Source organism: Streptomyces sp. M2CJ-2 (genome assembly GCF_016757295.1).
GTDB lineage: Bacteria > Actinomycetota > Actinomycetes > Streptomycetales > Streptomycetaceae > Streptomyces.
On record NZ_JAESIF010000008.1, the window covers coordinates 57672 to 113725 of the forward strand.

52 protein-coding genes and 1 pseudogene (1 of these 53 only partly in view) are annotated in these 56054 nt (G+C 72.1%); 15 read left to right on the top strand and 38 right to left on the bottom strand.

Annotated elements, in window-relative coordinates:
- Window positions 1–578, top strand: partial view of a DUF4185 domain-containing protein gene (locus tag JL475_RS09720; RefSeq protein ID WP_202277153.1) — the 3' portion only. It extends 652 nt beyond the left edge of the window; the window shows 578 of its 1230 coding nt (coding positions 653–1230); its start codon lies off the left edge, out of view; it ends in the stop codon at window positions 576–578.
- On the opposite strand, the gene JL475_RS09725 is transcribed toward JL475_RS09720, so the two are convergent.
- Window positions 514–1554, bottom strand: a complete 1041-nt coding sequence (locus JL475_RS09725) for a bile acid:sodium symporter family protein (protein ID WP_202277151.1) — start codon at window positions 1552–1554, stop codon at window positions 514–516. The genes JL475_RS09720 and JL475_RS09725 overlap by 65 nt on opposite strands.
- Window positions 1555–1803: 249 nt before the next feature.
- On the opposite strand from JL475_RS09725, the gene JL475_RS09730 reads away from it, so the two are divergent.
- Window positions 1804–2727 (top strand): LysR family transcriptional regulator, encoded by a 924-nt coding sequence (locus JL475_RS09730; protein WP_202277163.1) that lies wholly within the window; start codon window positions 1804–1806, stop codon window positions 2725–2727.
- Between the two features lie 84 nt (window positions 2728–2811).
- Window positions 2812–3639 (top strand): aldo/keto reductase, encoded by an 828-nt coding sequence (locus tag JL475_RS09735; protein ID WP_307825007.1) that lies wholly within the window; start codon window positions 2812–2814, stop codon window positions 3637–3639.
- A gap of 92 nt (window positions 3640–3731) precedes the next feature.
- On the opposite strand, the gene JL475_RS09740 is transcribed toward JL475_RS09735, so the two are convergent.
- Both JL475_RS09740 and JL475_RS09745 read right to left on the bottom strand, forming a co-directional pair.
- Window positions 3732–4619: a trans-aconitate 2-methyltransferase gene (locus JL475_RS09740; RefSeq protein ID WP_202277048.1), complete on the bottom strand. Its 888-nt coding sequence runs from the start codon at window positions 4617–4619 to the stop codon at window positions 3732–3734.
- A 170-nt stretch (window positions 4620–4789) separates the two neighbouring features.
- On the bottom strand, window positions 4790–6508 hold the full coding sequence (locus JL475_RS09745) for a glycoside hydrolase family 6 protein (RefSeq protein WP_202277049.1): 1719 nt from the start codon (window positions 6506–6508) through the stop codon (window positions 4790–4792).
- 585 nt (window positions 6509–7093) lie between these two features.
- On the opposite strand from JL475_RS09745, the gene JL475_RS09750 reads away from it, so the two are divergent.
- Both JL475_RS09750 and JL475_RS41175 read left to right on the top strand, forming a co-directional pair.
- Window positions 7094–10012 carry a glycoside hydrolase family 48 protein gene (locus tag JL475_RS09750; RefSeq protein WP_202277050.1) on the top strand — a complete coding sequence of 973 codons (2919 nt, stop codon included), beginning with the start codon at window positions 7094–7096 and terminating at the stop codon, window positions 10010–10012.
- 139 nt (window positions 10013–10151) lie between these two features.
- Window positions 10152–11094, top strand: a pseudogene (locus tag JL475_RS41175) (cellulose binding domain-containing protein).
- Window positions 11095–11139: 45 nt separating this feature from the next.
- Here JL475_RS41175 and JL475_RS09760 read toward each other — a convergent pair.
- Together JL475_RS09760 and JL475_RS09765 are read right to left on the bottom strand one after the other, a co-directional pair.
- Window positions 11140–11898, bottom strand: coding sequence for a class I SAM-dependent methyltransferase (locus tag JL475_RS09760; RefSeq protein WP_202277051.1), 759 nt, complete (start codon window positions 11896–11898; stop codon window positions 11140–11142).
- A 5-nt stretch (window positions 11899–11903) separates the two neighbouring features.
- Window positions 11904–12209: a 4a-hydroxytetrahydrobiopterin dehydratase gene (locus JL475_RS09765; RefSeq protein ID WP_202277052.1), complete on the bottom strand. Its 306-nt coding sequence runs from the start codon at window positions 12207–12209 to the stop codon at window positions 11904–11906.
- A 241-nt stretch (window positions 12210–12450) separates the two neighbouring features.
- Between JL475_RS09765 and JL475_RS09770 the strand changes: the two genes are divergently transcribed.
- Window positions 12451–13314, top strand: a complete 864-nt coding sequence (locus JL475_RS09770) for a helix-turn-helix transcriptional regulator (RefSeq protein ID WP_202277053.1) — start codon at window positions 12451–12453, stop codon at window positions 13312–13314.
- Here JL475_RS09770 and dnaK read toward each other — a convergent pair.
- The 4 genes from dnaK to JL475_RS09790 all read right to left on the bottom strand — a co-directional run bounded on the left by dnaK (window position 13308) and on the right by JL475_RS09790 (window position 18592).
- The gene (gene dnaK, locus JL475_RS09775; RefSeq protein ID WP_202277054.1) at window positions 13308–15194 is read right to left on the bottom strand and encodes a molecular chaperone DnaK; all 1887 of its coding nucleotides are present in this window, start codon (window positions 15192–15194) and stop codon (window positions 13308–13310) included. The genes JL475_RS09770 and dnaK overlap by 7 nt on opposite strands.
- A gap of 194 nt (window positions 15195–15388) precedes the next feature.
- Window positions 15389–15817, bottom strand: a complete 429-nt coding sequence (locus tag JL475_RS09780; RefSeq protein ID WP_109376322.1) for an OsmC family protein — start codon at window positions 15815–15817, stop codon at window positions 15389–15391.
- Window positions 15818–15972: 155 nt separating this feature from the next.
- Window positions 15973–17991, bottom strand: a complete 2019-nt coding sequence (locus tag JL475_RS09785) for a phage holin family protein (protein ID WP_202277172.1) — start codon at window positions 17989–17991, stop codon at window positions 15973–15975.
- A gap of 199 nt (window positions 17992–18190) precedes the next feature.
- Window positions 18191–18592, bottom strand: a complete 402-nt coding sequence (locus tag JL475_RS09790) for a hypothetical protein (protein WP_202277055.1) — start codon at window positions 18590–18592, stop codon at window positions 18191–18193.
- Window positions 18593–18673: 81 nt separating this feature from the next.
- Here JL475_RS09790 and JL475_RS09795 point away from each other — a divergent pair, with 81 nt between their 5' ends.
- Together JL475_RS09795 and JL475_RS09800 are read left to right on the top strand one after the other, a co-directional pair.
- Window positions 18674–19447: an MBL fold metallo-hydrolase gene (locus tag JL475_RS09795; RefSeq protein ID WP_202277056.1), complete on the top strand. Its 774-nt coding sequence runs from the start codon at window positions 18674–18676 to the stop codon at window positions 19445–19447.
- A gap of 80 nt (window positions 19448–19527) precedes the next feature.
- Window positions 19528–20136: a DedA family protein gene (locus JL475_RS09800; RefSeq protein WP_202277190.1), complete on the top strand. Its 609-nt coding sequence runs from the start codon at window positions 19528–19530 to the stop codon at window positions 20134–20136.
- A gap of 41 nt (window positions 20137–20177) precedes the next feature.
- On the opposite strand, the gene JL475_RS09805 is transcribed toward JL475_RS09800, so the two are convergent.
- From JL475_RS09805 to JL475_RS09815, 3 genes are all read right to left on the bottom strand, one after another.
- Complete coding sequence (locus tag JL475_RS09805; RefSeq protein ID WP_202277057.1) at window positions 20178–21410, bottom strand: aminotransferase class I/II-fold pyridoxal phosphate-dependent enzyme; 1233 nt, start codon at window positions 21408–21410, stop codon at window positions 20178–20180.
- Between the two features lie 120 nt (window positions 21411–21530).
- Entirely contained in the window at window positions 21531–22376 is an 846-nt protein-coding gene (locus tag JL475_RS09810; protein ID WP_202277058.1) for a hypothetical protein, read from the bottom strand.
- A gap of 178 nt (window positions 22377–22554) precedes the next feature.
- Window positions 22555–22707 (bottom strand): hypothetical protein, encoded by a 153-nt coding sequence (locus JL475_RS09815; RefSeq protein ID WP_202277059.1) that lies wholly within the window; start codon window positions 22705–22707, stop codon window positions 22555–22557.
- 172 nt (window positions 22708–22879) lie between these two features.
- Here JL475_RS09815 and JL475_RS09820 point away from each other — a divergent pair, with 172 nt between their 5' ends.
- Window positions 22880–23272 (top strand): DUF2795 domain-containing protein, encoded by a 393-nt coding sequence (locus JL475_RS09820; RefSeq protein WP_202277060.1) that lies wholly within the window; start codon window positions 22880–22882, stop codon window positions 23270–23272.
- Window positions 23273–23372: 100 nt separating this feature from the next.
- Window positions 23373–23915 (top strand): type 1 glutamine amidotransferase domain-containing protein, encoded by a 543-nt coding sequence (locus tag JL475_RS09825; protein ID WP_202277061.1) that lies wholly within the window; start codon window positions 23373–23375, stop codon window positions 23913–23915.
- A gap of 57 nt (window positions 23916–23972) precedes the next feature.
- On the opposite strand, the gene JL475_RS09830 is transcribed toward JL475_RS09825, so the two are convergent.
- Both JL475_RS09830 and JL475_RS09835 read right to left on the bottom strand, forming a co-directional pair.
- Window positions 23973–24230: a DUF6158 family protein gene (locus JL475_RS09830; protein WP_202277192.1), complete on the bottom strand. Its 258-nt coding sequence runs from the start codon at window positions 24228–24230 to the stop codon at window positions 23973–23975.
- A 169-nt stretch (window positions 24231–24399) separates the two neighbouring features.
- A complete protein-coding gene (locus JL475_RS09835) occupies window positions 24400–26019 on the bottom strand; it encodes an ABC-F family ATP-binding cassette domain-containing protein (protein ID WP_202277062.1) in 1620 nt (539 codons plus the stop codon).
- Between the two features lie 147 nt (window positions 26020–26166).
- Here JL475_RS09835 and JL475_RS09840 point away from each other — a divergent pair, with 147 nt between their 5' ends.
- Both JL475_RS09840 and JL475_RS09845 read left to right on the top strand, forming a co-directional pair.
- Entirely contained in the window at window positions 26167–26988 is an 822-nt protein-coding gene (locus JL475_RS09840) for a methyltransferase domain-containing protein (protein WP_202277063.1), read from the top strand.
- Between the two features lie 42 nt (window positions 26989–27030).
- Window positions 27031–27201, top strand: coding sequence for a hydrophobic protein (locus tag JL475_RS09845; protein ID WP_202277064.1), 171 nt, complete (start codon window positions 27031–27033; stop codon window positions 27199–27201).
- A gap of 52 nt (window positions 27202–27253) precedes the next feature.
- On the opposite strand, the gene JL475_RS09850 is transcribed toward JL475_RS09845, so the two are convergent.
- The 13 genes from JL475_RS09850 to JL475_RS09910 all read right to left on the bottom strand — a co-directional run bounded on the left by JL475_RS09850 (window position 27254) and on the right by JL475_RS09910 (window position 37027).
- A complete protein-coding gene (locus JL475_RS09850) occupies window positions 27254–27511 on the bottom strand; it encodes a gas vesicle protein K (RefSeq protein WP_202277194.1) in 258 nt (85 codons plus the stop codon).
- A gap of 77 nt (window positions 27512–27588) precedes the next feature.
- A complete protein-coding gene (locus JL475_RS09855) occupies window positions 27589–27777 on the bottom strand; it encodes a gas vesicle protein (RefSeq protein WP_055570463.1) in 189 nt (62 codons plus the stop codon).
- Complete coding sequence (locus JL475_RS09860) at window positions 27774–28583, bottom strand: GvpL/GvpF family gas vesicle protein (protein WP_202277065.1); 810 nt, start codon at window positions 28581–28583, stop codon at window positions 27774–27776. Before JL475_RS09860 ends, JL475_RS09855 begins: the two co-directional genes overlap by 4 nt.
- The gene (locus JL475_RS09865; protein WP_202277066.1) at window positions 28580–28978 is read right to left on the bottom strand and encodes a gas vesicle protein; all 399 of its coding nucleotides are present in this window, start codon (window positions 28976–28978) and stop codon (window positions 28580–28582) included. The genes JL475_RS09860 and JL475_RS09865 overlap by 4 nt, the downstream gene beginning before the upstream one ends.
- A complete protein-coding gene (locus JL475_RS09870) occupies window positions 28975–30135 on the bottom strand; it encodes an SRPBCC family protein (RefSeq protein ID WP_202277067.1) in 1161 nt (386 codons plus the stop codon). The genes JL475_RS09865 and JL475_RS09870 overlap by 4 nt, the downstream gene beginning before the upstream one ends.
- Entirely contained in the window at window positions 30132–30728 is a 597-nt protein-coding gene (locus JL475_RS09875) for a DNA primase (protein WP_202277068.1), read from the bottom strand. The genes JL475_RS09870 and JL475_RS09875 overlap by 4 nt, the downstream gene beginning before the upstream one ends.
- Window positions 30725–30988, bottom strand: coding sequence for a gas vesicle protein GvpG (locus JL475_RS09880; RefSeq protein WP_202277069.1), 264 nt, complete (start codon window positions 30986–30988; stop codon window positions 30725–30727). Before JL475_RS09880 ends, JL475_RS09875 begins: the two co-directional genes overlap by 4 nt.
- Window positions 30989–30992: 4 nt before the next feature.
- Window positions 30993–31766: a GvpL/GvpF family gas vesicle protein gene (locus tag JL475_RS09885; protein WP_202277070.1), complete on the bottom strand. Its 774-nt coding sequence runs from the start codon at window positions 31764–31766 to the stop codon at window positions 30993–30995.
- Complete coding sequence (locus JL475_RS09890; RefSeq protein WP_202277071.1) at window positions 31763–32197, bottom strand: gas vesicle structural protein GvpA; 435 nt, start codon at window positions 32195–32197, stop codon at window positions 31763–31765. Before JL475_RS09890 ends, JL475_RS09885 begins: the two co-directional genes overlap by 4 nt.
- A gap of 52 nt (window positions 32198–32249) precedes the next feature.
- A complete protein-coding gene (locus JL475_RS09895; protein WP_202277072.1) occupies window positions 32250–32621 on the bottom strand; it encodes a gas vesicle protein in 372 nt (123 codons plus the stop codon).
- Window positions 32622–32725: 104 nt separating this feature from the next.
- Window positions 32726–33661: a non-homologous end-joining DNA ligase gene (gene ligD, locus JL475_RS09900; RefSeq protein ID WP_202277073.1), complete on the bottom strand. Its 936-nt coding sequence runs from the start codon at window positions 33659–33661 to the stop codon at window positions 32726–32728.
- A 28-nt stretch (window positions 33662–33689) separates the two neighbouring features.
- Window positions 33690–35537 carry a transketolase gene (locus tag JL475_RS09905; RefSeq protein ID WP_202277074.1) on the bottom strand — a complete coding sequence of 616 codons (1848 nt, stop codon included), beginning with the start codon at window positions 35535–35537 and terminating at the stop codon, window positions 33690–33692.
- Window positions 35534–37027 (bottom strand): FAD-dependent oxidoreductase, encoded by a 1494-nt coding sequence (locus JL475_RS09910; RefSeq protein WP_202277075.1) that lies wholly within the window; start codon window positions 37025–37027, stop codon window positions 35534–35536. Before JL475_RS09910 ends, JL475_RS09905 begins: the two co-directional genes overlap by 4 nt.
- 158 nt (window positions 37028–37185) lie before the next feature.
- Between JL475_RS09910 and JL475_RS09915 the strand changes: the two genes are divergently transcribed.
- Window positions 37186–37539, top strand: a complete 354-nt coding sequence (locus tag JL475_RS09915) for a VOC family protein (protein WP_109376302.1) — start codon at window positions 37186–37188, stop codon at window positions 37537–37539.
- Between the two features lie 9 nt (window positions 37540–37548).
- Here the strand turns inward: JL475_RS09915 and JL475_RS09920 are convergent, their stop codons facing one another.
- The 10 genes from JL475_RS09920 to JL475_RS09965 all read right to left on the bottom strand — a co-directional run bounded on the left by JL475_RS09920 (window position 37549) and on the right by JL475_RS09965 (window position 52103).
- Entirely contained in the window at window positions 37549–39531 is a 1983-nt protein-coding gene (locus JL475_RS09920) for a DUF5107 domain-containing protein (protein WP_202277076.1), read from the bottom strand.
- 80 nt (window positions 39532–39611) lie between these two features.
- On the bottom strand, window positions 39612–40163 hold the full coding sequence (locus JL475_RS09925; protein ID WP_202277077.1) for a GNAT family N-acetyltransferase: 552 nt from the start codon (window positions 40161–40163) through the stop codon (window positions 39612–39614).
- Between the two features lie 79 nt (window positions 40164–40242).
- Window positions 40243–41178 carry an LD-carboxypeptidase gene (locus JL475_RS09930; RefSeq protein WP_202277078.1) on the bottom strand — a complete coding sequence of 312 codons (936 nt, stop codon included), beginning with the start codon at window positions 41176–41178 and terminating at the stop codon, window positions 40243–40245.
- Window positions 41175–43193 carry a prolyl oligopeptidase family serine peptidase gene (locus JL475_RS09935; protein ID WP_202277079.1) on the bottom strand — a complete coding sequence of 673 codons (2019 nt, stop codon included), beginning with the start codon at window positions 43191–43193 and terminating at the stop codon, window positions 41175–41177. The genes JL475_RS09930 and JL475_RS09935 overlap by 4 nt, the downstream gene beginning before the upstream one ends.
- Window positions 43194–43197: 4 nt before the next feature.
- Window positions 43198–44502, bottom strand: a complete 1305-nt coding sequence (locus tag JL475_RS09940; RefSeq protein ID WP_202277080.1) for a M20/M25/M40 family metallo-hydrolase — start codon at window positions 44500–44502, stop codon at window positions 43198–43200.
- Window positions 44495–45328 (bottom strand): M55 family metallopeptidase, encoded by an 834-nt coding sequence (locus tag JL475_RS09945; RefSeq protein ID WP_202277081.1) that lies wholly within the window; start codon window positions 45326–45328, stop codon window positions 44495–44497. The genes JL475_RS09940 and JL475_RS09945 overlap by 8 nt, the downstream gene beginning before the upstream one ends.
- A 112-nt stretch (window positions 45329–45440) precedes the next feature.
- A complete protein-coding gene (locus tag JL475_RS09950) occupies window positions 45441–46166 on the bottom strand; it encodes a class I SAM-dependent methyltransferase (RefSeq protein WP_202277082.1) in 726 nt (241 codons plus the stop codon).
- Between the two features lie 139 nt (window positions 46167–46305).
- Window positions 46306–48840, bottom strand: a complete 2535-nt coding sequence (locus JL475_RS09955) for a SpoIIE family protein phosphatase (protein WP_202277083.1) — start codon at window positions 48838–48840, stop codon at window positions 46306–46308.
- A gap of 129 nt (window positions 48841–48969) precedes the next feature.
- Entirely contained in the window at window positions 48970–51489 is a 2520-nt protein-coding gene (locus JL475_RS09960) for an MFS transporter (protein WP_307825008.1), read from the bottom strand.
- A 170-nt stretch (window positions 51490–51659) separates the two neighbouring features.
- Complete coding sequence (locus tag JL475_RS09965) at window positions 51660–52103, bottom strand: SRPBCC family protein (protein ID WP_109376293.1); 444 nt, start codon at window positions 52101–52103, stop codon at window positions 51660–51662.
- Window positions 52104–52285: 182 nt separating this feature from the next.
- On the opposite strand from JL475_RS09965, the gene JL475_RS09970 reads away from it, so the two are divergent.
- Both JL475_RS09970 and JL475_RS09975 read left to right on the top strand, forming a co-directional pair.
- On the top strand, window positions 52286–53338 hold the full coding sequence (locus JL475_RS09970) for an Rv2578c family radical SAM protein (RefSeq protein WP_202277084.1): 1053 nt from the start codon (window positions 52286–52288) through the stop codon (window positions 53336–53338).
- A 192-nt stretch (window positions 53339–53530) separates the two neighbouring features.
- A complete protein-coding gene (locus JL475_RS09975) occupies window positions 53531–55108 on the top strand; it encodes an alpha/beta hydrolase (RefSeq protein WP_202277085.1) in 1578 nt (525 codons plus the stop codon).
- A gap of 92 nt (window positions 55109–55200) precedes the next feature.
- Here JL475_RS09975 and JL475_RS09980 read toward each other — a convergent pair whose 3' ends face one another.
- A complete protein-coding gene (locus JL475_RS09980; RefSeq protein WP_202277086.1) occupies window positions 55201–55770 on the bottom strand; it encodes an adenylosuccinate lyase in 570 nt (189 codons plus the stop codon).
- Window positions 55771–56054: the final 284 nt, after the last annotated feature.

Here is a 56054-nt window from a genome sequence, read left to right on the forward strand (position 1 = left end):
TCCCCGATCCGTCCCGCCGGGTCCTGTTCGGCACCACCCTGGTCGAGGAGGACGGCTGGACGTACGTCTTCGGCGGCGACGACGGCCGGGCCGTCTCCCGCGGGGCCTCCCACGCGTACGTGGCGCGGGTCGTGGAGGGCGGGCTCGCCGATCCGGCGGCCTGGGAGTACTGGAACGGTTCGGCGTGGCAGACCCGCGCCCGCCCGCGCCCGGTGCTCGGCGACGGACACCGCACCGGCGTGGGCAGCGCCTTCTCCGTGGTGCGGGACGGCGGCAGGTACGTCCTGTTCACGATGGCCGCGGACGCCGAGGGGCTGACCACGGTGGCGTCGTACTGGTCCTGCTCCCCCGCCGGCCCGTGGCACGGACCGGCGCAGGAGTTCACTCCCGCGCTGCCGCAGGGCGGGACCGCCGCCTACAACCCGCAGACCCACCCGGAACTGAGCGACGACGGACGGCTGGTGCTCAGCTACGACGTCAACCTGCTCGAGCCGTCCGGCGCCGCGGTACTGCTCAGCCGGAACGTGTCCCTGTACCGGCCCCGGTTCGTGACGCTCCGACTGGGGTCCGGAGGGTGACGTCCACGTCCTCGGCGGTCCCCGCGTCGAGGGGGTCGGGGTCGTGCGAGCGGCGTTTGGCGATCACCGCGCAGACCATCAGCTGCATCTGGTGGAACAGCATCAGCGGCAGCACGGCCAGCGAGGCCTGCGCGCCGAACAGCACGCTCGCCATGGGCAGTCCGGCGGCCAGGGACTTCTTCGAACCCGCGAACTGGATCGCGATCCGGTCCGCCCGGCCGAACCTCAGCGCCTTGGCGCCGTACCAGGTCAGCAGCAGCATCACGGCGAGCAGTACGGCCTCGACGGCGAGCAGGCCGCCCAGCCGGGCCGGGCTCACCTGGTTCCAGACGCCCCGCACCATCCCCTGGCTGAACGCGGTGTAGACGACGAGCAGGATCGAGCCCCGGTCGACCAGTTGGAGCACCTTGCGGTGGCGGGTGACGAACCCCCCGATCCAGCGGCGCAGCACCTGCCCGGCAACGAACGGCACCAGCAGTTGCAGCACGATCTTCGTCACCGAGTCGGCGGAGAACCCGCCGGCGCCCCCGCCCAGCAGCGCCGCCGCGAGCAGGGGGGTCGCCACGATGCCGACGAGTGAGGAGAAGGAGCCGGCGCAGATCGCGGCGGGCACGTTGCCGCGGGCGATGGAGGTGAAGGCGATGGACGACTGGATGGTGGACGGGACGAGCGTGAGGAAGAGCAGGCCCTGGTACAGGGGGTCGGTCAGCAGGACCGGGACGAACCCGCGGGCGGCCAGGCCTAGCAGCGGGAAGACGACGAAGGTGCAGGCCAGGACGGTGCCGTGGAGCCGCCAGTGCCTCAGTCCGTCCAGCGCCTCACGGGTGGAGAGCCGGGCGCCGTAGAGGAAGAAGAGGAGGGCGATGGCGGCGGTGGAGGCACCGGAGGCGAGATCGGCGCCGGTGCCGCGCGCCGGGAGCAGTGCGGCCAGGCCCACCGTCCCGAGCAGGAGCAGGATGTACGGGTCGATCGGCATCCGGCTCGGCCAGTGCGGGCGTTTCACGGTGCTTCACTTGCTCCACTCACTCGGGACTCTTCGGGACTCTTCGAGGCGCTCGGCGATGCGGCGATTTTTCGCGTCGCTCGGTCGTTCTTCGGGGCTCCGCCGCGCGAGCACGGGAAGCCCCTCTCCATCCTGCTCCCTCCCACCGTGATCGGGAATCCCGTATACCGCTCTCACTGTCATCGCGTTCCGCGATAACCTTCCGGGGTGGCCGAGACCGAGATGTACGACCCGACGCAACTGCGGACGTTCCTGTCCGTGGCGCACACGCTGTCCTTCACCCGGGCCGCTCGGCGACTCGGGCTGCGGCAGTCGACGGTCAGCCAGCATGTGCGGCGCCTGGAAGAGGCCACCGGGCGACAGCTGTTCACCCGGGACACCCACTCCGTGGAGCTCACCGAGGACGGCGAGGCGATGCTCGGCTTCGCACGGCGGATCCTGGACGTGCACGAGCAGGCGGCGCAGTTCTTCGCAGGCACCCGGCTGCGCGGCCGGCTGCGGTTCGGCGCGTCGGAGGACTTCGTGCTGACCAGGCTGCCGGAGATCCTGGAGCGGTTCCGGTACGAGCACCCGGAGGTCGACCTGGAGCTCACGGTCGAGCTGTCGGGCACGCTGCACGAGAAGCTGGCCGCGGGCGAGCTGGACCTGGTGCTGGCCAAGCGGCGGCCGAAGGACCCCCGGGGCGAGCTGGTGTGGCGTGACGAGCTGGTGTGGATCGGCGCGCAGGGGCTGCGTCTCGAACCGAACCGCCCGGTGCCGCTGATCGTCTATCCTCCGCCGGGCATCACCCGGGAGCTCGCGCTGCGGGCGCTGGAGCGGCAGGGCCGTGAGTGGCGGATCGTGTGCACCAGCGGCAGCCTCAACGGCCTGCTCGCGGCGGCCCGCGCCGGGCTCGGCGTGATGGTGCACTCGCGCGGGCTGATCCCGCCGGGGCTGGTACGGATGCCGGACCGGGCGGGGCTGCCGGAGCCGGGCCGGGTGGACTTCGTGGTGGTGCACGGCCGGCGGCGCCCCTCGGCGCAGGGTGCGGCGCACGCGCTGGCGGCGGCGATCCTGGCGGGCGGAGACCGGTTGAAGCGCAGGGCGATCGAGAAGACATACGAGGAGGGGGCGGCGGAGACGGCGGAGGCGCCGTACCGCACGTGAATCGCGCCGTCCGGAATGCATCGGGAGCCATGATCGTTGACGATGGGTGTGTCATCCGATCACAACCCGAAGGATCGAGAGCTCGTGAGCAAGGTCCCCCCGATCACCCTGAACAACGGCGTCGAGATGCCCCAACTGGGCTTCGGCGTCTGGCAGGTGCCGGACGCGGAGGCCGAGACGGCCGTCGCGGCGGCACTGGAGGCGGGCTACCGCAGCATCGACACCGCGGCGGCGTACGGCAACGAGGAGGGCACGGGCAGGGCGATCGCCGCCTCGGGGGTTCCCCGCGAGGACCTCTTCGTCACCACCAAGCTCTGGAACACCGATCACGGTTACGACTCCACCCTGCGCGCCTTCGACGCGTCCCTGTCGAAGCTCGGGCTGGACCACGTGGATCTGTACCTCATCCACTGGCCGACGCCGGCCCGGGGCCGCTACGTCGACACGTACCGGGCGTTCGAGAAGCTCTACGCCGAGGGCCGGGTCCGTGCCATCGGCGTGTCGAACTTCCAGCGCGAGCACCTGGAGCACCTGATCGCCGAGACGTCGGTCGTGCCGGCGGTCGACCAGATCGAACTGCACCCGCATCTCCAGCAGCGCGCCGCCCGCGAGTACCACGCGCAGCAGGGCATCGCCACCGAAGCCTGGTCGCCGCTGGGCCAGGGCAAGGGCCTGCTGGAGGTCCCGGCGATCGTGGCCATCGCGCAGAAGCACGGCCGTACTCCCGCCCAGGTCGTGCTGCGCTGGCACATCCAGCTCGGCAACGTCGTCATCCCCAAGTCGGTGACGCCGTCCCGCATCAAGGAGAACATCGACGTCTTCGGGTTCAGTCTGGACACCGAGGACCTCGCGGCGATCAGCGCCCTCGACGAGGGCCGCAGGCTGGGCCCGGACCCGGCGACGCTGAACTGACCCGCCGGCCTCCGAGGCGCGGAACGCGGCGGCCCCCGGTACTGCTGCACGGTCCGGGAGGCCGCCGCGCGTGTGGCTGGTCCGGCCGGTGTCTAGACCGGCCGGACCGCCGTGTGCACGGTGTGGGCGGCGAGGACGAAGAGATCGGGGCGGTGGTGCAGGCTCGCCGCGTCGTCCGGGTCGAGGAGACGGTCGAGGGTGGCGCGGTCCTCGGCGTCCAGACCGTCGGCGAGCCGCTCGCGGACGTAGCCCAGAGTGGCGACGACGTAGGCGCGGGCACGGTCCGTGACCGGGGCGGGAAGGTCGAGGAGGAAGGTGCGGGAGCGGGCGTGGTGCAGACCGGCCGCGGTCAGCAGCGCCGGCCAGTCCTCGGTGTGCGCGACGGAGCCCGGCAGTTCGGTGCGCATGTGGGTGAACCAGTCGGCCTGCACGGCGTCGAGGCGGGCCTGGAGTCCCGGCCGGCCGATGCCGATGTCGCGCGGCAGGTACCGGGTGGGCAGGCCGCCCTCCATCACGGCCAGCGTGCCGCCGGGCGCGAGCCGGGCGGCGTGGGCGGCGAGTGCGGCACGCTGGTCGCCCAGGTGGTGGACGCTGCGGCTGGCCCACAACAGGTCGGCGGGGTACTCCAGTTCGTCGAGCACGCCGGGAAGTTCACCGGCGAGGGTGCCGAAGCGGTCACCGACGCCGTACCGGGCGGCGCGCTCCGCCGCCCGTTCGAGCAGCGGGGCGGAGCCGTCGACGGCCATGATGCGGGCGCCCTCGAAGACCTCGGCGAACAGACAGGAGATGACACCGGGCCCGCTGCCCGCGTCCACGATCAGTCCCGGTTCCGTCACCTCCTTCGCGAGCCAGCCGAGGGCCCGCTCGTACAGGGGCGTGAACAGTTCGGCCTCCGATTCGAGCAGGGCGGCCATCTCCGCCCAGTCGATCTCGGTGTCCGTGCCCGTGCCCGTGTGGTCGTGCTGGTGGTGGTGCGCCATGGTGGTCAGCCTCTCCGCTCGGATGCGGACAGAGTGCGCCGACGCACCGGGCAGAGGCCAATGGTGTTGCCGTTCCGGCAAAACGGTTTCCCGAGACGGGTCGGTCCGCCGGGACCGGGGCCGGGCGCGCGGCCCGGCCCCTCGGCCCCGGCGGACCAGGGGTCGGCCGGTCAGGACAGCGGCGGGTACGCGTTCTGCATCAGCTGCCGGAACTGTGCCGAGAACCAGTGCCCGGAGACCGGGGCGTCCGGCAGGGCTCCGGTGAGGTTGTTCCCGTTGCGCGGGGTGCCCGTGTAGGTCGGGTCGCACATCCGGTCGAAGCCCTTGCCCTCGTCGTTCGGGATGGCCTTGCTGGCCCCGTCGGACTCACCCGGGGGCTTCATCCACACGTAGGCGTCGATACCGCTCTCCGGTGCCGCCTTCGGGCGTTCGCCGAGTCCGGCGCCCGACTGGTTGCACCAGTTGCCGATGTGGATGCGGCGGTCGTACCGTCCGCCGTCGATGTAGGTGTCGACGCTGGTCGTCGCGCCCGGTCCGGCGGGCCGGGCGGTGCCGCCCCAGCCGTTGCGGGAGGTGTCGATGAGCATGCCGATGTTGGTGTCGAAACCGGTCGAGACGAGTTCGTTGCGGAAGGCCTGGGCGAAGCCCAGCTCGTCGACGTACCGGTTCCAGTCGACCCACTTGGACTCGCGGACCGACTTGCCGGCCACGGAATCGTTGAGGGTGAAGTTGTTCTCCTTCAGCGCACTGTAGTTGGCGGTGTTGGTGATGAAGCCGTGGACGTCCGACGGGGTCGCGCCCTCGGCGGTGGCCGCGTCGTGGAACACGTCGGCGGAGGCTCCGAAGTTGTCGTCCCAGCCGATCCAGCCGTGGTGGCCGGCATCGACGTAGTTGTACACGTTCCCCACGTCGCCGAGCTTGTTCAGGGCGTAGCCGACGCCCTTGACGTAGTTGCCGTTGGCCTTCATCACGTCGCACTCCGGCGTCGCGGTGGCGCGGCTGCCGGTGTTGGTGACGAGGTTGGGCAGGGAGTCGATCTCGACCGTGGTGACGATCCGCAGCGAGGCGTACTTCTGGTCGGAGAGGATCGCGGCGATCGGGTCGATGTACTCGGTCTTGTAGCGGCCGATCTCCGTGGGGCCGAGTTCGCCGTTGGAGGCGAGGGCGGAGCAGTCACGGCCGGGCAGGTTGTAGATGACCAGCTGGATGACGAGTTCGCCCGAGCCCTTCTGCCGCAGGGCCTCGTCGAGGTGGGCACGCAGCCCCATCTTGCCGTTGGCCCCGTTGATGGCGGCGATGCGGTCCAGCCAGACACCGGTGGGCTGGTTCGCGATGCGGCTGCCGCCCGGTTCGGCTGCCGCGTTCGCGGACCACTCGGGGTTCACGTACACCTTGGCGCCGCTGTAAGGGTTGTTGACCCGGTCACCGGGACCGGGCGGGTCCGTGGGGTCGGGGTCGGTCGGGCCGCCGCCGTCGACGTTGCACGTGACACCGTCGAGGGTGAAGGTGGCGGGGACCGCGTTGCTGCCGCTGTAGGTGCCCTGGAAGCCGAAGCTGGCCGAACCACCCGTGGCCAGCGTGCCGTTGTAGGACTCGTTGACGGCGGTGACGTTGGCGCCGGACTGGGTGACCTTGGCGTTCCAGGCGCTGGTGACCCGCTGGTTGCCCGCGTAGGACCACTTCAGTGACCAGGACGACTTGGCGGCACCGAGGTTGGTGACCGTCACGGCGGCCGTGAAGCCGGTGTCCCACTGGTTCTGCACCCGGTAGTCGACGGTGCAGGGGACGGCGGCGGCGCCGACGTCGCCGGGGACGGCGGCGTAGGCCGTCCCGGCGGCACCGGCGACCAGCGCCATGGCAGCGAGGAGCGCGGTTCTGGTACGACTCATGAGTGCGGGTTTCCTATCCGTAGGGGGCTGTCCGAAGAGGGCTGTCCGTCGGGGCGCGCGTGGCTCGCGCGGCCCGGTGCCGTACGGCGTGGGGGTGCCTCGGGGCTCGGGATCAGGACGGGGTCCGGTCCGCGGTCCGGGATGTTCAAAGGCCGGACCGGCCATGAGGGGTCCCACAGGAGTGCGCTGTCCCCGCGTCGGGGGTACGGGTGGCGCCGTCGAGCCGGGACACCGCGGATCCGGTGCCGACGTCCCTCGGGGAAGCGGTGGCGGAGTGCTCCACCGGGCATGGCTGGGGCGGGGCTAAAAGTACTGAACGCGGGGGGTGCCGCATGAGCGACTCCTTGCAGTTCGGACGCATCGTGACGGACGCGTCGACTGATGGAACCGCTCCCACTGGTGTCCATGAAGCTAGCGCCAAGTGACGGCAAAGAACAGAGGAGTCACTGACTTTCGCTCGACTCGGGCCGTCGAATCTTTTCGACTCCTCACAAGCCTTGACCGCTCCGGGCCCCGTCCTCGCTATGGGAGCGCTCCCACTGGTTCAAGCCTTGACGTCTCCGAGTCGCAGGAGGAACCAGCACCATGCGCCCCCCACCCAGAAGACACCGCGGCGTGCGGCGACTGTGGACCGCCGCGGCGGCCGCTCTCGCACTTCCGCTGACGATGCTGTCCTCAGGATCGACTCCCGCTCAGGCGGCGGCCGTTCAGTGCAGCGTGGACTACCGGACCAATGACTGGGGTTCCGGCTTCACCGCGGACCTGACCCTCACCAACCGCGGGGCGGAAGCCATCGACGGCTGGACCCTCACCTACGCCTACGCGGGCGACCAGCAGCTCGTGAACGGCTGGAACGGCAGCTGGAGCCAGTCCGGCAAGACCGTGACCGTGCGGGACGCCGGGTACAACGCGCGGATCGCGACCGGTGGCGCCGTCACCACCGGCGCGCAGTTCGCCTACAGCGGCAGCAACGCCGCACCCGCGTCCTTCGCGATCAACGGCACCCCCTGCACCGGGGCCCACCAGCCGCCGATCACCGTGCTGACCAGCCCGCAGGCCGGCGCCGTCTACACCCGGGGCGAGCCGGTCCCGCTCGCGGCGACCGCGGCGGCAGCCGACAACGCCACCATCAGCAAGGTGGAGTTCTACGACGACACCGAGCTGCTGGGCACGGACACGAGCGCGCCCTTCGCTCTTTCCGTCGCCGGATTGACCGTGGGCAGTCATTCGCTGACGGCGAAGGCGTACGACAGCCTGGGCGCCTCCGCGACCTCGACCCCGGTCGGCATCACGGTCGCCTCCGGTCCGGCCGTCGTGGCGATGCCCTCCCAACTGGGCGTCCAGCAGGGCAAGTCGGGCACGTACGAGGTGAAGCTGTCGACGCGACCGAGCACGAACACGACCGTCACGACGACCCGTGCGAGCGGCAACTCCGGGCTGTCGGTCACCGGTGGCGTCTCGCTCACCTTCACACCGTCGAACTGGAACACCGCGCAACGGGTGACGATCGGCGCCGACTCGTCGGGCACCGGCTCGGCGGTCTTCGAGTCGTCGGCCCCCGGGCACGGCAAGGCGTCGGTCACGGTGACGCAGCTGGGCGCGGCCAAGGCGTACGACGCGCGCTTCCTGGAGCTCCACGGGAAGATCACCGACCCGGCGAACGGCTACTTCTCCCCCGAGGGCATCCCGTACCACTCGGTGGAGACGCTGATCGTCGAGGCGCCGGACCACGGCCACGAGACCACCTCGGAGGCCTACAGCTATCTGCTGTGGCTGCAGGCCATGTACGGCAAGGTGACCGGTGACTGGTCGAAGTTCAACGGGGCCTGGGACATCATGGAGCGGTACATGATCCCGACCCACGCGGACCAGCCGACCAACTTCTTTTACAACGCCTCGAAGCCGGCGACCTACGCGCCCGAGCTCGACACCCCCGCCGAGTACCCGGCGCCACTGGACACCGGTGTCTCCGTCGGTCCGGATCCGATCGCCGCCGAACTGCGCTCCACGTACGGCACGGACGACGTCTACGGGATGCACTGGCTCCAGGACGTGGACAACACCTACGGCTACGGCAACGAGCCCGGCAAGTGCGAGGCGGGTCCGACGGCGACCGGCCCGTCGTACATCAACACCTTCCAGCGCGGCTCGCAGGAGTCGGTGTGGGAGACGGTGCCGCAGCCCACCTGCGACGCCTTCAAGTACGGCGGCACGAACGGGTACCTGGACCTGTTCACCAAGGACGCCTCCTACGCGAAGCAGTGGAAGTTCACCAACGCCCCGGACGCCGACGCCCGCGCGGTGCAGGCCGCTTACTGGGCGGACCTGTGGGCGAAGGAGCAGGGCAACGGCGGTGACGTCTCCGCGACCGTCGCCAAGGCCGCCAAGATGGGCGACTACCTGCGCTACTCCATGTACGACAAGTACTTCAAGAAGGTCGGGAACTGCACCGGTCCGTCCTCCTGCCCGGCCGGCAACGGCAAGGACGCCTCGCACTACCTGATGTCCTGGTACTACGCCTGGGGCGGCGCCACCGACGCCTCCGCGGGCTGGGCCTGGCGCATCGGTTCCAGCCACGCGCACGGCGGCTACCAGAACCCCCTGGCGGCCTACGCCCTCAGCTCCCACGACGACCTGAAGCCCGAGTCGGCGACGGGCGCGGCGGACTGGGCCAAGTCCCTGGACCGGCAGTTGGAGTTCTACCGCTGGCTGCAGTCCGACGAGGGCGCCATCGCGGGCGGCGCCACCAACAGCTGGGCGGGCCGCTACGCGACCCCGCCGGCCGGGACGCCGACGTTCCACGGCATGTACTACGACGAGAAGCCGGTGTACCACGACCCGCCGTCCAACCAGTGGTTCGGCTTCCAGGCGTGGTCCATGGAGCGGGTCGCCGAGTACTACCAGCAGACGGGTGACGCCGACGCCAAGGTCGTCCTGGACAAGTGGGTCGACTGGGCGCTGTCGGAGACCACGATCAACCCGGACGGCACCTTCCGGGTCCCCTCGACGCTCCAGTGGTCGGGCAGGCCCGACACCTGGAACCCGTCCTCCCCCGGCGCCAACAGCTCGCTGCACGTCACCGTCGCCGACTACACCGACGACGTCGGTGTGGCCGCGGCCTACGCCAAGACGCTGACGTACTACGCGGACCGCTCGGGCGACACCGAGGCCGCGGACACGGCGAAGGCGCTCCTCGACGGCATGTGGGACAACCACCGGGACGACCTCGGCATCGCCGTCCCGGAGACCCGCGCCGACTACCACCGCTTCGACGACCCGGTCCACATCCCGAACGGATGGACCGGCACCATGCCGAACGGTGACCGGATCAACTCGTCGTCGACCTTCGAGTCGATCCGCTCCTTCTACCAGGACGACCCGGCCTGGTCGAAGATCGAGTCCTATCTGGCGGGCGGGGCCGCGCCCACCTTCACGTACCACCGGTTCTGGGCCCAGGCCGACATCGCCCTGGCCATGGGCTCGTACGCGGAGCTGCTCGAATAGCCCCCGCCGGCGCTCCGTGTGCCGGCCCCGGCACCTGACGCCGGGGCCACGGCGGCCGGACGGGTCCCCTCGCGCACGGGGGACCCGTCCGGCCCTCGCACGCTCCCTCTCTCCCCCCACCTTGAGGAAGGACCTCACCGTGCGAAGAACCCGCGTCCTGACGGCCGTGCTCGCGCTGGCGGCCGGTCTGCTCACGGGCGGCCCGCCCGCCCTGGCCGCCGACGCCCCGGAGCCGGCCACCACCCTCGCCGCCGACACCTACACCTGGAAGAACGCCCGTATCGACGGCGGCGGCTTCGTGCCGGGCATCGTCTTCAACCGCAGCGAGAAGAACCTGGCCTACGCCCGCACCGACATCGGCGGCGCCTACCGGTGGTAGGAGTCGACGAAGACCTGGACCCCGCTGCCGGACTCGGTCGGCTGGGACGACTGGGGCCACACGGGCGTGGTCAGCATCGCCTCCGACTCCGCCGACCCCGACCGGGTGTACGCGGCGGTCGGCACGTACACCAACGACTGGGACCGGGGAAGGGCGCGGTGCTGCGTTTCCACGGACCGGGGCGAGAGCTGGACCCGCAATCGACGACGACGCCCACCAGTGAGGGTGGACGGGTGCGGCGATCACCGGCGACCCGCAGGTGTACGGCAGGGTGTACGTGGCGACCAACGGCCGCGGCATCGTCTACGGCGACACCTCGGGCACCGGGGGCGGGGACGACGGCGGCGGAGGCATCGATCCCGGCCCGGATCCGGAGCCGACGGGCGCCTGCGCCGTGTCCTACGAGATCACCAACCAGTGGCCCGACGGTTTCCAGGCCCAGGTCCAGGTGACCAACACCGGTTCGGACGCCTGGAACGGCTGGTCGCTGACCTGGTCGTTCACGGACGGTCAGCGGGTGTCCCAGCTCTGGAACGGGGCCCACACACAGTCCGGTTCGGCGGTGACGGTGCGCAACACCGACTGGAACGGCACCGTCGCGGCGGGCTCGTCGGTCGGTTTCGGCTTCACGGCGAGCCGTTCGGCGACGAACCCGGAACCGGCCGCCTTCGAACTGGACGGGCAGGCCTGCACGGTGACGTGATCCGGCGGGAAAACCCGCCCGGGTTGCCGCTCCCCGCACGGGAGTTCATCCTGTTCCGGACACCGGCGGCTTTCGGTACGCCCGTAGCCGGAAGACCGGGTCCGGGCGGGGGCGGTCCTGGTCCGGGAGGGCGGCGAGGGCGGTGGCGAAGCCGTCGACGCGCGGATCGCCGGGGGGAAGGGTGACGAACCAGCCGCGGCGCAGGTCGGCGATGGTCCGGCGGGGACTGCGGCCCTGGCCGTGGCCCCGGAACACGGCCTGTCCGGCAAGGACCAGGCCGTGTTCGGCGGCGCGGGCCGTCACGTCCGCGACGGCGTCGTGCACCGGGCTGCGCGGGCGGGCGGCGAGGACGGCGTCGATGTCGCTGCCCACGTTGTGCGAGGCGCCCTTGTCGACGGTGGTGACGTAGACCCCGCCGGGCCGCAGGACCCTGGCGCACTCGCCGACGAGGGCCCGCACGTCCTTCGGGCCGGACACCAGGTGCAGCAGCCACACGCTGACGACGGCGTCGAACCGGGCGTCGCCGAAAGGCAGTCGGCGGCCGTCGGCGCGGACCACGGCGCCGGGCAGCCGGGCCGCCGCCCTCCGGGCCATCGCCGGCGCGAGGTCGACACCGGTCACGCGCAGGCCGCCCCGGGCGGCGGGGAAGCGCCGGGTCACGATGCCGGTGCCGCAGGCCGTGTCCAGCAGGTCCCGCGCGTCGGCCGGTACCAGGCCCAGCACCGCCGCCGCGGCCGCGGCGGCCCGGGGCTCACCGCCGCGTGAGGCGTCGTAGCGCTCCGCTTCCTCGTCGTAGTCGAGCACACACCTCAGTGTGCACCGTGATCGGGTGCCAAGTCCCGTACTCTGCGGGCCAGTTCGAGGTCCTTCTCGGTGACGGCACCGCCCGCGCTGTGCGTCTGGACGGCGAGGGACACGGTGTTGTAGCCGAGAGTGAGGTCGGAGTGGTGGTTCAGCTCCTCCTGCACCTGGGCGACGTGGACGACCATCGCCGTCGCCGCGAAGTGGGAGCCGAGCCGGTAGGAACGGGTGAGGCGGCCGCCGTCGAGCGCCCAGCCCGGCAGGTCGGCCAGCCGCTCCTCGATCTCCTGCGGCGACAGCGGTTCGTCGGACATGGGCGCGCTCCTCTTCGGTCTCCTGCGGGCCGGTTCCTGCGGTGGCGGGGCTCTGTCCCAGCGTGCCACAGGAGGAGCCGCGAGGGCCTGGTCAAGGCGGTGCGGCTCCTCCGTACGGTGCCTTCCCGGTCGAGGACCGGGATCGTCCGGAACAGGGGCGCCGACCCGCGACCCGTGAGAGGGTCGGTCCGTCATGGCAGACTGAACCGGTGTCCGGCCGGGGGCGTTGGGGAGACGTGGCGTGAGTGAACGGCGGGCCGCACCCACCGTGGGCCAGGTGGTGCTCGGCAGGCGGCTGCAGGAATTGCGGGAGACGGCGGGCTTCAGCCGTGAGGAGGCCGCCCGGGTCCTGCGGGTGGCACCCGCGACCGTACGGCGGATGGAGACGGCCGAGGTCGCGCTGAAGATCCCGTACGTCCAGATCCTGCTGACGGCCTACGGGGTGCGGCAGAGCGAGGCGGCCGCGTTCATCGGGCTCGCGGAGGACGCGAACCGTCCGGGCTGGTGGCAGCGGTTCCACGACGTGCTGCCCGACTGGTTCAGCCTGTACGTGAGCCTCGAGGGCGCCGCTCGCATCATCCGCTCCTACGAGCCGCACTTCGTGCCGGGGCTGCTGCAGACGGAGGACTACGCGCGTGCCGTCCTGGAGGCCGGGACGATCGGGAACCAGGGACCGGAGGCGGTCGAGCGGCATGTGTCGCTGCGCCTGGAGCGGCAGCGGCTCCTCGAACGGCCGGATCCGCCCCACCTGTGGGTGATCATCGAGGAGACGGTGCTGCGGCGGCCGGTGAGCGTGGACGGCCGGGTAATGCGCGACCAGTTCGACAAGCTGCTGGAGTGGTCCGAGCGGGACCGGATCACGCTCCAGGTCGCCGAGTTCGCCGACGGCCCGCATCCGGGGACGTACGCGCCGTTCTCGCTGTTCCGTTTCGCCGAGCCGGAGCTGCCGGACATGGTGTTCACCGAGTACCTGACCGGCGCCCTGTATCTGGACTCCCGCAAGGAGGTCTCGGCGCATCTGGAGGTGCTGGACCACATGGTGGCGCGGGCCGCCACCACCCAGCACACCCAGAAACTGCTGCGGGAGTTCCGGGACGGCTACTGAGCACCGCGCCCCTCCTTCCCGCGGTCCCCGTCACCTCCGTCGTTCTCGTCGTCGACGATCTCCGCGTCGACGACGCCCTCCTCCTCCTGCGGTGAGGTGTGCTGCCCGGCGTCGCCGGTGGACGCCTGGCCGGCCTGGGCGTACATCGCCTGGCCCATCTTCTGGCTGACCGCGGCGAGTTTCTCGACGCCGGCGCGCAGGGCGGCCGTGTCGGCGGACTGCTCCAGCAGGGGTTTGAGCTCCGCGACGGCGGCCTCGACCTCGGACTTGGTCTCCGCGGGGATCCGGTCACCGTTGTCCCGGATGAACTTCTCCGTCTGGTAGACGAGTTGCTCGGCCTGGTTACGGATTTCGGCGGCTTCGCGGCGCTTGCGGTCCTCGTCGGCGTACTGTTCGGCCTCGCGCATCATGCGGTCGATGTCGTCCTTGGGCAGCGCCGAGCCGCCGGTGACGGTCATCTTCTGTTCCCGGCCGGTGGCGAGGTCCTTGGCGGAGACGTGCATGATGCCGTTGGCGTCGATGTCGAAGGCCACCTCGATCTGCGGGACGCCACGCGGCGCCGGGGGCAGGCCGGTCAGGTCGAAGACGCCGAGCTTCTTGTTGTACGCCGCGATCTCGCGTTCGCCCTGGTAGACCTGGATGCCGACCGAGGGCTGGTTGTCCTCGGCCGTGGTGAAGGTCTCCGAGCGCCGGGTCGGGATGGTGGTGTTGCGCTCGATCAGCTTGGTCATGATGCCGCCCTTGGTCTCGATGCCGAGGGACAGCGGGGTGACGTCGAGCAGCAGGACGTCCTTCACGTCGCCGCGGATGACGCCCGCCTGGAGGGACGCTCCTACGGCGACGACCTCGTCCGGGTTGACGCCCTTGTGCGGGTCCTTGCCGGTGAGTTCGCGGACCAGGTCGGTCACGGCGGGCATCCGGGTGGAGCCGCCGACGAGGATGACGTGGTCGACCGCGGAGAGCTTGACGCCGGCGTCCTTGACGGCCTGGTGGAAGGGCGTCTTGCAGCGCTCCAGCAGGTCGGCGGTGAGTTCCTGGAACTGGGCCCGGGTGAGTTTCTCGTCCAGGTGCAGCGGGCCGTCGGCGGAGGCCGTGATGTAGGGCAGGTTGATCGTGGTCTCGGAGGAGGAGGACAGCTCGATCTTGGCCTTCTCGGCGGCCTCCCGCAGCCGTTGCACGGCCATCTTGTCCTGCGCCAGGTCGATGCCGTACTGGTTCTTGAAGCGCTGGGTGAGATGGTCGAGGAGGCGCTGGTCCCAGTCGTCGCCGCCGAGGTGGGTGTCGCCGTTGGTGGCCTTCACCTCGATGACTCCGTCGCCCATCTCCAGGAGCGACACGTCGAAGGTGCCGCCGCCCAGGTCGAAGACGAGGACGGTCTGCTCGTTCTCCTTGTCCAGGCCGTACGCGAGGGCCGCCGCCGTGGGCTCGTTGATGATCCGCAGGACCTTCAGCCCGGCGACCTCCCCGGCCTCCTTGGTGGCCTGCCGCTGGGCGTCGTCGAAGTACGCCGGGACGGTGATCACGGCGTCCGTGATGTCCTCGCCGAGGTAGGCCTCCGCGTCCCGCTTGAGCTTCTGCAGCACCCGGGCCGACAGCTCCTGCGCCCGGTAGCGGGTGCCGTCCACGGAGCCCTGCTCGGGGAAGTGCCACTGGCCGTCGCCCATGTGCCGCTTGACCGAGCGGGCGGTGCGGTCGACGTTCGTCACGGCCTGCCGCTTGGCGACCTCGCCGACGAGCACCTCGCCGTTCTTGGCGAAGGCCACCACCGAGGGGGTGGTCCGCGCACCCTCCGCGTTGGCGACGACGGTCGGCTCACCGCCCTCCAGCACGGCCACCACCGAGTTCGTGGTTCCCAGGTCGATTCCGACCGCACGTCCCATCGCTGTCCCCTTCCGCCAGGGCACACCTCTTCGGACCTCAAGGTTTCCAGCACAAAACTTGAGCGGGCTGTTGTCAATAGTTTATGCGGACTGTTTGTCAACCGCTCGTTCAGGCGGCCACACGGCGCAGGCCGCCCCGTCGACGGGGCGGCCTGCGGGTGTACTGCGGTCTACTGCGGGGGAGGGACCGCGGGTCAGGAGAGCTTCGCCGTCAGCGTGATCTCGGTGCCCTTCAGCGCCTGGCTGACCGGGCAGTTGACCTTGGCGTCCTCGGCCGCGGACTGGAAGGCCGCCTCGTCCAGGCCGGGGACGGTGGCCTCCACGGTGAGGTGGATCCCGGTGATGCCCTCACCGGGCACGAAGGTGACGTCGGCGGAGGTCACCAGGCGGGTCGGCGGGTTGCCGGCCTTGTCGAGGATGTTGGAGAAGGCCATCGAGTAGCAGCTGGAGTGTGCGGCGGCGATCAGCTCCTCGGGGCTGGTCCTGCCGTTCGCCTCCTCCGCGCGCGACGCCCAGGTGACCGGCTGCTCACCGATGCTGCCGGAGGAGTCGAAGGTGACGACCCCGCTGCCCTTGAAGAGGTTGCCTTCCCAAACGGTGTGTGCGGAGCGCGTGGCTGCCATGACGCATCCTTTCGAAGATGTCCGGCCGTGTGTCCGGTCCGTACTCTGTCCGGGGCCGCCCGGGTCACCGGGATTCCCGACCCCATCCGATCACACTACGGCTCGACTCACCCGCAGGACCGGCCCCTCGTCCGGAAGACCCGGCCCGCTCGGGGTCAGGCCGCGCGTTCCTGACCGGGACGGGTCGGACGGGCGAAGTCGCCGGACTCGGCCAGCCAGCGGCGCAGCACCCGGTGGACGTGTTCGGCACCGACGAGTTCGGTTCCGTCGGCGACCGGCGGGGACAGCGCGACCGGCGACAGCAGGAAGGCGTGGGACTGGGCTCCGCCGAGGCCTCCGTGGGAGCCGATCTGCTCCTCGAACGCGTGGACCTCCCCGGTGGCGGGGTCGTGGAAGGAGTTGACCATGATGTCGGCGGTGTGCGGGAAGGAGTGGGTGCGGCGTACGACGTCGGCGGCGCCCGGCCCGAACGCGGCCAGGGGTCCGGGATCGTCGTCGAGTGCGTCGAGGGGGATCTCCGCGCCGTGCGCGCCGAGGACGACACCGCCGTGCCGTTCGCTGCGGACCAGCAGGAAGCCGATGCCGGGGTGGTTGGCGAGGGTCGGCAGCAGTGCCGGATGACGGGCGTCGATCTCCTCCTTGCTCATCCGGTGCGGCACGTCCGGGAAGGAGACCAGGCCGAGGTTGCCGGAGGCCAGCACGACGGGCTCGGAGCCGCGCGGGGGACGGTACTGCTCGACGCCCTCCTCGACCGGCCGGTGCAGTGCCGCCCGGACCGCCGCGCGGGCCTCGGCATCGCTGTGGGTGCGCCGCGCGCGGCGCGGTACGGGCAGTCCGCACCCGGCTCGGACCAGGTCGCCGAGGGTGAGGCCGTAACGGGCGCGGAAGGTCTCGCCGGGGCTCTGGCCGTGGTCGGAGAGGACGACGATCCGGTACGGGCGGGGGGCGTGCTCGACGACGTGCTCGATCAGGGCGAGGGAGCGGTCGAGGCGTTTCAGGACCTTCTCGGCGTCCCGGCTCGCGGGGCCGGAGTGGTGGGCCACCTCGTCGTAGGCGACCAGGTCGGCGTAGACGGAGGTGCGGCCGGCCAGCAGGTCGCCCATGACGGCGGCGACGACCACGTCCCGCTGGACGACGGTCGCGAAGGCCCGCACGAACGGGTAGAGCCCGCCGCGGGACACGCGCGGGAACTGCTTGGTCCACCGCGCCCGGGTGGACTGGGCTGTCTCGCGGACCACCTCGGCACCGAAGGACAGGGCGGTGCGCACGGCGTTGGCCGGGTCGGAGAAGTAGGCGAAGTAGCCCGAGCGGGAGCGGTTCTCCCGGGTGCGGCGGCGTGCGGTGATGGACAGCACCAGGGCCTGTTCGCCGGCGCCGCCGCTGAACAGGTTGCCGCGGCTGGCGCCGTCGGCGGCCAGCAGCCCGGCGTGGCCGGCGTGGCGGGCGGCCCGCCGCTGCAGTTCGACGGCGCTGGTGGGCCGGTTGCAGACCATCACCTCCCGGCGGTCCTTCTCGTACCAGCGGAAGGCGGGGACGTCGTGGTTGCTGCCGTGCAGGATGCCGAGCTGACTGGCGCCGGTCTGGCTGGACCAGTCGGTGTGCCAGGAGGTGAGGCGGTGGGAGGGGGGACGGGCGTCGTCGGCGCCGAGCCAGCGGGCGACGGTCGGCATCAGGCCCCGGTCGACCGCGTGCAGCAGGACGTCGTGGCCGACGCCGTCCAGTTGCAGGAAGACGGTGCCGTGGGTGGCCGGGACGGGTGGTGCGGAGCCGCGGCGGCGGTAGGCGAGCCGGTAGAGGCGGCGGCGGTAGGCGTCGTCGTCGCGCACGGCGAGGGCGGCTCCGGTGGCGGAGGCGACGGCGGACATCACGGCGGCGACCACGACCGCGGTCTCCCACGCGGCGGTCCCGCGTTCGATCGGGTTGAGCCGCAGCGCCAGCAGCAGCAGTGCGCCGTTGAGGAAGAACACCAGCAGGCCGAGGACGAGTGCCGGTACGAGCAGCAGCAGCCGCACCAGCAGCGGCCACACCAGCGCCGACAGCAGGCCGAAGGCACCGGCGCCGAGCGCAGCGGTGACCGCGATGTCGGTGGCGCTGTCGCCGTCGGCGGAGCGCAGCCGGAAGTCGGGGAGGATGCCGGCGAGCACCAGCATGGTGAGGGTGGCGACCGCCCACACGGTGACGCTCCGCCCGATCTGACTGGCGATCCGTCGCCACCGCACGCCACTCACGCCCAGTCCACCTCACGTCCCGGCTCGTCGCCGCCACCAGCCGGGGTGGCCCGCGAACCGGCCCCTGCCCGTACCCACCCTGCCACAACGCCCGGAAGCGCCGATTCGTCCCTGATGGGCCCCGAAGGGAAGGGCCGAGGGCGGCTCAGCGGCCGTCGTAGCCGGCCGTCGGCATGGACAGGCGGCGGTGCACCCGGGCCTTCATCGCGGCGTCGTACGACGGTTCGGCGCGGCCGACGGTCTCCACCCGTACCCCGCGCCGCGCGCACTCGGCGGTGAACTCCTCGACGGAGGCCAGGGCGCTCTCCAGCACCCGGCGGCTGGGCGCCACGAACAGATCGGTGCCCGGCCGTACGCCGTCCCACAGCAGGTTGTGGTCGAAGCGCAGCCCCCGCACCAGCAGTTCCCGGGTCACCGCGTAGCCGCGTTCGCGGGCCCAGCGGGCGCACATGGCGTGCTGACTGCGGGAGTCCACGAGGAAGGGATCGGCGTCCAGTTCCGCCAGTGGTGTCAGACTCGCGATCGCCGTCACCCGCACCGGCCCCATGGCGCCCCCTCACCTCCGGACTGCGCCGCCGACCCTACTCCTGCGCGTAGGCTTCGGGGAGTCGCGGAAGGAGGCGAAGAGGTGCCGGTGGAGATCACCTGGTGGGGTCACGCCACTTGCACGGTCGAGGACTCGCACACCCGTGTACTCACCGATCCCCTGTTCGCCCGCCGCCTCGCGCATCTGCGGCGGCGGCGCGGTGCCGTGCCACCGCCGGGCGCCCGGCACGCGGACGTGGCGCTGGTCTCCCATCTGCACGCCGATCATCTGCATCTGCCCTCGCTGGCACTGCTCGCCCCGGGCACGCGCCTGCTCGTGCCCCGGGGCGCACGCCGTGCGGTGCCGGGGCTGCGGCGGCTCACGCACCTCGAGGTGAGCGAGGTGGCACCCGGCGACGTGCTGGCGGTCGGCCCTCTGGCCGTACGGGTCGTGAGCGCCCGGCACGACGGGCGGCGGCTGCCGCTCGGACCGCACCGCTCCCCCGCGCTCGGCTACGTCGTGGAGGGCGAGGCGCGCACGTACTTCGCGGGCGACACCGGCCTGTTCGACACGATGGCCAAGGAGGTCGGGGCGGTCGACGTGGCACTGCTGCCGGTGGGCGGCTGGGGCCCGTACCTCGGTGAGGGGCACCTGGACGCGGCGCGCGCGGCCGAGGCGCTGGCCCGGCTCGAGGCGCGCAGCGCGGTACCGGTGCACTACGGCACGTACTGGCCGATCGGCATGGACGCCGTGCGTCCGCACGAGTTCCACTCGCCGGGCGACGAATTCGTACGGCGGGCGGCCCAGCAGGCGCCCGGGGTGCCGGTGCACCGGCTGGGGCACGGGGAGAGGGTCCGTCTGGAGGACCCGCGGTGATACCGCCCGCCGCCCTCGTACAGGCGGTCGGTGCGCCCGTGTCGGCCCTGGCCTCGCCGGCCGCCCTGCTCGCCCCTGCCTTGCTGTCCGCCGTGCCGGTGACCGTGGTCCCGGAGTCCACCCAGCAGGCGATCGGGTATCCCTCGCTGTTCCTGCTGGTGCTGATCGGGGCGCTGGTGCCGGTGGTGCCGACGGGGGCGCTCGTGAGTTCGGCGACGGTGGTCGCCTTCCACCGGATGGCGCCGCTCTCCATGGTGCTGGTGTTCGCGACGGCGTCCCTGGCCGCGTTCCTCGGGGACGTCGCCCTGTACTGGCTGGGGCGGCGCGGAATGCGGTCGCGGAACGGTTCGCGCTGGCTGGAGGCGATCCGGGCGCGGGCGCCGGAGGAGCGGCTGGCGCAGGCGCAGACCAAGCTCGCCGAGCACGACGTGACGGTGCTGGTGCTGTCCCGGCTGATTCCGGCGGGGCGCCTTCCGGTGATGCTGGCCTGCCTGATCGCCGAGTGGCCCCTGCGCCGCTTCGTCCGCGGCAACCTGCCGGCCTGTCTGGCCTGGGCGTTGACGTACCAGTTGATCGGTGTCCTCGGCGGCTCGCTGTTCGAGGAGCCCTGGCAGGGCGTGCTCGCGGCGATCGTCCTGACCGTCCTGATCAGCGTGACCCCGAGCCTGTGGCGGCACCTGCGGGGCTGACCACCACCGGTCGGGTCCTCCCAGGTCCTGCGAGGGGGCTCTCATCGCCGAACTTCCTCGCGGAGGTCGTCGAAGACCGCCCTCAGGTGGTTCAACGCGCGCCGCACGTGCGGAAGTTCCAGCGGTGCGGACGAGGCGAGGCTTTCCGCCCGCCGCTCGGCGGTGTCGCCGAGCAGGGGCGCGGTGGACAGCCGTACGCGCGGTGCCTCGAGATCGTCGCCGAAGCGGTGGCCGCCCGGCGCGGGCATGCCGAGCCGCCCGGTGAGGAAGTCCTCCAGTTCCTGGGCGTCGCCGACGCCGTGCGCGGTGAGTGCGGGGGCCAGCGGTGTGAGGTCGACGTAGAGGTGCCGTCCGGCCTGCGGGGGGCGGGCCAGGGCTCCCGCGGCGACGACCGCGTCCCGCGCGGCGGCGGCCACCCGGGCGTGCAGGCGTACGGCGGCGGCCGTCCGCGCGGTGACCGGTTCCGGCTCGGCCAGCGCGTAGGCCACCGCGACGGCGACCGGGGCGGCCACCCGCGCGTCGAGCGCGGTCAGTACGTCGAGCACCCGCGCGTGGAGCGCGCCACCGTCCGCGCCCGCCGGGAAGCGGCCGATCGCGGCGGGCCAGCCGGACGGGAGCAGGGCGCCCGCCAGGTCGGTGACCACGGTGACGTGTTCGGGCAGCATCTCGGCGGGGCTGAGCAGCACGGCCTCGTGCGGTGCGTGCAGGGTGTCCCGCCAGGTCTCGTCGCTGACCAGGTGCAGTCCCTCGGCGACGGCGGCCTCGACGGTCTCGTGCAGCAGTTCGGGCGGGGCGACGGTGGCGGTGGGGTCGTCGGCGACGGAGAGCACCAGCAGACGCGGGTCACCGCCCTCGGCGCGCACCCGCCGCACGGTCTCCAGCAGGGCGTACGGATCGGGGACGCCGCCGCTCTCGGGGGGCGTCGGCACGTGGAAGGCGGGGCGGCCGAGCAGCCGGGCCTCGGGGGCCCACCAGGCGGCGCAGGGGCGGGGCACCAGTACGTCCCCGCCGACGGCAGCGGTGAGCGCCATGAGGAGGGCGGGCGCGCCGGGGGCGACGGCCACCCGGTCGGGGTCGGCGGGCAGACCGCGCCGGTCGCCGTGGCCGCACGCGGCGTCCAGCAGGGCGGGGCCGCCGCCGACCGGCTCGGCCTCCCCTCGGGACGCGGCGGCGGCGAGGACGGCGGAGAGTTCGGGCAGGGCGGGCAGCCCGTCCTCGGGCAGTGCCGGTCCGAAGCGAACGGGGCCGTGCCCTCCGGAGTCCGTCCGCCGCATACGCACCTCCGCGCAGTGTCTGGTGCCCCGGCGTGCCCACGGGGGTCACCCGAGTCGGTCACCCTGGTCAGTACCCACGGTGCCACTCCTAGCGGACGGCCGCGGGCCGCTCGGGGAACATCAGCGGCCCGTACGCGCGGTCCTGTCGCGGTACAGCCGGTGGGCGGCGGCGCCGAACGCGCCCGCGATCAGCAGGCCGCCCGCGGCCAGGGCGGGAACGGAGTCGTTGAACCCGCCGCCCGTGCCGGCGTGGACACCGCCCGGGACCGCCGTGCTTCCGCACTGGGCGCGCTCGCGTTCGGGGCAGTGCGAGGTCGAGGACGAGGTCGAGGGAAAGGGGGAGGGGGAGGGGGAGGGGGCGTCGGAACCGCCGGAGTGGCGGGCGACGGTGAAGGCGGCACTCCACGGCTTGCCCTTCTTCCCGGGCGCGGCAGGACATGTGCCCTCGACGGTCCGCGCGGAGTCCTCGCCGGCGGGGTCGGGCCCGTCGACCGCGGAGAGCGGATCGATGTCGTAGAGCGGGTCGGCCTTCTCCGAGGGGTCGACCTCCTCCGAGGGGTCGGCCTCGCCCGGGGAGTCGGTCTCCTCCAGCGGAACGGGTTCGTCGGACGGGTCGGCCTCGTCCACCGGGTCGCCGCCCGGGCCCCCGGCACCCCCGGCGCCCCGGATGTTCGCGGTGCCCCGGTAGGCCGGGCCGGACTCCTTGTCGTCGGAGCCGGTCACCTTCTTCAGTTCGACGACGCCCTTGTCGAAGGCTTCCGAGGTCGCCTCGAGGGTCTCCGGCGGGCGGTCGCCGGCCGGGTCGCAGAGGACCGAGACGGTGACGGTGCCACCCGGGGCCGGCCTGCCCGGACTGACCTCGGCAAACGGATCCGCGGACGGATCCGCGAACACGGCCGGTGCGAGCGCGCCGAGGACGGTGCCGGAGACGGCGGCGAGGGACAGGGCGCGGACGGTGCGGCGCATGGTGCGGGCTCCTTCGGGCGACGGCCGGGCACGGCGGTCCCGTTCGCAGACGTCGCGCCCCGCACCCATCCCAGCCCGCCGACCGCGGCACCGCGCGCGGTCCGCCGCCGTCGGGGGGACGGGTGCACCCGGACGGGGGAAGGACCGGCACCCGGCGTCCCCGGGCCCGGCCGGTCGGTCAACGGCTGCCGGCGACGCCCCTGCCGTGAGGCGCGGGGAGACCGTCGGGATCCTGTTCCTGCACACCGGGCAGCACGAGGTCCTCGTAGCGGCCCAGCATCAGCAGTACGCCGAGCATGAGTATCGGAATGAGCACGGCGAGCACCGCCATGGCCGGTCCTTTCGCAGGAGGCGCGGGGGGTGAGGGAACCGGGTCCCCCGTCGTCCGCGGGACAAACCCGGCGGCGCCCGGCACCCGACGGTGACGATCCGTCCGCCGAACCCCGTGTCGGTGTCCGCCGGCCGGGTACGCGGTGCAGACCCCGAACCATCTGGAGAGAGACATGCAGCGAGGCAGTGACCGGCTGAGCGTTCACCGCGACGACGAGATGAAGCACGAACTGCAGGGTCTGCTCAGGTCAGGGCACCCCACCCGGACCGAGGAGTGGAACGACCCGGAGCCGTTCGCCGAGGACGACCCCGCGGTCGCGCACGGCCCGGTGACGCCGAACCGTGGACCGACGTCACTGGAGTCGGTGCGGCTGGAGCTGGCCAGGCTCCTGAGCCGGGGGTCGTTCCCCGCGGGCCCGCGCGAGCTGATGCGCACCCTGGACCGGCGGCACGCGCCCGACACCCTCGTCGAGGCACTGGGCCGGCTGCCGCGACAGGCACGCTACAACAGCGTCCAGGAGCTGGCCGAGGCACTGACGCGGCCCCGGGAAGCAGGCAGCCCGTAACCGGTCGATCCGGATGCACCCGACCATGAAGCCGAACGTCTTGCGCGAATTGCATGCGTTGCGCGAATTGCACGCATTGCACGAAAGGATGTAGTCCCCCATGCGTATCGCATTCCTCGTCGCACCCGAAGGCGCCGAGCAGGTCGAGCTGACCGAGCCGTGGGAGGCGGCCGTCGGCGCCGGTCACGAACCCGTGCTCGTGTCGACCCGCCCGGGCGAGATCCAGGCGTTCAACCATCTCGACAAGGCGGACACCTTCCCGGTGCAGGAGGTCGTCGGCGACACGTCCGCCGACTCCTTCGGCGGGCTGGTGCTGCCGGGCGGGGTGGCCAACCCGGACCTGCTGCGCACGGACGAGAAGGCCGTCGCGTTCGTCCGGGACTTCTTCGCACAGGGGCGGCCCGTCGCCGCGATCTGTCACGCGCCCTGGACCCTCATCGAGGCGGACGTGGTCCGCGGAAGGGAGCTGACCAGCTGGCCGAGCCTGCGGACCGATCTCCGTAACGCCGGTGCCACCTGGGTCGACGAGCAGGTGAAGATCTGCGACCACGAGTCCGCCAAGCTGGTCACCAGCCGCAAGCCGGACGACCTCAAGGCGTTCTGCGAGACGTACCTGAAGGTGTTCGCCGCGGAAGCGGCCTGAACGACCCGAAGGAGCCGGGACCCGCGCCCCGCGGGTCCCGGCTCCTCACCGGGTCCCTCAGGCGCCCGGGTTCGCGGGTGTCGCCCTGTCCGCGCCGCTCCGCTCCCGGGCCCCCTCGCGGGTGCGGCCCGCCGCCACCGGGCGGCGCGGATGGCGGCGGAGGTACTCGCCCTCCAGCTGCGCCATACGGTCGTTGTGGACCCGCAGCGCGTCGTTGGAGCCGTACAGCAGCGTGTCATGACGCGTGCGATGGATGTTCTCCAGCTCCTTCATGAGCTGCTGATCGTCCAGGCGGTTCGGCTCGACTCCGGTCATCGTGATGCCCCGCTCGTCGTAGGCGTGCCTGCGGTCCGGACACCCGCCCGGGGAGGCCACGGGTCCCGCGTCCCTGCACCCACTCTACGAACATCCCGGTCCCCGTACCTCCGGGGCCCGGAGGTACGGGGACCGGAGGTACGGGGACCGGAGGTACGGCGGCGGGCCGCTACCGGGCCCGTTCCACGCGACGCTCGTCCCACACGGGTTCCGGGGTCTCCCGGACCCTGCCGTCGCCGCCGAAGACCAGGTAGCGGTCGAAGGAGCGGGCGAACCAGCGGTCGTGCGTGACGGCCAGCACCGTGCCCTCGAACGCCTCCAAGCCCTCCTGCAACGCCTCCGCCGACTCCAGGTCCAGGTTGTCGGTCGGCTCGTCGAGCAGCAGCGCCGTGACCCCCTGGAGCTCCAGCAGCAGGATCTGGAACCGGGCCTGCTGACCACCGGAGAGACGGTCGAAGGACTGCTCGGCCTGACCCGTCAGTTCGTAGCGGCGCAGCCGGGACATGGCGGCGCCCCGGTCCTGGGCGTGCTCCTTCCACAGGACGTCCAGGAGTGTGCGACCCTCCAGCTCGGGGTGCGCGTGGGTCTGCGCGAAGTGTCCGGGGACGACGCGGGCGCCGAGCCGCCAGTCGCCCGTGTGCGTCACGTCGTCCCCGGCGAGCAGGCGCAGGAAGTGCGACTTGCCGGAGCCGTTGGAGCCGAGCACCGCGACCCGTTCGCCGTAGAACACCTCCAGGTCGAAGGGCTTCATCAGGCCGGTGAGTTCGAGCTGTTCGCAGGTGACCGCGCGTACTCCGGTGCGGCCGCCCTTCAGGCGCATGGTGATGTTCTGCTCGCGCGGCGGCTCCGGTGGGGGCCCCGCCTCCTCGAACTTGCGCAGCCGGGTCTGGGCGGCCTGGTAGCGGGAGGCCATGTCGGGGCTGTTCGCCGCCGCCTGGCGCAGGTTGAGGACGAGCTTCTTGAGCTGGGCGTGCTTCTCGTCCCAGCGTCTGCGCAACTCCTCGAAGCGGGCGAAGCGTTCACGGCGTGCGTCGTGGTACGTGGCGAAGCCGCCGCCGTGCACCCAGGCGTCCGCGCCGGTGGGGCTCGGTTCGAGGGACACGATGCGCCGGGCGGCGCGGGCGAGGAGTTCGCGGTCGTGGGAGACGAGGAGCACGGTCTTGCGGGTCTGTTCGAGTCGTTCCTCGAGCCAGCGCTTGCCGGGGACGTCGAGGTAGTTGTCGGGCTCGTCGAGAAGCAGGACCTGGTCGGTGCCGCGCAGCAGCGCTTCGAGGACCAGACGTTTCTGCTCACCGCCGGAGAGGGTGCGCACCTGGCGCCGCTCCGCCTTGTCGTACGGGATGCCGAGTGCGGCCGTCGTGCACATGTCCCACAGCGTCTCGGCCTCGTAGCCGCGTGCCTCGGCCCAGTCGGCGAGAGCCTGTGCGTACCTCAGCTGGGCGCTCTCGTCCCCGGCGACGTGCAGCGCGTGCTCGGCCTCGTCGACGGTGCGGGCCGCCTCGCGGATGCGGGGCGCGGCGACGGAGACGAGGAGGTCGCGCACGGTCGTTCCGTCCCGTACGGAGCCCACGAACTGGCGCATGACGCCGAGGCCGCCGGTGACGGTGACGGATCCGCCGTGCGGCTTCAGCTCGCCGGAGAGGAGGCGGAGCAGGGTCGTCTTGCCCGCCCCGTTGGGGCCCACCAGGGCCATGACCGCACCCTCGCCGACCCGGAAGGACACATCGCCCAAAAGGGCCCTCCCGTCGGGGAGGTAGTACTCCAGATGCGCTGCTTCCAGGTGACCCATGGTGGGGATTGTGCGGGGTCGTCGGCACAGGCGGCAAACGGGTTTTCCACGCGACGACGTCCATCATGCGATACGCGGGTCTCGCCATACGGCCGGAGCGCGTAGCGTGAAGGGCCTCCTACGGACAGCGGAAGGGGTGGGCCGGGCATGCCGGAAACGCGGGAGACCGCCGTCTACACCCACGGGCACCACGAGTCGGTACTGCGGTCGCACACGTGGCGGACCGCCGAGAACTCGGCAGGGTACCTCCTCGGGGTGCTCGAGCCGCACATGCGGATCCTGGACATCGGGTGCGGGCCCGGGACCATCACCGCCGACCTGGCGGCGCTGGTCCCGGACGGGCACGTCACCGGTCTCGACCGGGAGCCGGGGATCCTCGAGCAGGCACGGGCAGTGGCCGGAGAACGGGGACTGACCAACACCACCTTCGCGACGGGCGACGTGCACGCACTGGACTTCCCGGACGACACCTTCTGCGTCGTCCACGCCCACCAGGTGCTCCAGCACGTGGGCGACCCGGTCCGGGCGCTGCGCGAGATGCGCCGGGTGACCAGGCCGGGGGGCCACGTCGCCGTCCGGGACTCGGACTACGCGGCGATGACCTGGTATCCCCCGTCCCCGGGCATGGACGACTGGCTGGACCTGTACCGGCGGGTGGCCCGGGCCAACGGGGGCGAGCCGGACGCCGGGCGCCGGCTGAAGTCCTGGGCGCTCGCCGCGGGCTTCACCGACATCACGGCGACCTCGGCGACCTGGACCTTCTCGACGGCCGGGGAGAGGGCCTGGTGGAGCGGCCTGTGGGCGGACCGCACCGTGGCGTCGGCCTACGCCGAGCGGGCCGTCGAGGAGGGTCACGCCACCGGCGGGCAGTTGCGGGAGGTCTCCGCGGCGTGGCGGGAATGGGGCGCGCGGGAGGACGGCTGGTTCAGCGTGCTGCACGGAGAAATTCTCTGCCGAAAGGAAGCCTGAAACGAGAATTCCGGGCAACCAGAACGACAGGAGGTTGACACTATGGTTCCCATTCTTCTCGTTCTGCTTCTGGCCGTGATTCTTTTCGGCGCCGGTTTCGCGGTGAAGGCGCTCTGGTGGATCGCGTTGGCGGTTCTCGTCGTGTGGCTGCTGGGATTCTTCATGCGCAGCACATCGGCGAGCGGCGGCAGGGGCCGCTGGTACAAGTGGTGAGACGGCGAACGGCCCGGTGACGGGAACCTCCCGTCACCGGGCGGCCGGGGAATCAGTCCCGCGGCAGCAGCGGTCCGAGCGGCCCGAGGTCCAGGTTCAGGTCCTCGGGCCGCAGTCCGTACCGCTCACGCAGTTCCGTCATCCGCTCCTCGAGCAGCATCAGGGTGAGTCCGATGCGCTCCTCCTGCTCCTCCGTCAGGTCTCCCTCGTCGAACCGGCGCACCGCTTGGCGCTCCATGAGCTGGCGCAGCAGTTCCACGACGGTGAGCACCAGTTTGACCAGGTCGCGTTCGACCGTGTCCGGCTCCAGGTCGAGCCGGTTGCGCCGGCCGCGCCCCTCTCGCCGGCCTTCGTGCGGCTCGCCGTGACGGTCGTCGGGGGCGGCCGTCAACGCGACTCCTCGAAGGGCGACGGGACGTTCGCGTTCACCGAGCTGATGAGCGCGTTGAGGTCGATACGGACCAGATCGACGTCCGCGATGCGCAGCGTGATGTCCCCGGTGATGACCACGCCGCCGGCCAGGAGCCGGTCGAGCAGGTCCACCAGGGCTATCTCCCGGCGCTCGACGACGGTCATGCCCCCTCCCCCGCGGCCGATTCCTCCCCGGTGGATCCCTCTCCGGCGGATTCTTCCCCGGCGAAGGAATAGGCCGCCCAGGGGCCGGTGAGTTCGACGCGTATCCCGGGTGTCCCGTCCTTCGTCCGTTCCACCCTTTCCACGAATTTCTCGGATTCCGCTCGCGGTACGAGGTAGGCCGCGTTCAGCACATTGCGACCCGACGCACCGGAGAGCGTGGGATTCTGCGGGGCGTGCAGCCGGGAGTCCTCGGCGCAGCCGGAAAGCGTCTCGTGCAGCCGGGTCGAAAAGGTCTCGGCCTGCTGCCACAGGTCGTCGTACGATTTCGTCGCCATGCGCCGTTGGCGCAGGTAGTCCCGGCCCGACACGGGCTTCTGCGCAGGCGGTGCGGCGGTGTCCGCCGGCCGTTCCGCCTCGATGAAAACCTTCACGCCCCACTCCACCCGGCCGTCCAACCGGTCCAGCGTCCGCAGGAAGCCCTCCTCGCGCGCCTCCATCATCGTCCGTACGCCGCTGTCGTCGCGGAACACGGTGCCGAGCCGCAGCGGCAGCGGCGTGGTGACGGTGGTGAGCGCGTCGATGACGCCCTGGTGGGCGCGGGCGACCGTGGTCAGCCAGTCGAGGTCCTCCAGATGCGCGTGGAAGGGCTCCTCGGCGAAGTCCGCCTCCGGCACATGGCTGACGACGGCCACCAGGCCGTGATGGGTCAGCAGCCGGGGCGGATCACCCGCCACACCGGTCAGCTGTGCCTGGAGCGGTGTGCCGAAAGGACGGCATATGGCGTAGACGTACCGCAGTCCGGTCACGGGGCCTCCTCCTGTGGACGGTCAGCCTCCCGCTGGCGTCCGGCCTCCAACGGACGGTCCGTCTCCCGCTGACGGCCGGCCTCCAACGGACGGTCGCCCTCCAGTGCGGCCAGCCGCTCACGCAGCTCGGCGTTCTCCCTGGCCAGTTCGGAGCGACGGGCGCGGGAGGACAGCGCCGGGTCGGTCTCCCACCAGTCGATCCCCATCTCCTTCGCCTTGTCGACGGAGGCGATGACGAGCCGCAGCTTGATGGTGAGCAGTTCGATGTCGAGCAGGTTGATGCGGATGTCGCCCGCGATGACGATGCCCTTGTCGAGCACCCGCTCAAGGATGTCGGCGAGATTGGCGCCGCCGCCCTGGCCATAGGGCTCGGGGAGCCGGCGGGGTGTCGTCATCGGCGGCTCCCGTCCTGGGCGTACTCGGGCTCGTCCTCAGGCTCGTACTCGCCTTCGCCTTCGCCTTCGTCCTCTTCCTCCTCCTCTTCCTCGTACTCGCCCTCGCCTTCGTCCTCGCCCTCTTCCTCGTAGGCGTCCTCGTCCTCGGCCTCGGCCGGTTCCTCGGCCGGTTCCTCGGCCTCTTCGTCGTCCTCGGCGCCCTCGGCGCCCTCGGCGTCGTACTCGCCCTCCGGCTCCTCGTCCCCGGGCGGCGACTCTTCCTCCTCCTCCTCGGCGACGGCGTCCTCGTGGCTGCGGACGACCTCGCCTTCCTGGATCTCGCCGCGCCAACTGTCCTCGGCCTCGCCCTTGAACGTGATGAAGCGGGCGAAGTTCTTCAGGTCGAGCCGGGCCCGGCGGCCCTGGGCGCGCCAGATGTTGCCGGTCTTCTCGAAGAAACCCGTGGGGTAGTACTCGATGACCAGCAGGATCCGGGTGAGGTTGTCGCCGAGGGGGTGGAACGAGACGACGCCCTTCGTCGTGCCCTTGGCTCCCTCGGAGGACCAGGAGATGCGGTCGTCGGCCACCTGCTGGATGGTCTTCGCCTTCCAGCTGCGGTTGGACCACAGAACCTTGACCTGCCAGTCCGAGGTGGTGTCGTCGGACTTGTTGGCGCTCTTGACGCCCTTGGCGAAGGTGCTGAAGTCCTGGTACTGGGTCCACTGGTCGTAGGCCGTGCGCAGCGGGACACCGACATCAATGTGCTCCATGATGACGGTGGGCTTCTTGCCCGCGGAGCGCTTGCGCTTGCCCTTGCCGCCGCCGCCCAGCCCCTTCAGGGCACCCATCACGTTGTCCTTGGCCCGCGAGGCTCCCAGTTCGATGGCGCTGCGCAGGGGGCCCTTGCCCTCGGCGAGTTTGCGGCCGCCGTCGAGTGCGAGCTTGGCGAAACCCGGACTGTTGCCCTCGGCGATGTCGGTGAGTTTGCCGGTCGTCTCGCCCAGCTTGCGGCCGACACCCGTCAGCAGGCGGGTGGCCTGGGCCGCGAGGTAGTCCTGCAGCTCCGCCTTGAGGCGGTCGGCTGCCTCGCTGTGGGCCAGGTCGGCAAGCGGGTTCTTCGTGCCCTCGCCCACTTTGTCACGCGCGGCAGAAGTGGCCGATCCGAGTGTCTCGGTCATCGCTCACCGCCTCCCTTCGAGGTGCGGGTACCCCGGGAGGAGGTCGTCCGCGCGGCCGCGGTCTTCTTGCCGGCCGTCTTCTTCGCCGGAGCGGCCTTCCTGGCCGGTGCCTTCTTCGCGGATGCCTTCTTGGCGGCCTCCTTCGACGGAGCCCTCTTCGACGAGGCCTTCTTCGCCGGCCGCTCGGGTGCCGGTTCCGGCTCCTCGTCGTCCGGTTCCTTGTCCGTGGCGTCCTCGGTTTCCTCGCCGTCCCCGGCCTCGCGGTCCGGGCGGCCCGAACCGGTCAGCTGCTCGCGCATCTCGGTGGTACGATCGTGCAGCTTGTCGGCGAGGGAGTCGAGTTGCCGCTCGACGAGTGCCCCGGAGGCCGCCTTGCCGGCACCTCGCAGATCGCCGCGCAGCTGATCCCCGAGCTCCTTGAACTGCGGGTTTTTCTGCAGCTGCGTGGACACCAGGTCCGTGATCATCCGCGGCCCGAGGTTCAGCTTCTTGCCGGCCACCAGCCCGCCGACGGCGACCGCCATCTTCAGCTTCTTCGTCCGCCCGAGGAGGTATCCGGCCCCTATCGCAAGGCCGAGTGCTGTCCGATTCATTGTGGTGCCGTCCCGTCCCCTGTGGCGCTGGTGCGCATCGCGGTCTCCAATCGGTCGAGGAGTTCGTCCTCCTGCCGGTCGAACTCCTCCTCGGTGATCTCTCCGGCCTCCAACTGCTCCTCGAGCTGCGCCAGTTCGGCACGGATCGCGGCGGGGTCGTAGTAGATGCGCTCCGCCTCGCGCAGCACCTGTTGGATGACCCATCCGCTGCCGCGCGCCGGGGCCAGCGGCAGCAGCAGCACTTCCGAGATCAGGCCCATGTCGTCACCCCATTCCGGCGTCCGCCCCACCCGCCGTGGCGCTCGCCGGTTCGGCCGGGCCGGGCTCCACGAAGCTGTACGGGGGCAGCGGGCCGTTGAGCCGCACCTCCAGGTGCGGCATGTCCTCGCGGACGCGGTCCACGGCGGCCATGAAGTCCCCGGCCGCGTCGCGCGGCACCAGGAAGGAGACGTTGGCCAGCCAGCCCGTGGACTCGGGACCCACGCTCACGGCGTCGGCCGCCGGTTCCAGGGCGCGTTGCACGGCGACGCCGTCCTCGGCCTCCTGGGCCCTGACCGCATCGGCGACCATCTCGCCGAGGCGGATCTTGTCGTCGTAACTTCCGCCGTCGGCCTGCCGGTTGGCCTCCGCGAGAGCGCGGATCTCCGGATTGCCGGCCATCACGTGGTGGAGTACGGCTTCCTCGTCATGATTGGCCTTGACGTTGTACTCGACTCGGCCGTCCAGCGCCCGCAGGCGCTCCTGGTAGTGCTCGGCACGCTCGGCGAGCACGGCGGTGACGGAGTCGTCGTCGGGGGCGACGCTGCCGAACCGCATCGGCAGCACACAGCCGGCCGCGCCGACCTCGGCGAGCACGTTCTGGTGGGCGAGCAGTTCCCTGCGTTTGGGGCGCAGGTCCTCGGGGGCGTCACTGACGACGGCCGCCAGCTCGCCCTCCTTCACGATGCGCACCGGACGCGCCGGGTCGCCCACACCGCCCATGCCTTCGAGGAGGCCGGGGTGCGAACTCGCCGTGATGCCGTAGACGTAGGTGCTCACTCCTGCTCCTCCCTCCGACGCGACGAGGTGCTCTTGCGGGCTCGCGGACGGGACTGTGTCTCACGCTCGGAACCCTCGTCGCGTGCCTGCTGGAAGGCGTCGGAGATGGTCTCGGCGGCGCCGGACAGCGCCCCCTTGGACTTGCCGCGGGCGCCGGACTCGGTGACCTGGCCGACCACGTCGGGCAGGCCCGGGCTCTTGCGGGGCCCGGCCTCCAGGTCGAGCCGGTTGCACGCCTCGGCGAAGCGCAGGTAGGTGTCGACGCTGGCGACGACGATGCGGACGTCGATCTTGAGTATCTCGATGCCGACCAGGGACACGCGCACGAACGCATCGATGACGAGCCCTCTGTCCAGAACGAGCTCAAGCACGTCGTAGAGGCCGCTGCTGCCGCCTCCGCCGCCGGACTGTTGTGTCGGTACGACTGTCATGCCGGCTGTTCCTTCCTTTCTGTGAGTGTGGGAGCGGGTCCGGGCGGGCGGCCTACCGGCCGCCGGACCTGCGCGCGTCGGACCGTCCTCGCTCGTAGCGGCGAACACGCCGGTAACCGATGAGCTGTCCGTCGGGATCGAGCTCCACCTGGTAACTCGCCATCAGGCTCATCGTGTCGGGTACGCGCTCGAGCTCGAGGACCTCGACCTCCAGCGCCCAGCCCTCCTCCGTCTGCTCGAAGGACGACACGGACTCGGCTTCCATACCGGTGAGCTCCGCGAGCTGTCCGCGCGCCTGGCGCAGTACCTCCATCGGGCTCGGCCGCTTGTTCGCTCTGGCGTTTTCCGTGGACTTGCGGGATGCGTGAGCATCCCGTGGTTCCTGTGAACCCTTGGAGTCTTCGGTGTTTCTTGCGTTCGCCATGGGCACCTCCTCCTCCGTGTGGCCATAAGTCCCTTCGTCAAACCTCCCGGGGCTCACCCGGTTGCCCCAGCCACGCTCCGTGCCTGGTCGTCCGGCCGGGCCGGTCAGCCCCGCAGCGCGTCCAGCCGCCGGCGGGCCGGCCCCAGGGCGCGGCCCCGGCGCGGCAGTCCGGCCCAGGGGTCGGTCCGCAGCTGTTCGACGGCGTCGGCGACGGTCCAGCGGCGGGCGTGCAGCCCCGGGTCGTCCAGCTGGTCCCAGGAGACGGGGGCCGCTACGGGGGCGCCGGGCAGGGCCCGGACGGTGCCGGGTGCGACCGCGGTCTGCGCGTAGGCGTTGCGCTGCACGTCCAGGTAGAGCCGGTCGCCGCGCTCCTTCTTGCGCGCGGCGGTGGTGAGCCGGTCGGGGTGGGCGTCGGCGAGGGTGTCGGCGACCTCGCGGGCGAAGGCGCGCACGTCGTCGAAGTCGTCGCCACCGTTCAGCGGCACGATCACATGGAGGCCCCGGGAGCCGGTGGTCATCAGCGCCGTGGGCAGCTTCAGCTCGTCCAGCAGTCCCCCCAGCAGCCGCGCCGCCTCCCGCACCGTCTCGAAATCGTCCTCGGCGGGGTCGAGGTCGAAGACCAGCCGGTCCGGACGGTCGATCCGGTCGATCGGGGCGGCGCGGGACAGCCAGCGGTGGAATGTGATGCTCGCCTGGTCGACGAGGTACAGCAGGGTCGCCGTGTCGTCGCACACGGTGTGGCACACCGTGCCACCCTCCTTGGCCACCTCGACGCGGGTGATCCATTCCGGGTAGCTCTCGGGGGTGTTCTTCTGCATGAACGTGGGCCCGTCGAGACCGTCCGGGCGCCGGTCCAGCATCAGCGGGCGGCCCCGCAGGTGCGGCAGCATGAACGGGGCGACGGCCCGGTGGTAGTCGACGAGGTCGCCCTTGGTGTACTCCTCGGCGCCCTCACCGCCGGGGAAGAGCACCTTCCCCGGCCGGCGGATCCGCACGGTGCGGCGGCCGGCCCGTACCGTTCGCGCCCCGTCGTCGCTCACGGCGTGATCGTCTCCTTCACCGCGTCGTTCACGGCACGATCGCCTCCCCCACCAGCAGCCGCCCGGCCGCCGCGATCGACTCGGCGTCGATGCCGGCGGCGTGCAACTGCTCCTCGGGGGAGGCCGATCCCGGCATGTCGCGGACGGCGAGCCGCACCAGGCGCGGGACGGGTCGCCCATCGGTGAAGGCGTCGAGGACCGCGTCCCCGAGCCCGCCCTCCGGGTGGTGGTCCTCCACCGTCACCAGGCAGCCGGTCTCCTCCGCCGCCCGGCGCAGCGTGTCCCGGTCGACGGGCTTGACCGAGTACAGGTCGATCACCCGTACCGCGATGCCCTCGCCCGCCAGGGCGTCCGCTGCGGCCAGGGCCTCGGGCACCGTGACGCCCGCCGCGAGCAGGGTCAGCCGGTCCTCGGCCGAGGACCGCAGCACCTTGCTGCCGCCGACGGGGAACTCCTCGTCGGGGCCGTAGAGGACGGGGCCCTCGCCGCGCGAGGTGCGCAGGTAGCGGATGCCGTCGAGGTCCGCCATGGCAGTGACCAGGCGTGCGGTCTGGTTGGCGTCGCAGGGGTACAGCACGGTCGAGCCGTGCACCGCCCGCATCATCGCCAGGTCCTCGAGACCCATCTGGCTGGGCCCGTCCTGACCGATGGCGACACCGGCGTGCGAGCCGACCAGGTTGATGCCGGAACCGCTGATCGACGCCATGCGGATGAAGTCGTGGGCGCGGGTGAGGAAGGCGGCGAACGTGGTCGCGTACGGCACCCAGCCGCGGGTCGCCACGCCGACCGCCGCGGCGACCATCTGCTGCTCGGCGATGTAGCACTCGACGTAGCGTTCGGGGTGCTCCTTGGCGAAGAACTCCGCACGTGTGGAGTCGCCGACCTCGCCGTCCAGGGCCACGATGTCGCCGCGCACGGTGCCGAGGGCGGCCAGCGCCTCACCGAAGGCGTTGCGCGTCGCCACCTCCTCGCCCCTGTCCCACCGGGGCGGTTCGGCCTGTCCGGTGTGCACGGCGTGCAGCGTGCGGGCGTCGGCCGGCTCCCGCACCCTCAGGCGCAGGTCGCGCGGGCCGCCGAGTTCGGCGATCGCCTCGTCGGCCTCGGGCAGCGGTTTGCCGTGCAGGCCCTCACGGTCCTGGACGGCCGCGACGCCCTTGCCCTTGAGGGTGCGGGCGAGGATCACGGTCGGCTGCCCCTTGGTGGAGGCCGCCTCGCCGTAGGCGCGGTCGACGGCGTCGACGTCGTGGCCGTCCACCTCCACCGTGTGCCAGCCGAAGGCCGCGAAGCGGCGGGCGTAGGCGTCGAGGTCGTGACCGTGCCGGGTGGGGCCGCGCTGGCCGAGCCGGTTGACGTCCACGACGGCGGTGAGGTTGTCGAGGTTCTCGTACCCGGCGTGCTCGGCGGCCTCCCACACGGAGCCCTCCGCCAGTTCGCTGTCCCCGCACAGCACCCACACCCGGTAGCCGGACCGGTCGAGCCGCTTCCCGGCCAGTGCGATACCGACGCCGACCGGCAGTCCCTGGCCGAGCGACCCGGTGGCCGTCTCGACCCAGGGCAGCCGCCTGGGCGTGGGATGCCCTTCGAGGCGGCTGCCGAGCTTGCGGAAGGTGAGCAGTTCCTCGTCGTCGATGGCCCCGGCCGCCTTGAAGGCCGCGTACATCAGGGGCGAGGCGTGTCCCTTGGAGAGGACGAAACGGTCGTTGCCCGGGTGGTCGGGGTGGTCGAAGTCGTAGCGGAAGTGGCGCGCCAGCAGGACGGCCGTCAGGTCGGCCGCGGACATCGAGGACGTGGGGTGCCCGGAGCCCGCGGCGGCTGCCGCGCGGACACTGTCCACTCGCAACTGCTGTCCGAGCTCCACGAGTTCACCGGTTTTCATGAGTCTCCTTCGGCCGGATCACGGGGATCGGCGGGGTCGGCTGGGCAGTCGGTGCGCTTGACGGGGCCGGGGGAGGCGTGGGAGCCGGCGGGCGGCCGGGGGCCGGGCTGCTTCTTCGCAGGCTCACCTCCGGGCTGCTTCTTCGCCGGCTCGGCGGTCTCGCCGCCGGACCGCTTCCGCTCCGGGCCGGACGGCACCCGGGCGAGTTCCGGGGACGCCGTGTCCAGCGGCACCGACCAGGACCGTACGAGCCCCAACTGCACCGCCTGACGCGGCAGTACGGCGTCCAGCAGCCAGTCGGCGGCGACACGCACCCGGTTGCCGGGCAGCGCCGCGAGGTGGTAGCCACGGGCGACCGCTCCGGCCGCCGGTCCGGACAGATTGACGCCGAGCGGGTTGGCCGCCGCCTTGACGCCGCCCAGGTCCACCACGAACCCCAGGTCGCGGTGGCGGTAGGCGCGCGACCGGCCGTCGCCGAGGGAGGCGGCGATGTTGTGCGCGCAGACCTTGCCCTGCCGCCAGGCGTGCTGCGCGGTCATCGGGGTGTACTGGCCGGGCTTCTCCAGATCGGGCACCGCCGCCGCGTCGCCGCAGGCGAACACCTCGGGCCGCCCCGGCACCCGCAGGTGCGGGTCCACCAGCAGCCGCCCGCGTTCCATGGACAGTCCCAGCGACTCGGCGAGCGGATCGGGCCGCACGCCCACGCACCACACCAGCGTCCGCGTGTCGACGAACTCGCCGTCGGTCAGCAGCACTCCGTCGTGCGTGGCCTCCTTCACGGAGGTCCCCATCCGTACTTCCACACCCCGTTCGCGCAGCACCCGGTCGGCGGTGGAGGAGAGCCGTTCGTCGAGTTCGGGCAGGACGCGGTCGGCGATGTCCAGCAACAGCCAGCGCGGTCGCATGCCCGTCCGCAGGGGGTGCTTGTGCACCTGCGCGTCGCTGAACAGCTTTCCGTGCGCGGCGACTTCGGTTCCGGTGTAACCGGCGCCGACCACGACGAAGGTGCACCGGGCGGCGCAGCTCGCGGGGTCGTCGGTGGCGGCCGCGAGTTCCACCTGCCGGGTCACGTGGTCGCGCAGATACAGCGCCTCGGGCAGACCGCGGAAGCCGTGGGCGTGCTCGGCGACGCCGGGGATCGGCAGCAGCTTGTTGACACTGCCGGCGGCCAGCACCAGCCGGTCGTAGGAGAGGGTGCCGTGCTCCCCCTCGGGGTCGGTGTAGCGCACGGTCCGCTGGTCGAGGTCGATGCCGTCGGCCTCGCCCAGCACCAGCCGTACGTGCGGCAGCGTGCCGGAGAGGGAGACGGTGACGCGGCGCGGTTCCAGGATGCCGGCGGCGACCTGGGGCAGCAGGGGCAGATACAGAAAGTAGTCGGTCGGATTCAGCAGGGTGATCTCGGCCCTTCCCCGGGCGAGCCGCGACAGGGTACGGGCCGTGCGGTATCCGGCGAAGCCGGCACCGATGATCACGATGCGGGGTCGACTCACGGTTCGCCTCCAGCGCTGTCGTCGCATGGCTCGGGAGACTTCCGCGTTTCCCCCGCCGCGGCCGCCAAACGTCCACCGGCCCGCGCCCCCGCGCCTCCGGCGCTTTCCGGCCCCCGGAAGTCCGGCGTGATCCAAAGGGCAGGCCCTAGGCTCGTCCCATGGAGATACTGGGTGCCACGCTGCGCGTCTGCGTCGACGACATCGAGACCGCCATCCCCTTCTACGAGCGGCTGGCGGGAGGCAAGGCGCTCCGCTTCGAGCGGGCCGGTGTCCACGTGGCAGCGGTCGGCTGTTTCCTGCTGATGAGCGGTCCCGCGGCCGAACTGGACGTGCTGCGCAAGGTGGCGGCGACCATCGCGGTGCAGGACGTCGAGGAGGCCGGTCGGGTACTCGCGGAGATGGGCGCGGACATCGTCGCGGGCCCGCTCCCCACCCCGGTGGGCCGCAACCTCATCGCACGGCACCCGGACGGGGCGGTCTACGAGTACGCGGACCGCCGCGCCACCGTCTGAGTCACGCGGTCACGGTGCGGGGCGCATCCGGAAGTCGTACCGCTGGGGCAACGGCTGCGTGGTGAGCCGCTGCCACATCCGTCCGATCACCTCGTCCCCCTCCCGCAGGTCGGCGACCTCGAAGCCCGCGTCGAACACGGCGCGGGCCTCGTCGTGCAGGCCCTCGGCGAGCAGCAGCGCCGCCTCCACCAGGCGCAGCCGTCCGCCCGCCCGGACCGCGGGGTCCAGCCTCCGCCACACGGACCGCGCGTCGGCGGTACGCCCCACGGCGAGCAGCGCCTCGGTCGCCTCCCTCCCGAGTGCGGCGACGGCCGGCGCCCACGGCTCGGCGTCACCGCCGCCGGCATGGCGTGGTGCCTCCCCGGCCGCGCTCCACAGGTCGTCGAAGGCCTGCCCGTAGCGGTCGGCGGCGCGCTCGGGGTTGCGGTCCTCCTGGTCGGCCACGGCGAGGCAGCGCAGGGTCGCCCAGCGGCGCGTCGGCCGGGCGTCCCGCAGGCCCCGTTCCCAACTGCGCACCGCCTGTGCCCGGTCACCGGCGTGCCACTGGGCGACGCCGAGGTGGTATTCGGTGAGGGGGGTCGCGGGGGCCGTCTCGAGCATGTCCCGCCAGTGGGTGGCGACCAGCGTCCCGCCGGGCGGCCGGCTGCCGGGCGGCTCGGGGAGGGAGCCGGCCCGCAGCAGGTGCAGCCAGGGTTCCTGGTCCTCGGTCAGTGTGCTCGCGTCGAACGGTGTACCGGGCAGCTTCCAGCCGGCGCGCAGTACCTCCAGCGCGCCCCAGCCGGAGCCGGTGGCCAGCTTCTCGCCGGGTTCGGCGTCGGCGTACGGCAGCCAGGCCGCGTGGGCCGCGTCGACCTCGGCGCGCGGCAGGGCCGCCTCCAGCCGGGTCTCCGTCTCACGCAGTACATCGGGCCACCGTCCTGCCCACGGCGGCGCGTCGAGCGGCCCGTACGCCTCCAGCCAGGTCACCTCGCTGTCGGCCTCCAGCCGGACGTGTTCGAGCTGGGTGCGGGCGAGCCCGGCCTGGATCTCGCAGTAACCGCCGGTGCCCGGCTCGGTGAGCCACTCCTGCCAGCGCCGTCCGCCGGGCCCCCGGCCCCACACGAACAGCTTCCGGCCGCGCAGTGCGTCGGTGGACGTCTGCACCAGCCCGTGGCCATCGGCGTCCAGGGCGGCGATCCAGCGCCTGCGGTCGTCCGGCACCTCGTAGAAGTAGTCGGCGGCGTAGGTGCTGTTCGGCGGGTACGTGCGGTCGACGCCGTCGTACTCGGGCACCGGCACCCGGCGCAGTCGCCGCTCGTAGCCGAACTGCCAGGCCTCCTCGGCGGGGGCGAGGACCCTGCACTCCTCGGGGACGGCGATGTTGGACCACCAGTAGGTCGGCACCGGCCGCTCGTGCGGGTTGCGGACGCGGACGCCGACGTACAGGAAGTCGGAGCCGTGGGGCAGCCACAGGTCGACCTGGAAGGGCAGGTCGCGCAGCCGTTCCCACTCCCACAGGCGCAGCATCTCCCCGCCGTCGGGAGCGGGAACGCGGGCGGCGTGCACGGGTGCGCAGGAGAGGGTGGTGTGGCCGGTGGCGCCGATGTTCCATTCGATGCCGCCGGAGAACCAGGCACCGTTGAGGGCGAAGTTGGCGGGCTGGAACACCGGGTTGCGGTAAAGGAGTTCACGGCCTGTCGGTTTGTGGAACAGCGAGGAGATCCGGCCGCCGAGGCCGGGCAGCACGGTGGCCCGCAGTCGGTCGTTCTCGATCACCAGGGTGTCCAGCGAGCGGGGCCGGCGGTGCCGGTCGTAGCCGTCGCGGACCCGTACGGGCAGCAGGCTGTGCAGGGGGGCGTAGCCGACCTGCCGGGCCATGTCGCGCGGCAGGTCCTCCTTGTCGCGGTCCTCGATGCGGTGTGCCTCGTCGAGGGGCCGCAGGGCGGGCAGGGGGTTGTCCGGGCCCAGGTGTGCGGCGGGCAGGGTCGTCGCGTCACGTCGGATCGTCGTCACGGTTACCCATGGAAGCCGCCGGCCGCCCGTCTGAACAGGGGCGGGACGCACCGAGCGGGATGGCGGCGGCGGGCCGCCGGTCAGCGGGGGCCGCGCATCTCCTGGGTGAGCGCCCAGCGTTCGTGGTCGCGCCAGGCCCCGTCGATGAAGAGCATGTCCGGTGAGAAGCCCTCCAGGCGGAATCCGCAGCTGCGGGCCAGGGCGATGGAGGCTGCGTTGGCGGGCTGCACGTTGATCTCCAGCCGGTGCAGCCGCATCGGCCCGAACGCGTGCCGTACGACGAGGTCCAGCCCTTCGTGCATCAGGCCGCGGCCCGCCGCGTGCGCGAACGCGCCGTAGCCGAGGGCACCGCTCTGGAACGCGCCGTGGACGATGTTGTTGATGTTGATGAACCCGGCGATGGAGCCGTCGGCCTTCTCACAGACCAGGAAACCGGCCTTGGCGGGGTCCCGGATCAGTTGCTCCGCGTACGCGGAGTACGCCGCGGCGTTCTCCGGCGGGAACAGCCAGGGACGGTGCAGTTCCCTGCTCTCCCGGGCGCGGGCGGTGAACTCCGCGCTGTCCGCGTGGGTGAAGTGCCGTATCCCCACGCGGGGGCCCTCGGCGAGGTGACGGGAGGCGGTGTGCGGCACGGTGCGACCCTACCCCGGGCACGCCGGACGTGCCCGCGTGCCGGCCCGCCGGGCGGGCCCGTGCCGGTGCCGGACGGGATCAGCTCAGTGCCGGTTCGTCGAGTGTCAGGGTGCCCGCCTCCGCGTCGAGTTCGGCCGGGACACCGAAGGGGACGGTGAGCGCCCCGTCGCAGTGACCGAAGCCGAACCGCTCGGCCACGGGCACGCCCAGGCCGCCGAGCCGGTCGGCGAGCAGGGCCCGCACCGTCTCGTACGGCTCGCACTGCGCCCAGGAGCCGAGCAGCAGCCCCGACACCCCGTCGAACCATCCGGCGCGCAGGAGTTGGGTGAGGTACCGGTCGAGCCGGTACGGCTCCTCCCCCACGTCCTCCAGGCACAGCAGCCCGCCGCGTGCGGAGCCTCTGGCGTGCGGGGTGCCGAGGTCGGCGGCGAGCAGGGCGAGGCAGCCGCCGAGGGTGACGCCCCGCGCCCGCCCGGGGACCAGCGCGGTGCCGTCGGGAGAGGTGATGGTGCGGACGGTCTCCGGGGCGAGGAGGGTCGCCTTCAAGTGGTCCTGCGCGCGTGCGTTCTTGACGAAGTCGATGCCCGCCGCCATCGGCCCGTGCAGGGTGACCAGGCCGAGCCGGGTGGCGAACGCCTCGTGCAGGGCGGTGATGTCGCTGAACCCTACGAACACCTTCGGCCCGGCGGCCCGCATCGCCGTCCAGTCGAGCAGGTCGACCATGCGCTGCGCGCCGTAGCCGCCCCGGGCGCACATCACCACGTCCACGGCGGGGTCGCACCAGGCGGACTGCAGGTCGGCGGCCCGGTCGGCGTCCGTGCCGGCGAGGTAGTCGAAGTCGCGGTGCCGGCCCAGGACATGGGGGGCGACCACCGGGTCGAGGTCCCAGCCGCGCAGCACGTCCAGCCCGGCCTGGAGCCGCTCCTCCGGCACGGGCCCGCTGGGCGCGACGACGGCCACCCGGGAACCGGGGCCGGGCCGGGGCGGCCGCAGCAACGGCTCGACCCTGCTCATTCGGTGAGCTCCAGCACCGGCACTCCCCGCACCGTCAGGCCGAACACCTGGGCGTACAGCGACAGTTCCGCCTCCAGGGCGCGCACCATGGTGTCCGTGCGCCGGAAGCCGTGTCCCTCGCCCTCGAAGGTGAGATACGCGTGCGGCACCTTCCTGCCCTTCAGCCGGGCCAGGAACCGCTCGCACTGCACGGGAGGGCAGATGACGTCGTCCAGGCCCTGGAGCAGCAGGAAGGGGGCGGTGAGCCGGTCGGCGTGCGCGGCGGGCGAGCGTTCGGCGTACCGCTCGGGAACCTCGGCGCGCGGGCCGATGAGGCTCTCGAGGTACTCGGACTCGAGGTCGTGGGTCTCCCCCGGGCCCCAGCCGGTCAGGTCGAGCACCGGGTAGCGGATGGTGCCGCAGGCGTAGACGTCGGTCGTGGTGAGGGAGGCGGCCGTGGTCCAGCCGCCGGCGCTGCCGCCGCGGATGGCGAGCCGGTCGCGGTCGGCGGTGCCCTCGTCGGCGAGGGCGAGCGCGACGGCCGCGCAGTCCTCGACGTCGACCACGCCCCACTGCTCGCGCAGCCGGTCGCGGTAGGCGCGTCCGTATCCGGTGGAGCCGCCGTAGTTGACCTCGACGACGCCGATGCCGCGTGAGGTGAAGTAGGCGATCTCCAGGTCGAGCACGAGGGGGGCCCGGCCGGTGGGCCCGCCGTGCGCCCAGATCACGTACGGCGGCAGTTGGCCGTCGGGCGCGACGCAGTCGGGGTGGCGCGGCGGGTACACCTGGGCGTGGATCTCCCGGCCGCCCGGACCGGTGAAGGTGCGGGCCTGCGGGTCGGGGTAGTGGGCGGGGTCCACGGCGTTCTTGTGCGGGGCGCCGATCACCCGGGTCCTGCCGGTGCGGGCGTCCAGTTCCACCACCTCGGGGGCACTGCGGGGTCCGGCGCCGACGGCGACGACTCTCTCTCCGTGCGCCGCGAGCGTGGGCGCGAACTCGGTCCAGGGCCCGACGGCGTCGACGACCTCGCCCGTCTCGGGGTCGAGTATGCCGAGCGCGGTGGCGCCCCGGCCGTGCACGACGGCGATCAGGCCGCTCTCCAGCGGGGCGAACCAGCGCGACCCCGGCTGCCACAGCGGTCCGCCGAACTCCTCCTCGCGCGGGCAGACCGGTTCGCCGTCGAGGTAGAGGTTCCACCAACCGGTGCGGTCGCTCGTGTGGAGCAGCCGGCCGTCGTGCGTCCAGTCGGCCTGGGCGATGGACTCGCCGGGGCCGCCGGCCACGGTGCGGGCGTTGTGCAGGGTGCCGTCGGGCGCGACCTCGGCGAGACGCAGTTCGGTGCCGTCCCACGGCATGCGCGGATGGTCCCAGGCCAGCCAGGCGACGCGCCGCCCGTCGGGCGACAGGCGCGGACCGGTGACGAACCGGTGCCGGTCGTCGGTGAGTTCACGGACGGCACCGCGGTCCTCGGCGGCCGAGCCGTCCAGCGGTACGGCGGCCAGGACGCGGCGCACCTCGCTCGGTCCGTCGCCGGTGAACTCCTCCAGGACGCACCACACCTCGCCGCGGTCCGGCAGCAGCGTAGGCTCGGCCCAGCGCAGCCCCTGCCCCACCGGGGAAAGAGGGGTCAGCGGACGCGGCTCGCCGCCGGGTTCACAGCGGTGGAGGCGCTGGTCGGCGAAGTTCACGAACACCACGAGCGGGTCGTCGTCCCGGACGAACCCGGCCCAGGGCCGTCCGCCGTACTCGACGACCCGACTGCGCACGTTCCACGGCGCCGACAGCACGGACACCTCCGTGCCGCCCGCCCGTCGCCCACCACCACCCTTATCAGGAAGCGCTTCGCGCTCCACCCCCTCATTGTGCCGGCGCACCAGGGTGCGCCGGCCGCCCTCGGCGGGCCGGGGCTCGGTCCACCACACCTCGTCCCCGACGAATCCCACGAACTCGGGCTTTCCGTCGTGTGCCGCGGTCGTGGCCGCGTCGATGGGCGAGGGCCACTCGCCGTAGGGCAGGGTCTGCACCGTTTCCCCCATTCGCTCAGGCCGTCCGCAGGAACCGGTCGAGAACGCGGACACCGAAGTGGAGCGCCTCGACCGGGACGCGCTCGTCGACTCCGTGGAAGAGGGCCTGGTAGTCGAAGCCCTCCGGCAGTTTCAGCGGGGCGAACCCGTAGCCGGTGATGCCGAGGCGGGAGAACTGCTTGGCGTCCGTGCCGCCGGACATGCAGTACGGCACGGGGTGCCCCTCGGGCGCGAACTCCTGCACGGCGGCCCGCATCCGTGCGAACGTCGTCGAGTCCACCGGCGCCGCGAGGGCCGGCTCGCGGTGCTCGAACTCCCAGTCCACGTCCGGCCCGGTGAGCCGGTCCAAGGTGGCGCGGAACTCGTCCTCCCCACCGGGCAGGAACCGTCCGTCGATGTGTGCCACGGCCTGTCCGGGTATCACATTGAGCTTGTAACCGGCGTCCAGCATCGTCGGGTTGCTGCTGTTGCGGAGGGTGTGCTCGACGAGTTTCGCGGCCGGGCCCAGTTTGGCGAGCAGCGTGTCCACGTCGGACAGGTCGGGGTCGACACCGTACAGGGCGGCGAGTTCGGTGAGCGCCGCACGGACGGTCGGGGTGAGCCGCAGCGGCCACTCGTGCTCACCGATGCGGGTGACGGCGGCGGCGAGGCGGGTCACCGCGTTGTCCCGGTTGACCTTGGAGCCGTGCCCGGCCCGCCCGCGCGCGGTGAGCTTCAGCCAGGCCGTGCCGCGCTCTCCCGCGGCTATCGGGTAGAGCTGCCGGCCGGCTCCGTCGTGGACGGTGTAGGCGCCCGATTCGCTGATGCCCTCGGTGCAGCCCTCGAAGAGCGCCGCGTGCCGGTCTGCGAGGAACCCGGAACCGTCCTCGGCGCTGGCCTCCTCGTCCGCGGTGAACGCGATCACGATGTCGCGCCGGGGCCGCACGCCCTGCCGTGCCCAGGCCCGCACCACGGCGAGGATCATCGCGTCCATGTTCTTCATGTCGACGGCGCCGCGGCCCCAGACCACCCCGTCGCGCACCTCGCCGGAGAACGGGTGCACGCTCCAGTCGGCGGCCTCGGCCGGTACGACGTCGAGGTGACCGTGGACGAGGAGCGCATCGGCCGTCGGGTCGGTGCCCGCGAGGCGCGCGACGACGTTGGTCCGGCCGGGGGCGCGCTCCAGCAGCAGCGGCTCCAGGCCCGCCCCGGCGAGCCGCTCCGCCGCGTACTCGGCGGCGGGCCGCTCCCGGCAGTCGCCCCCGCCCCTGTTGGTGGTGTCGATCCGGATGAGTTCGGAGGTGAACGTCACGACCTCGTCCAGGGCACGTTCGTCAACCATACTGTTCCTCCACCGCGGCCGAGGCGATCGTGGTGACCGCCTTGAAGGTGCGGATCCCCTCGTGCATGGTCCCGCTCGTGTACGCCACCTTCCGCTCGCCGGCGCGGACCACGCCCGGCACCACGGTGACGGCCATCGCCAGGTGCTCCGCGTCGAACTCCACCTCGACGGTGAAGGGGCCGGCCGCCACCGGCTCCTGACGGCCCGCCAGCGCGGCGGCCTCCTTCGCCGCGGCCCGGATGTCGGCGGCCGTCCTGGCGGGTGTGCGGCACACGGCCGCGTACCGCGACACATGGTCCTTGACCGCGACCTTCAGCGCCCCCGGCGCGTAGCCGAGGGCGTCCTCGCAGGCCACGTCGTCGCCGGTGACCAGGACGACCGGCACCCCGTACTCGGCGACGACGGCCGCGTTGAGCAGGCCCTCGCTGGCCCGTTCGCCGTTCAGCCACACTCCGGTGATGGAGTTGGCGAGGTAGGTGTGCGCGAGGACGCCCTCCATGCCGGCTCCCGCGTGGTAGCCGATGAACGCGATGCCGTCCACGTCGCCGTGCTGCACGCCCTCCACCATGGACAGCGACTTGTGCCGCCCGGTGAGCATCTCGGCCCGCTCGTCGAGCCGCTCCAGGAGCAGATTGCGCATGCTCCAGTGCGCCTCGTTGATCAGCACCTCGTCGGCGCCGCCGTCGAAGAAGCCCCGCACGGCGGCGTCGACGTCGGAGGTGAACATCGACCGGCAGCGCTCCCACTGCGGTGTGCCCGGCAGCACGTCGGCGGGCCAGGTGACGCCGGTGGCGCCCTCCATGTCCGCGCTGATGAGGATCTTCATGCGCTCACGCTACGTCGTGGTGCCGAAGCGCGGCCAGGCCTGTGGAAAACTCTCACCGGGCCAGACCAATGACGGAACGGGAACTCGGCCCGCACCCCCGCCGACCTCCATGTCACGCAACGCGCCCCGCCACGTACCAGGCGGACGGCAGTTCCACCCGGGCGCCCTCGGGCGTGTACTCGGTCGTGGTCAGGGGCAGGGTGCCGGTCGCCAGGAGGGTCAGCCCGGCCGCCGTCAGGAACTCCGGTACCGCCTCGTCCGCCACCTCGCCGGGCGCTATGCCGTGCCGGAGGACCGGCGCCAGCTTGGGCGGCGGCCCGGCCGGCGAGGCCGCCAGGTCGCGCAGCACGAGCCCGGCGGCCTCGGAGGGTTCGACGAGGAAGGCACGGCCGCGCTCACCGACCAGGGTGGCGATGCCGTCCACCACGGGCTGCCGGTCGTCGGTCTCGCACTGGTGCAGCACACCCCGCAGGTAGACGTTGACGTCGCCGAATTCCGCGTGCAGCCCCTGCGGCTCGCCCTTCTCGGCGGCGTCCAGCTGCCGGTACCCGGCCCGGCCGACCGGATCGGCCGCACAGGCGTGCTCCAGGGCGGCGGCGGACAGATCGGCGCCGAGGACGCACGGGAAGCGCTCGGCGAGGAAGCGGGTCTGGGTGCCGTTTCCGCAGCCCAGGTCCACCAGGGGCAGACCGGGATCGGACAGGTGTGGTTCGAACAAAGCCAGGTGGCGGGCGACGGTCAGGGTGGGTTCCGCGTCCCAGAACACGGCACCCTGCTCGTCCGGCGCCTCACGCCAGAAACCCTCCCAGGCCTCCCGGTACCGACCGGTCACGCTCATGCCCGACTCCCCGGGGTGTGTGTAGGCGAACCCGCCCGTGCGACGGGCCAGTACGGTGTATCGCGCACCGGGGCGCGCGGACAAGCACACGGCGCATTCCCTCACGCCTCGTTCGCGCCTGCTCGGCGGCGGGGCAGGGTCAGCGGCGCGGCAGGGTCAGTTCGAACCACACGGTCTTGCCGGAGGTGGTCCGGCTGGTGCCCCACTCCCGCGCGAGCGTGCTGACCACACGCAGGCCGCGCCCGGCTTCGTCCGTCGGCTCGGCGTCGAGCAGCGTCGGCAGTTCGTGGTCGTCGTCCTCGACCTCGCACAGCAGGGTGTCGCCATGGACGAGGCGGAGGGCGACGGGCCGGGCGTGGGCGTGCCGTACGGCGTTGGTGACGAGTTCGCTGACCATCAGCTCGGCATGGTCGGCCGGCTTGCCCACACCCCACTCGTGCAGCTGCTCTCGGACCATGGCGCGGGCCCGGGCGACCTCCGACGGGTCGGGGACGAGCCGCCACTCGGCGACGTGGTCGGGCTCGATGCCGCTCAGGCGTGCCATCAGCAGGGCCACGTCGTCCTTGCGGCCGCCGCGCCCCGCTTCCGAGAACGTCGCAGCGAGGGCGCGGATGATGGTGTCGCAGGCGTCGTCCATGGAAGCGGCCGGGTGGACGGCGGATTCGCACAGCGTGGCGAGGCCGACACCGATGTCCTCTCCGCGCACCTCGACCAGCCCGTCCGTGCACATCACCAGCCGGTCGCCGGGCTCCACCCGCACGCGTACCGCCTCGAAGGGCACTCCGCCGACGCCGATCGGGGCGCCGGTGGGCAGGTCGAGCAGTTCGCTGCGGCCGTCCGCCGCGCGGACCAGGACCGGCGGGATGTGCCCGGCGTTGGCGAGGTGGAGCTCGCTCGCGATGGGGTCGTAGACGGCGTACAGGCAGGTCGCCAGGTAGGTGTCGCCGAGCCGCTGCGCGAGGTCGTCGAGATTGCGCAGCAACTGCGCGGGCGGCAGGTCCAGCGCCGCCATGGTCTGCACGGCCGTACGCAACTGGCCCATCATGGCGGCCGAGTTCAGGCCGTGGCCCATGACGTCGCCGACGACGAACGCGGTGCGGGCGCCGGGCAGTTTCACCGAGTCGAACCAGTCGCCGCCGACCCGGCCGAGCAGGGTGCCCGGCAGATAGCGGGTGGCGATGTCGCAGCCCGCCATGCGCGGCGGGATGTTCGGGAGCATGCTCTCCTGGAGCGTCTCGGCGACGTTCTCCTGGTACGTGTACATCCGCGCGTTGTCGAGCACCAGGCCCGCGCGGGCGGCGAGTTCGGCGCCGGTGACCCGGTCCATGTCGTTGAAGTCCCGCCGCTCCGGGTGGCGCAGCAGGATCATGAAGCCGAGCACGGCATTGCGCGCCTTCAGCGGCACGACCAGCATGGAGCGGCCGGTGATCAGCGGGCGGATGTCGCGCTTCTCGAACTGCGAGGCGATGGCGTGGCCCATCTCCTCGGTGATGCGCGGCACGAGGACGGGCTCGCCCGTGGTCATGCACTGGAAGAACGGCGTGTGGGCCGGAAAGGGCATGGCCTCGCCGACGGGCACGACGTCGTCCCAGCGACCGGGTTCGTCGGTGTGCTCGAGGGCGACCCGGTGCCACATGGTGGTGGTGTCGGGCACGCCCTCGTCGAACCCCTCGCCGGCGACGACCTGTTCACGCAGATAGGTGCCCGCGACGTCGGTGAAGCGGGGCACGACGGCCTTGCTGACCTCGACGATGGTCCGCGACAGGTCGAGGGAGGTGCCGATCCGGGAGCTGACCTCGTTGAGGAACTCCAGGTGCTCGCGGACGGCGGCGTACTCGAGGTCCTCGCCCTCCTCCCGCAGTTCCTCGAGCACCGGTCGGCCGGCGGCGCGGGCCCGTGCAGCCCGCTCTCGGCGCGCCTTGCGCCCGGCGCGCCGGGGCACCCCCCAGTCAGGGGTGACGGGCACCCGGTCGTTCTGGCTGAACTCAAGGACCGGATAGCCCAGTTCGAGGATCTGGGCGACGATGCGGGCGCTCTCCTCGACGCTCATGCTGGGCAGGATCTCGGGCAGTCGACGGGCCAGGTCCGCGGAGCCGGGGAAGTCGGTGTGCAGGGCGAATCCGGGGGCGATCCGCTCGAACACCTCCGTCTCCTCGCCGTACAGCGCCTCCGCGTCGGCGGCGAGCACCAGCAGCCGTTCACGTCCGGGGCCGACCAGCGGGTAGGCCCACCACAGCACGTCGACCCGGCCGGACCGGGACACGTCGGCGGTGGCGGCGAGGCGGGCACGGCCCGCGGCCGGATAGGAAAGGCCCTGGTCGAGGGAGAACTCGAGACCAGGGCCGGGACCGTCGTAGGCCGCGTATGAACCGTATGAACCGTATGAGCCGTATGAGCCGTGTGAATCGTGTCGGCCGGCCGGCCCGCCCTCCTCCTCGCCGCCGTCGGGGAGGGCCCCGGAGACGGGCAGCAGATCGGCGGCGGAGCGGCCGAGGGCATCGCCCTTGGCGAGCCCGAACAGACGCCGCGCTCCCGTGCTCCAGTGCGAGACGAGCCCGTCGCGGTCCACCACGACGACGGCCAGCGGGATGCGGCCGGCGCCGAGGCCCTCGGCCGACTCGCCGTCCTCGGCTCCCTGGTCTGCCGGTGCGCCCCGCTTGGTGCCACGGTCCATGGCCCAGGCCCTCTCTCCCCACGGCTCCCAAGATCTGTACCGCCGTCACCACCGTACGGCCACGGATGGTGGCGATGTGCGGCAATACGGGAATTGCCCGCCGGGTGCGCGTCCGGGTCCGGCCCGTGGTCAGTCCTCGTGGCCCAGTTGCAGGTCCCGTTCGGTACGGCCGCCCCCGGCGACCTGGAGCACGGTGGCGACCGGCGGATAGCCGGCGGCGATGACGGTGTACTCGCCGGACGACAGGTCGACGAACCGGAAGGTTCCGTCCGGTCCGGTGGTGAGGGTGTCGACCACGTTGCCCGCCGCGTCCAGCAGGGTCACGCGCGCGTCCTCCACGGCCCGTCCACCACCGGCCCGCACGGTGCCGCGCAGCACGGCGCCGCCGGCCAGCTCGACGTCCTGACGGGTCTCCCGGGCGGCCTGGACGGTGACGGGGAGCGCGGCCGGGCGGAACACGGGCGCACTCGCGGCGAGGGTGTACTCACCGGCCACCAGCTCGGTGATCTCGTAGCCGCCCTCCCGGCCGCTGCGGGTGGTGGCGACGACCTCGCCGTGGACGTTGGTCAGGGTCACGATGGCGTCCCGTACGGGCGAGCCGTCGGCGGTGAGCACACAGCCGGCGAGGCGGCCCGCGCCCCCGAGGACGACGTCCAGCTCGACGGGCCGTTCGCCGACGGTCACCGAGACCGCCTGCGGCTGGTGCCCGCCCGCGGCGGCGATCAGGACGTACGCCCCCGGGCCGGGGGTGGCCAGCGCGTACCGCCCGTCGGCGCCGCTCGCGCCCCGTCCGATCTGCTGCCCGGCGACGTCGATGAGGGTGAGCGCGGCGCGCGGTACCACGGTCCCGTCCGGATGCTGGACGGTGCCGCAGACGGCGATGCCCGCGGCGTGCGGCGACCTGGCCTGCGGCACGGATGCCGTCACGTGCGGCGTTTCCGAGGTCGGGTCGGCGGTGGGGGCGTAGTGGGACACCAGGGGTTTCTCCTTGAGGAAGAAGGTGATGAACAGACCGAGGACGAGCACCGGCACCAGGTAGAGGAAGATGCGCGGCATGGCGTCGGCGTAGGCCTGGATGTAGAGGTCGCGCAGTGCGGGCGGCAGCGCGTGCACGAGCTGCGGGGTGATCGACTCGGCGTCGGGCAACCCCGCGCCCTCCCCCGCCGGGAGCCGCTCGGCGAGCGCGTCGGTGAGCCGGCCGGCGAAGAGGGTGCCGAAGACCGCGGCGCCGACGCTGCCACCGATCTGCCGGAAGAAGTTGTTGGCGCTGGTGGCGGTGCCGAGGTCGCCGGGGCGCACGGAGTTCTGCACGGCGAGGACCAGCACGGGCATCACCATGCCGATGCCGGCGCCGAGGACGGCCATCCAGATGCTGTAGTGCAGCCGGGGCGTGTCGGGTTCGAGGCGGGACAGCAGCCACATGCCGGCGATCGAGAGGACGGCGCCGAGCAGGGGGTGGCTCCGGTAGCGGCCGGTCCGGCTGATGAGCTGCCCGGAGACGATGGAGGCGCCGACGATGCCGGCCATCATGGGCAGCATCAGCAGGCCCGACTCGGTGGCCGTGGCCCCGTCGACCATCTGCAGGTACGTCGGCAGGTAGCTGGCCGCGCCGAACAGGGCGACACCGATCACCATCCCCACCAGGGCGGTGACGTTGAAGACGGAGTCCCTGAACAGCCGGAGCGGGATGAGGGGTTCGGCGGCGAAGCGCTCGACGACGAGGAAGAGCACGGTGGCCGCCGCGCCGCCCGCGCCGAGACCGAGGACGACGCGCGAGTCCCAGGCGTACTCGGTCCCGCCCCAACTGGTCAGCAGCACCAGGCAGGTGGAGGCCGCGACCAGCAGCAGCGCGCCGAGGACGTCCAGCCGGCCTCTGGCGGAGGGCTTGGGGAGTTTCAGCACCAGGGCGACGACGACCAGGGTCAGGACGCCGAAGGGCACGTTGAAGTAGAAACACCAGCGCCATGACAGACGGTCGGTGAAGTAGCCGCCGAGCAGCGGCCCGGCGACCGAGGCGAGGCCGAAGGCGGCACCGATCAGGCCCATGAACCGGCCGCGTTCCCGTGCGGGCACGATGTCCGCGATGATCGTCTGGACGCCGATCATCAGTCCGCCCGCGCCGACGCCCTGCACCGCGCGGTAGGCGATCAGCTGGTCCATGGTCTGTGCCCGGCCCGCGAGCGCGGAGCCGACGACGAAGACGACGATCGCGAACTGGAAGACGCCCTTGCGGCCGAACAGGTCGCCGAGTTTGCCGTAGATCGGCAGTCCGATGGTGGCGGTGAGCAGATAGGCGGTGATCGCCCAGGACATCCGGTCCAGGCCGTGCAGTTCGCCGACGATCTTCGGCAGGGCGGTGGCGACGATCATCTGCTCGAGGGCGGCGAGCAGCAGCGCCAGCATCAGCGCGAAGAACACCAGCCGCACCCTGCGCCGGCTCAACGCCGGGCCCACCGGCCCCTGATCGGGCTCCGCACCGGGTTCCGCGTCGCACTCCGGGCCGTACTCCGGGCCGTAATCCGCGTCGTACTCCGGGACCGCCTCCGGACCCGGTCCGTGAACCCGTTCCGGAGGCGGACGCTCGGCCGACGGGGTCGCCGTCGCGACCGGTTCGTCCTGCGTCAGAGTGATCCCGCCGGTGCCGCCCACGTGCCGCTCCCCTCGTCGCGCTGCCACACGATTCCCGCGTAAAAGCGACAACTACGAGCAAGCGCGACGAGTTACGGCATACGGAAGGCCGGTGCGGAGATCACTCGAACCGGTGAGGAGAGCCGCCCGGGAGTCAACCTCCCCTCGTCACCGGCCTCTTGAAGCGACGGCTACTTCTCGACCTCGGCGGCCAGCTTGGCGAGCAGCGCGTCGTAGATGCGCCCGAGCCCCTTGGGCGCGAAGGTCCTCTCGAAGAAGCCACCGATGCCGCCCGCACCCGTCCAGGTGGTGGTCACGACGACCCGGGACCTACCCTCCCCGGCCGGGGTGACGCGCCAGACGGTGACCATGGAGGAGTTGCGGTCCTTCTCGACCAGTTCGCCGTCGCTCGGCTCGGTGACCTCCAGGAGGCAGTCGCGGACGCGCTTGCTGGTGGCCTGGAGCTTCCAGTGGACGAGGCTGCCCTCCCCGTCGCCGCCCTCCCGGACCTCGTACTCGCTGAACTGCTCGGGCAGCAGCCTCGCGCGCGTGCCGCTGTAGTCGGCGATGGCGTCGAACACCGTCTCCGCGTCCGCCGCGACGATCCGCTCCGTAGTGGCCTCGACCTGCGCCATCGATTTCCTCCAGGACATGAGTTCTCAGGGTGCTCAAGGGGTCGGTGCAAGCCAATCACCCCCTCACCCGGCCCCCCAAATCGGAAGTCCGGAACTGATCGGGAGGGTGACCGAAGATGTCACTCACCCGATCAAGGGAACACTTGTTCTATTCTGTGAGCCAGTGCTACCGAGGAGGCGCCATGCGCTGGGAGAACCTCACACCGGACTCCGAACACAGCCGGGCCGAGGCCGCGCTGTTCGGCGCGGAGGCGGTGACCACCCGTACCTTCGACACACCGGAGTTCGCCGGAATCACGTTCCACGAGATCCGCGCCCGCTCGGTCCTCAACCGGGTGCCCGGAGCCTCCCGCATGCCCTTCGAATGGACCGTGAATCCCTACCGGGGCTGCACCCACGCGTGCATGTACTGCTTCGCGCGCAAGTCGCACAGCTATCTGGACCTCGACACGGGCATCGGCTTCGACAGCCAGATCGTGGTGAAGGTGAACGCGCCCGACGTGCTGCGCCGTCAGCTCGCCGCCCGGCGCTGGCAGGGCGAGCACATAGCGATGGGCACGAACGTCGACTGCTACCAGCGCGCGGAGGGCCGTTACCGGCTGATGCCGGGCATCCTCGCCGCGCTGCGCGACCACGCGAACCCCTTCTCGATCCTCACCAAGGGCACGCTGATCCTGCGCGACCTGGAGCTGCTGCGGCAGGCGGCCCAGGTCACCGACATCGGCGTCTCGGTCTCCGTGGGCTTCACCGACACCGGGCTGTGGCGCACGGTGGAGCCGGGCACGCCCGCACCGGAACGCAGGCTGGAGGTCGTGCGGACGCTCGCCGCGCACGGCATCGGCTGCGGGGTCCTGATGGCGCCGGTGATCCCGTTCCTGGGCGACCGCCCGGAGCAACTGCGGGCCACCGTACGGGCGATCGCCGCGGCGGGCGCCACCTCCGTGACACCGCTGGTGCTGCATCTGCGGCCGGGCGCCCGCGAGTGGTTCATGTCCTGGCTCGGGCGGCACCACCCGTACCTGGTGAGCCGGTACGAGCGGCTGTACGCGGCGGGCGCCTACGCCCCGAAGTGGTACCAGCGCCGGGTCACCCGTCAGGTGCACGACCTGGCCCGGGAGTACGGCATCGGCCCCACCCGCGCGGAGCTGCCCCACCGCGTCCGGCCCACCGGGGCGGCCGGGCCACCGCTCTCCGGGTCCCCCGGGCCCGGCCCGACCCAACTCTCCTTCCTTTAGAGCTCCGAACGAAATGGGCGCCCGGCTCGCGACGCCCATTTCGTTCGGAGCTCTTAGGAGCGTTCGAGGGCATCGGGCAACCCGATCGGGTCAAGAGTCGGGAGAACGCGTTCATCCGGGGGCGCATTCCGGGACGATGCCGCGTGAACCGTGAGTCCCGCGGTTCACCGACCCTCCGCCCTGGGAGGCCCCATGAGGAAACGCGCAGCAGTGCTGTGCACTGCCGCCGCCGTCATGGCCGGGAGCCTGGCGGCCCTGCCCGCCGAAGCGGCCGCACCGAGCGGCGCCGAGGCGCTCCGCGCGGCGAAGCCGGTGTGGAAGGAGTGCGGCACCAAGAGCTATCCGACGCTGCAGTGCGCGTCCGTCGAAGTGCCGCTCGACCACGCCCGTCCCGACGGACGAAGGATCACGCTCGCGCTGTCCCGCGTACCGCACACCGCGAAGACGTACCAGGGTCCTCTCCTGGTGAACCCGGGCGGCCCCGGCGGCAGCGGGCTGACGCTCGCCGGGTTCGTCGCGGCCTCGCTGCCGAAGGAGGTGGCCGCCCAGTACGACGTGATCGGCTTCGACCCGCGCGGTGTGGGCGCGAGCAAGCCCGCGCTGGACTGCGCGCCGGGCCACTTCGGCCCGGTGCGGCCGGACCCGGTGCCGAGCACACCCGCGGTGGAGCTGGCCAACCTCGAGCGCGTGAAGTCGTTCGCCGACGCCTGCGGCAAGAAGTACGCGGATCTGCTGCCGCACGTGAACACGACCAGCGCGGTCCGCGACATGGACGTGATCCGTCAGGCGCTGGGCGCGAAGAAGATCAACTACTTCGGCTACTCCTACGGCACCTATCTGGGCGCCGTGTACGCCAAGCTGTTCCCGGAGCGGGTGCGGCGCCTGGTCCTGGACTCGATCGTCGACCCCACCGAGGTGTGGTACGACTCCAACCTGGACCAGGACCGCGCCTTCGACGAACGCCACCGCGCCCTCATGGGCTGGATCGCCGAGCACGACGCCACGTACGGGCTCGGCACCGACGGGAAGAAGATCGAAGCCAAGTGGTACGCGATGCGCGCGGCCCTGGCCGAGAAACCCGCCGACGGCAGGGTGGGCGCCGCCGAGCTGGAGGACACCTTCCTCCCGGGCGGCTACTACAACGGCTACTGGCCCTACCTGGCGGAGGCGTTCGCGGCGTATGTGAACGACCACGACGCCGAGCCGCTGCTCCAGACGTACGAGGACTTCGGCGCGGTCGACGCCGCCGGCGACAACGGCTACAGCGTCTACACGGCGGTCGAGTGCCGGGACGCGTCCTGGCCGCGGGACTGGCGGCAGTGGCGCAAGGACAACCGGGAGGCGCACGAGGAGGCGCCGTTCATGACCTGGAACAACGCCTGGTACAACGCACCGTGCGCGTTCTGGCCGACCCGGTCGCTGCGGCCGGTGGACATCGCCAACGGGAAGCTGCCGCCGGCGCTGCTGTTCCAGGCCACCGACGACGCGGCCACTCCGTACCGGGGCGGTGTGACGGTCCACCGGCTGCTCGCCCGCTCCAGCCTGGTGGTCGAGGAGGGCGGCGGCAACCACGGCATCACGCTGAGCGGCAACGCCTGCCTCGACGGGCATCTGGCGGCGTATCTGGCCGACGGGACCGTGCCACGCGGTCACGGTCAGGCCGACGCGGTGTGCGACGCCCTGCCCGATCCGACGCCGCGGACGTCGAAGGCGACGCCGAGCACGGCACACGGATCGGCCCTGCACGGCCTGCTCGGCTTCCGCAGCTGAGCATCTGACGGGCCGACCGACCGGGCCGTGCCGACGCCCCTCGGTCGGCCCCGCTGCCTCCGGCCGGGGACGTGCGGTCCGGGCGCCCGGCGTCACCGGGGGATCCGGGCCAGGGCGTGGACCGCCGCCTCGGCCAGCGCCGGGTGGGCGAGGGCCTCGTTCAGGACGGGCTCGGCGCGGGCGTCGCCGAGTTCGCCCAGCCCGTCCACACACGCGAGGGCGACCCGGCGGTACGGGTCGTGGGGGCGCAGCCGGCGCCGCAGGGTGGTGACCAGGGCGGGCACCGCCTCCGGGGCGCGCAGTGCGACCAGCAGGCGTACCGGGTGCAGGGCGTAGGCGACACGGAGTTCGTTGGTGGCGAGCGCGGCGGCGGCGCGGGCGGTGCGCGGATCGCCGAGCCGGGCCAGCGCGTACGCTGCGCCTGCGCAGCGCGGGGGGTCGCGGTGGTTGAGGAGGAGCACCAGGGACTCGAAGGCCCGCCGGTCCCCCGCCGATCCCAGCCGGAAGGCGGCCAGTTCCCTGGCCCACAGCGGCTGTCCGGTTTCGGTGAGCACGGCGGCCAGGGCATCGGGGTCCTCGATCGCCAGGAGCCGGTCGAGGGCCGCCGAATCGGACGCCTCGGTCCGTAAGCGCTCCGTGAGCGAACGCAACTCTTCGTCCATGCACCAGAGGTTAGGTGCCTGGGAAGCCGATCGGGACGTACATCACAAACACCGGGGGCTGGCGCGCTCGTTACCCGCAAGTTAGGCTCAGAGGAGCGAGTGACCCACTCGTGTTTCCGTTTCCTGCTTTCTGTTTCTCCTCACGGTGGTCTGGTGACGCGGCCACGGTGAGTGCAGTCGGTTCGGTACTCGTGTACCGCAGTACGGCTCGGCCCCGGGACAGGGCCGGTCGGACCGCCGTTTCCGGGCGTGTACGCGCCCGCCTCGACGGCATCGGGCATGTG

Coding starts and splice junctions, on each gene's coding strand:
- JL475_RS09725 (WP_202277151.1), bottom strand. CDS start 1,554: ATGCCGATCGACCCGTACATCCTGCTCCTGCTCGGGACGGTGGGCCTG.
- JL475_RS09730 (WP_202277163.1), top strand. CDS start 1,804: ATGTACGACCCGACGCAACTGCGGACGTTCCTGTCCGTGGCGCACACG.
- JL475_RS09740 (WP_202277048.1), bottom strand. CDS start 4,619: ATGGCGCACCACCACCAGCACGACCACACGGGCACGGGCACGGACACC.
- JL475_RS09745 (WP_202277049.1), bottom strand. CDS start 6,508: ATGAGTCGTACCAGAACCGCGCTCCTCGCTGCCATGGCGCTGGTCGCC.
- JL475_RS09750 (WP_202277050.1), top strand. CDS start 7,094: ATGCGCCCCCCACCCAGAAGACACCGCGGCGTGCGGCGACTGTGGACC.
- JL475_RS09765 (WP_202277052.1), bottom strand. CDS start 12,209: ATGTCCGACGAACCGCTGTCGCCGCAGGAGATCGAGGAGCGGCTGGCC.
- dnaK (WP_202277054.1), bottom strand. CDS start 15,194: ATGGGACGTGCGGTCGGAATCGACCTGGGAACCACGAACTCGGTGGTG.
- JL475_RS09780 (WP_109376322.1), bottom strand. CDS start 15,817: ATGGCAGCCACGCGCTCCGCACACACCGTTTGGGAAGGCAACCTCTTC.
- JL475_RS09790 (WP_202277055.1), bottom strand. CDS start 18,592: ATGGGGCCGGTGCGGGTGACGGCGATCGCGAGTCTGACACCACTGGCG.
- JL475_RS09805 (WP_202277057.1), bottom strand. CDS start 21,410: ATGCGGCGGACGGACTCCGGAGGGCACGGCCCCGTTCGCTTCGGACCG.
- JL475_RS09810 (WP_202277058.1), bottom strand. CDS start 22,376: ATGCGCCGCACCGTCCGCGCCCTGTCCCTCGCCGCCGTCTCCGGCACC.
- JL475_RS09815 (WP_202277059.1), bottom strand. CDS start 22,707: ATGGCGGTGCTCGCCGTGCTCATTCCGATACTCATGCTCGGCGTACTG.
- JL475_RS09820 (WP_202277060.1), top strand. CDS start 22,880: ATGCAGCGAGGCAGTGACCGGCTGAGCGTTCACCGCGACGACGAGATG.
- JL475_RS09825 (WP_202277061.1), top strand. CDS start 23,373: ATGCGTATCGCATTCCTCGTCGCACCCGAAGGCGCCGAGCAGGTCGAG.
- JL475_RS09830 (WP_202277192.1), bottom strand. CDS start 24,230: ATGACCGGAGTCGAGCCGAACCGCCTGGACGATCAGCAGCTCATGAAG.
- JL475_RS09835 (WP_202277062.1), bottom strand. CDS start 26,019: ATGGGTCACCTGGAAGCAGCGCATCTGGAGTACTACCTCCCCGACGGG.
- JL475_RS09840 (WP_202277063.1), top strand. CDS start 26,167: ATGCCGGAAACGCGGGAGACCGCCGTCTACACCCACGGGCACCACGAG.
- JL475_RS09845 (WP_202277064.1), top strand. CDS start 27,031: ATGGTTCCCATTCTTCTCGTTCTGCTTCTGGCCGTGATTCTTTTCGGC.
- JL475_RS09855 (WP_055570463.1), bottom strand. CDS start 27,777: ATGACCGTCGTCGAGCGCCGGGAGATAGCCCTGGTGGACCTGCTCGAC.
- JL475_RS09865 (WP_202277066.1), bottom strand. CDS start 28,978: ATGACGACACCCCGCCGGCTCCCCGAGCCCTATGGCCAGGGCGGCGGC.
- JL475_RS09870 (WP_202277067.1), bottom strand. CDS start 30,135: ATGACCGAGACACTCGGATCGGCCACTTCTGCCGCGCGTGACAAAGTG.
- JL475_RS09875 (WP_202277068.1), bottom strand. CDS start 30,728: ATGAATCGGACAGCACTCGGCCTTGCGATAGGGGCCGGATACCTCCTC.
- JL475_RS09880 (WP_202277069.1), bottom strand. CDS start 30,988: ATGGGCCTGATCTCGGAAGTGCTGCTGCTGCCGCTGGCCCCGGCGCGC.
- JL475_RS09890 (WP_202277071.1), bottom strand. CDS start 32,197: ATGACAGTCGTACCGACACAACAGTCCGGCGGCGGAGGCGGCAGCAGC.
- JL475_RS09895 (WP_202277072.1), bottom strand. CDS start 32,621: ATGGCGAACGCAAGAAACACCGAAGACTCCAAGGGTTCACAGGAACCA.
- JL475_RS09905 (WP_202277074.1), bottom strand. CDS start 35,537: ATGAAAACCGGTGAACTCGTGGAGCTCGGACAGCAGTTGCGAGTGGAC.
- JL475_RS09915 (WP_109376302.1), top strand. CDS start 37,186: ATGGAGATACTGGGTGCCACGCTGCGCGTCTGCGTCGACGACATCGAG.
- JL475_RS09930 (WP_202277078.1), bottom strand. CDS start 41,178: ATGAGCAGGGTCGAGCCGTTGCTGCGGCCGCCCCGGCCCGGCCCCGGT.
- JL475_RS09935 (WP_202277079.1), bottom strand. CDS start 43,193: ATGGGGGAAACGGTGCAGACCCTGCCCTACGGCGAGTGGCCCTCGCCC.
- JL475_RS09940 (WP_202277080.1), bottom strand. CDS start 44,502: ATGGTTGACGAACGTGCCCTGGACGAGGTCGTGACGTTCACCTCCGAA.
- JL475_RS09945 (WP_202277081.1), bottom strand. CDS start 45,328: ATGAAGATCCTCATCAGCGCGGACATGGAGGGCGCCACCGGCGTCACC.
- JL475_RS09950 (WP_202277082.1), bottom strand. CDS start 46,166: ATGAGCGTGACCGGTCGGTACCGGGAGGCCTGGGAGGGTTTCTGGCGT.
- JL475_RS09955 (WP_202277083.1), bottom strand. CDS start 48,840: ATGGACCGTGGCACCAAGCGGGGCGCACCGGCAGACCAGGGAGCCGAG.
- JL475_RS09965 (WP_109376293.1), bottom strand. CDS start 52,103: ATGGCGCAGGTCGAGGCCACTACGGAGCGGATCGTCGCGGCGGACGCG.
- JL475_RS09970 (WP_202277084.1), top strand. CDS start 52,286: ATGCGCTGGGAGAACCTCACACCGGACTCCGAACACAGCCGGGCCGAG.
- JL475_RS09975 (WP_202277085.1), top strand. CDS start 53,531: ATGAGGAAACGCGCAGCAGTGCTGTGCACTGCCGCCGCCGTCATGGCC.
- JL475_RS09980 (WP_202277086.1), bottom strand. CDS start 55,770: ATGGACGAAGAGTTGCGTTCGCTCACGGAGCGCTTACGGACCGAGGCG.